At 42.0% G+C, this 51,889-nt stretch carries 45 protein-coding genes, 2 tRNA genes and 2 pseudogenes; 17 read left to right on the top strand and 32 right to left on the bottom strand.

All coding sequences use genetic code 11. The features are described from left to right. The 14 genes and pseudogenes from OQ279_RS15220 to hemA all read right to left on the bottom strand — a co-directional run. A partial coding sequence (locus OQ279_RS15220; protein WP_266070858.1) for a hypothetical protein occupies positions 1-470 on the bottom strand: 470 nt, incomplete at its 3' end. Positions 471-480: 10 nt separating this feature from the next. Then, positions 481-1,599 (bottom strand): NAD-dependent epimerase/dehydratase family protein, encoded by a 1,119-nt coding sequence (locus OQ279_RS15215; RefSeq protein ID WP_266070857.1) that lies wholly within the window; start codon positions 1,597-1,599, stop codon positions 481-483. An 18-nt stretch (positions 1,600-1,617) separates the two neighbouring features. After that, on the bottom strand, positions 1,618-2,325 hold the full coding sequence (locus OQ279_RS15210; protein ID WP_266070856.1) for an SDR family oxidoreductase: 708 nt from the start codon (positions 2,323-2,325) through the stop codon (positions 1,618-1,620). A gap of 354 nt (positions 2,326-2,679) precedes the next feature. Then, positions 2,680-3,159 (bottom strand): hypothetical protein, encoded by a 480-nt coding sequence (locus OQ279_RS15205; protein ID WP_266070855.1) that lies wholly within the window; start codon positions 3,157-3,159, stop codon positions 2,680-2,682. A 65-nt stretch (positions 3,160-3,224) separates the two neighbouring features. Beyond that, the gene (locus tag OQ279_RS15200) at positions 3,225-3,572 is read right to left on the bottom strand and encodes a hypothetical protein (RefSeq protein ID WP_266070854.1); all 348 of its coding nucleotides are present in this window, start codon (positions 3,570-3,572) and stop codon (positions 3,225-3,227) included. Between the two features lie 28 nt (positions 3,573-3,600). Further along, complete coding sequence (gene hemB / locus OQ279_RS15195; protein ID WP_266070853.1) at positions 3,601-4,566, bottom strand: porphobilinogen synthase; 966 nt, start codon at positions 4,564-4,566, stop codon at positions 3,601-3,603. A 40-nt stretch (positions 4,567-4,606) separates the two neighbouring features. After that, a pseudogene (tnpA, locus tag OQ279_RS15190) lies at positions 4,607-5,066 on the bottom strand (IS200/IS605 family transposase). Between the two features lie 326 nt (positions 5,067-5,392). Then, positions 5,393-6,295 carry an oxygen-dependent coproporphyrinogen oxidase gene (gene hemF / locus OQ279_RS15185; RefSeq protein ID WP_266070852.1) on the bottom strand — a complete coding sequence of 301 codons (903 nt, stop codon included), beginning with the start codon at positions 6,293-6,295 and terminating at the stop codon, positions 5,393-5,395. An 8-nt stretch (positions 6,296-6,303) separates the two neighbouring features. Further along, positions 6,304-6,792, bottom strand: a complete 489-nt coding sequence (locus OQ279_RS15180) for a DUF6973 domain-containing protein (RefSeq protein WP_266070851.1) — start codon at positions 6,790-6,792, stop codon at positions 6,304-6,306. 2 nt (positions 6,793-6,794) lie between these two features. Then, a complete protein-coding gene (hemE, locus tag OQ279_RS15175) occupies positions 6,795-7,823 on the bottom strand; it encodes a uroporphyrinogen decarboxylase (protein WP_266070850.1) in 1,029 nt (342 codons plus the stop codon). An 8-nt stretch (positions 7,824-7,831) separates the two neighbouring features. Beyond that, the gene (locus tag OQ279_RS15170; protein WP_266070849.1) at positions 7,832-8,383 is read right to left on the bottom strand and encodes a hypothetical protein; all 552 of its coding nucleotides are present in this window, start codon (positions 8,381-8,383) and stop codon (positions 7,832-7,834) included. A 110-nt stretch (positions 8,384-8,493) separates the two neighbouring features. Further along, entirely contained in the window at positions 8,494-9,207 is a 714-nt protein-coding gene (locus OQ279_RS15165; protein WP_266070848.1) for a uroporphyrinogen-III synthase, read from the bottom strand. 27 nt (positions 9,208-9,234) lie between these two features. Further along, positions 9,235-10,161 carry a hydroxymethylbilane synthase gene (gene hemC / locus OQ279_RS15160; RefSeq protein WP_266070847.1) on the bottom strand — a complete coding sequence of 309 codons (927 nt, stop codon included), beginning with the start codon at positions 10,159-10,161 and terminating at the stop codon, positions 9,235-9,237. Then, positions 10,158-11,417, bottom strand: coding sequence for a glutamyl-tRNA reductase (hemA, locus tag OQ279_RS15155; protein ID WP_266070863.1), 1,260 nt, complete (start codon positions 11,415-11,417; stop codon positions 10,158-10,160). Before hemA ends, hemC begins: the two co-directional genes overlap by 4 nt. Before the next feature lie 210 nt (positions 11,418-11,627). Here hemA and OQ279_RS15150 point away from each other — a divergent pair, with 210 nt between their 5' ends. The 8 genes from OQ279_RS15150 (at position 11,628) to OQ279_RS15115 (ending at position 18,291) form a co-directional block, all read left to right on the top strand. Further along, complete coding sequence (locus tag OQ279_RS15150; RefSeq protein ID WP_266070846.1) at positions 11,628-12,518, top strand: AraC family transcriptional regulator; 891 nt, start codon at positions 11,628-11,630, stop codon at positions 12,516-12,518. A gap of 94 nt (positions 12,519-12,612) precedes the next feature. Next, positions 12,613-13,644 carry a ferrochelatase gene (gene hemH, locus OQ279_RS15145; RefSeq protein ID WP_266070845.1) on the top strand — a complete coding sequence of 344 codons (1,032 nt, stop codon included), beginning with the start codon at positions 12,613-12,615 and terminating at the stop codon, positions 13,642-13,644. Positions 13,645-13,699: 55 nt separating this feature from the next. Next, positions 13,700-13,978, top strand: coding sequence for a hypothetical protein (locus OQ279_RS15140; protein WP_266070844.1), 279 nt, complete (start codon positions 13,700-13,702; stop codon positions 13,976-13,978). Continuing rightward, entirely contained in the window at positions 13,968-14,261 is a 294-nt protein-coding gene (locus tag OQ279_RS15135; RefSeq protein WP_266070843.1) for a type II toxin-antitoxin system RelE/ParE family toxin, read from the top strand. The genes OQ279_RS15140 and OQ279_RS15135 overlap by 11 nt, the downstream gene beginning before the upstream one ends. 1 nt (position 14,262) lies before the next feature. Continuing rightward, the gene (locus OQ279_RS15130; protein WP_266070842.1) at positions 14,263-14,811 is read left to right on the top strand and encodes a CopD family protein; all 549 of its coding nucleotides are present in this window, start codon (positions 14,263-14,265) and stop codon (positions 14,809-14,811) included. An 84-nt stretch (positions 14,812-14,895) separates the two neighbouring features. Then, entirely contained in the window at positions 14,896-16,305 is a 1,410-nt protein-coding gene (locus tag OQ279_RS15125; RefSeq protein WP_266070862.1) for a sensor histidine kinase, read from the top strand. Between the two features lie 6 nt (positions 16,306-16,311). Further along, complete coding sequence (locus OQ279_RS15120; protein WP_266070841.1) at positions 16,312-17,094, top strand: enoyl-CoA hydratase/isomerase family protein; 783 nt, start codon at positions 16,312-16,314, stop codon at positions 17,092-17,094. Between the two features lie 123 nt (positions 17,095-17,217). Continuing rightward, positions 17,218-18,291, top strand: a complete 1,074-nt coding sequence (locus tag OQ279_RS15115; protein WP_266070861.1) for a PA0069 family radical SAM protein — start codon at positions 17,218-17,220, stop codon at positions 18,289-18,291. On the opposite strand, the gene OQ279_RS15110 is transcribed toward OQ279_RS15115, so the two are convergent. From OQ279_RS15110 to OQ279_RS15100, 3 genes are all read right to left on the bottom strand, one after another. Further along, positions 18,288-18,956, bottom strand: a complete 669-nt coding sequence (locus OQ279_RS15110; RefSeq protein WP_266070840.1) for an HD domain-containing protein — start codon at positions 18,954-18,956, stop codon at positions 18,288-18,290. The two genes, OQ279_RS15115 and OQ279_RS15110, sit on opposite strands and share 4 nt — an antisense overlap. A 21-nt stretch (positions 18,957-18,977) precedes the next feature. Continuing rightward, complete coding sequence (locus OQ279_RS15105) at positions 18,978-19,718, bottom strand: lysophospholipid acyltransferase family protein (protein ID WP_266070839.1); 741 nt, start codon at positions 19,716-19,718, stop codon at positions 18,978-18,980. Positions 19,719-19,889: 171 nt separating this feature from the next. Then, positions 19,890-20,300, bottom strand: coding sequence for a BrxA/BrxB family bacilliredoxin (locus OQ279_RS15100; protein WP_266070838.1), 411 nt, complete (start codon positions 20,298-20,300; stop codon positions 19,890-19,892). A gap of 147 nt (positions 20,301-20,447) precedes the next feature. On the opposite strand from OQ279_RS15100, the gene OQ279_RS15095 reads away from it, so the two are divergent. Further along, positions 20,448-21,173: a TerB family tellurite resistance protein gene (locus OQ279_RS15095; RefSeq protein WP_266070837.1), complete on the top strand. Its 726-nt coding sequence runs from the start codon at positions 20,448-20,450 to the stop codon at positions 21,171-21,173. 3 nt (positions 21,174-21,176) lie between these two features. Here OQ279_RS15095 and OQ279_RS15090 read toward each other — a convergent pair whose 3' ends face one another. Then, on the bottom strand, positions 21,177-23,375 hold the full coding sequence (locus OQ279_RS15090; RefSeq protein WP_266070836.1) for a TonB-dependent receptor: 2,199 nt from the start codon (positions 23,373-23,375) through the stop codon (positions 21,177-21,179). A 194-nt stretch (positions 23,376-23,569) separates the two neighbouring features. On the opposite strand from OQ279_RS15090, the gene OQ279_RS15085 reads away from it, so the two are divergent. Together OQ279_RS15085 and OQ279_RS15080 are read left to right on the top strand one after the other, a co-directional pair. Beyond that, complete coding sequence (locus tag OQ279_RS15085) at positions 23,570-24,229, top strand: metal-dependent transcriptional regulator (protein WP_266070859.1); 660 nt, start codon at positions 23,570-23,572, stop codon at positions 24,227-24,229. Further along, positions 24,229-25,050 (top strand): ZIP family metal transporter, encoded by an 822-nt coding sequence (locus OQ279_RS15080; RefSeq protein WP_266070835.1) that lies wholly within the window; start codon positions 24,229-24,231, stop codon positions 25,048-25,050. The genes OQ279_RS15085 and OQ279_RS15080 overlap by 1 nt, the downstream gene beginning before the upstream one ends. Before the next feature lie 258 nt (positions 25,051-25,308). Here the strand turns inward: OQ279_RS15080 and OQ279_RS15075 are convergent, their stop codons facing one another. The 4 genes from OQ279_RS15075 to OQ279_RS15060 form a co-directional block, all read right to left on the bottom strand. Further along, positions 25,309-25,461, bottom strand: a complete 153-nt coding sequence (locus OQ279_RS15075) for a hypothetical protein (RefSeq protein WP_266070834.1) — start codon at positions 25,459-25,461, stop codon at positions 25,309-25,311. Positions 25,462-25,465: 4 nt separating this feature from the next. Beyond that, entirely contained in the window at positions 25,466-27,565 is a 2,100-nt protein-coding gene (feoB, locus tag OQ279_RS15070; RefSeq protein WP_266070833.1) for a ferrous iron transport protein B, read from the bottom strand. Positions 27,566-27,567: 2 nt separating this feature from the next. Continuing rightward, positions 27,568-27,798, bottom strand: coding sequence for a FeoA family protein (locus tag OQ279_RS15065; RefSeq protein WP_265165116.1), 231 nt, complete (start codon positions 27,796-27,798; stop codon positions 27,568-27,570). A gap of 95 nt (positions 27,799-27,893) precedes the next feature. Next, positions 27,894-28,580: an SCO family protein gene (locus tag OQ279_RS15060; RefSeq protein WP_266070832.1), complete on the bottom strand. Its 687-nt coding sequence runs from the start codon at positions 28,578-28,580 to the stop codon at positions 27,894-27,896. Between the two features lie 153 nt (positions 28,581-28,733). Here OQ279_RS15060 and rseP point away from each other — a divergent pair, with 153 nt between their 5' ends. Next, the gene (gene rseP, locus OQ279_RS15055; protein WP_266070831.1) at positions 28,734-30,101 is read left to right on the top strand and encodes an RIP metalloprotease RseP; all 1,368 of its coding nucleotides are present in this window, start codon (positions 28,734-28,736) and stop codon (positions 30,099-30,101) included. Positions 30,102-30,213: 112 nt separating this feature from the next. Next, positions 30,214-31,674, top strand: a complete 1,461-nt coding sequence (locus OQ279_RS15050; RefSeq protein ID WP_266070830.1) for a bifunctional metallophosphatase/5'-nucleotidase — start codon at positions 30,214-30,216, stop codon at positions 31,672-31,674. A 24-nt stretch (positions 31,675-31,698) separates the two neighbouring features. Here the strand turns inward: OQ279_RS15050 and OQ279_RS15045 are convergent, their stop codons facing one another. After that, positions 31,699-32,067 (bottom strand): DMT family protein, encoded by a 369-nt coding sequence (locus OQ279_RS15045; protein ID WP_266070829.1) that lies wholly within the window; start codon positions 32,065-32,067, stop codon positions 31,699-31,701. Between the two features lie 161 nt (positions 32,068-32,228). Here OQ279_RS15045 and OQ279_RS15040 point away from each other — a divergent pair. Both OQ279_RS15040 and OQ279_RS15035 read left to right on the top strand, forming a co-directional pair. Beyond that, positions 32,229-32,302, top strand: a tRNA-Asn gene (locus OQ279_RS15040). 56 nt (positions 32,303-32,358) lie between these two features. Further along, a tRNA-Asn gene (locus OQ279_RS15035) sits at positions 32,359-32,432 on the top strand. Between the two features lie 152 nt (positions 32,433-32,584). Here the strand turns inward: OQ279_RS15035 and OQ279_RS15030 are convergent. The 7 genes and pseudogenes from OQ279_RS15030 to OQ279_RS15000 form a co-directional block, all read right to left on the bottom strand. Continuing rightward, positions 32,585-32,704: pseudogene (locus OQ279_RS15030) on the bottom strand (transposase); the annotation flags it as partial. A 108-nt stretch (positions 32,705-32,812) separates the two neighbouring features. After that, positions 32,813-33,649, bottom strand: coding sequence for an ion transporter (locus tag OQ279_RS15025; protein WP_266070828.1), 837 nt, complete (start codon positions 33,647-33,649; stop codon positions 32,813-32,815). Positions 33,650-33,658: 9 nt separating this feature from the next. Beyond that, entirely contained in the window at positions 33,659-39,451 is a 5,793-nt protein-coding gene (gene proA / locus OQ279_RS15020) for an anti-phage protein ProA (protein WP_266070827.1), read from the bottom strand. Positions 39,452-40,073: 622 nt separating this feature from the next. Then, positions 40,074-40,403 carry a LytR/AlgR family response regulator transcription factor gene (locus OQ279_RS15015; RefSeq protein WP_266070826.1) on the bottom strand — a complete coding sequence of 110 codons (330 nt, stop codon included), beginning with the start codon at positions 40,401-40,403 and terminating at the stop codon, positions 40,074-40,076. Between the two features lie 571 nt (positions 40,404-40,974). After that, the gene (locus tag OQ279_RS15010; protein ID WP_266070825.1) at positions 40,975-41,997 is read right to left on the bottom strand and encodes a cytochrome-c peroxidase; all 1,023 of its coding nucleotides are present in this window, start codon (positions 41,995-41,997) and stop codon (positions 40,975-40,977) included. A 291-nt stretch (positions 41,998-42,288) separates the two neighbouring features. After that, complete coding sequence (locus tag OQ279_RS15005) at positions 42,289-44,826, bottom strand: glycoside hydrolase family 9 protein (RefSeq protein WP_266070824.1); 2,538 nt, start codon at positions 44,824-44,826, stop codon at positions 42,289-42,291. A 226-nt stretch (positions 44,827-45,052) separates the two neighbouring features. Continuing rightward, a complete protein-coding gene (locus OQ279_RS15000; RefSeq protein ID WP_266070823.1) occupies positions 45,053-47,524 on the bottom strand; it encodes a DUF5916 domain-containing protein in 2,472 nt (823 codons plus the stop codon). A 266-nt stretch (positions 47,525-47,790) separates the two neighbouring features. Here OQ279_RS15000 and OQ279_RS14995 point away from each other — a divergent pair, with 266 nt between their 5' ends. After that, positions 47,791-48,204, top strand: a complete 414-nt coding sequence (locus OQ279_RS14995; protein WP_266070822.1) for a BLUF domain-containing protein — start codon at positions 47,791-47,793, stop codon at positions 48,202-48,204. Between the two features lie 19 nt (positions 48,205-48,223). Next, on the top strand, positions 48,224-48,604 hold the full coding sequence (locus OQ279_RS14990; RefSeq protein WP_266070821.1) for a ribosomal maturation YjgA family protein: 381 nt from the start codon (positions 48,224-48,226) through the stop codon (positions 48,602-48,604). 77 nt (positions 48,605-48,681) lie between these two features. On the opposite strand, the gene OQ279_RS14985 is transcribed toward OQ279_RS14990, so the two are convergent. Together OQ279_RS14985 and OQ279_RS14980 are read right to left on the bottom strand one after the other, a co-directional pair. Continuing rightward, positions 48,682-50,067, bottom strand: a complete 1,386-nt coding sequence (locus OQ279_RS14985; RefSeq protein ID WP_266070820.1) for a sodium-dependent transporter — start codon at positions 50,065-50,067, stop codon at positions 48,682-48,684. A 193-nt stretch (positions 50,068-50,260) separates the two neighbouring features. Next, a partial coding sequence (locus OQ279_RS14980; protein ID WP_266070819.1) for a M16 family metallopeptidase occupies positions 50,261-51,889 on the bottom strand: 1,629 nt, incomplete at its 5' end.

Here is a 51,889-nt window from a genome sequence, read left to right as displayed (position 1 = left end):
CCCCTTTTTTGAGCCCAATGTGCCGCCATGCCTATCATGGTAGAGAATTTGTTCCAGGAATAATCAAGGGTAAAATCATATTCCACCTTGTTATTTGGCTCGTTCCACAGTTCAACCCATTCAAAATATTCCCCGTACCGGGTGATCATAGTATCTATAAAATCGGCGTAGGCTTTAAGGTCTTTAGGCGGTGCCGAGGTCTTCGGCATCTCACCAATTGATGGTGGCGTATAAAGGAAGCAAGGCAGTATCTCTACGTGTGGAGCAAGTTCGGCAAAGAGCCAGTCGTACCACTCCTCTGTACCTTCTACATACCAGTCGGCCCACGAAATCCCTGTACGCAGGTGTTTAATTCCAAGTTTTTTGAAATCTTCTATCGCGGCTTTCACTTCCTCGTACTCCCCGGGCCTAAACCATTCCAGAATGCCGAGGGAAGGAGTATTATTATTTAGATTCTTCTTTACGTTCATAGCTGTTCTTTTACACGGTTAGACCTCTGGAAGACAATTCGCTGCTTGCTTTGCTCACATTGTCTGTGGCTATTTGGGTTTTGAGCCATTCAGCAAGTTCGTAAAGGCCATCTTCGAATTTCACTTCGGGAGTAAATCCCAGTTTCTCTCTTGTCTTGGTATTGTCTGCAAAGCAGTGTCTTATATCGCCAACTCTATATTTTCCAGTGACTTCAGCTTTAATATTTTCTTTACCCATTACACCTGCAAGTTTATCTGCAATCTCAAGGATGCTGTACTGGTTACCGCTGCCCACGTTAAATACCTCTCCATCGGCTTCTGGTTTTTCCATAGCCAGGCGAATGGCACGGGCTACATCTTTTACATGAATGAAATCACGCTTTTGTTTACCATCTTCAAAGATCATTGGCGGATTGTCATTAAGCAGGCGGGAAGCAAAAATTGCAAGTACACCGGTATAAGGGTTAGACAGCGCCTGGCGGGTTCCATAGACATTAAAGAACCGCAACGCTGTGGTGGGTATGTTATAAGCTTTGCCGGTAATAAGGCTTAGCCGTTCCTGATCGTATTTTGAAAGGGCGTACACCGAAGAAAGATTAGGGGTTTTAGACTCGGGAGTCGGAACAGGTTGTAGCTCTTTCCCATTGCTGTCATACATTTCCCATTGTCCGTTTTTAAGATCGGCAAGTTTGCGTTCACAGTCCATCCTTTTCTCCCCGGCCTCATTGAGGTAAAGGCCTTCCCCATAGATGCTCATGCTTGATGCAGTAACTAATTTCTCTACCGGGTTGTCCATCAAAGCCTCCATAAGTACGGCTGTTCCCACGTTATTAACATCGGTGTAGTCTTTGATTTGGTACATGCTTTGTCCTACTCCTACCATCGCTGCAAGGTGTACCACGGCATCTATGCCTTCAAGAGCCTTTTCAACAGCCGCTTTGTCGCGCACATCTCCTATTTGCAGTTCTACATTTGGGTTGAGGTAATCGGGGCGGATAGCATTTTCTCCATGCACCTGTTCAGACAGATTGTCCAGGGCCCTCACTGTATATCCCTCCTTCAAGAATTCATCTGCAAGGTGAGACCCTATAAATCCTGCTCCTCCGGTTATTAATATTTTCTTCTGCATTTGGTTGGTTTTGATTGGTTAGAAGTTTTGTAATAATGGTCTGGTGGTGATTTTATTTATGCTGGTTCCCTTTTTCTTATTGAGCGCATACCACACGTCTTCTGCGATTTCCTGCGGATGTATGGCACTCATTCCCATCTCTTCTACGGAAGCATTTCCTGAGATCTCATGTTCAAAAAAGGAGGTGTCTACTATGCCGGGGCTAACCACGGTAACATTAATGTGTGGCAGGGTTTCCAGCCTTAATGTCTCAGCGATCATCTCCAGTGCACTTTTTGAAGCCGCGTAAATGCCCCCATAAGCGTGAGGCTGGTTGGCCGCAACTGAAGAAATGAATACCACATTCCCATTTTCTTTAGAGATCATGTTGGGGGTAAATGCCCGTATGCACCTAAGAGGGCCCAGTAGGTTTGTCTCCAGTACTGCCTTCCATTTTTCGGGGTCTCCTTCAGAAAGTTTTTCTTTGATACCCTGTCCTGCATTTATGATGAGATAATCGGGATGGCCTACATTCTCTGTGGTCCAGGCATAGAGCTCATCAATATCTTCAGCCTTTCTTACATCGCAATGGCGAAACTGAATGTTTTCCTCCTTAAAATGCCCTTTTTGAAAGTCGGCTACAACCACTCTTACCCCTTCTTTGCTCAGCTTTTGGGCTATTGCTTTGCCAATGCCACTACTTCCGCCCGTAACAAGTGCTATTTTGGAAGTAGTTTTTTGGTTCATTTAGTTGAGTTTATTTCAGTTTATATAAGAAAAACCTTTTAGTTATTTTTTCCGGCAGAAGTACAGAAGGGGGAGATATGTTCTGCGGAAAAAAAAGGGCTGAGTTTCCTCACCGCCCGATATTTTCAAAGGTACATGAGGAGCCTGTGAAATTTTACTAAAACAAACCTAAAACATTCTTAAACCCCTATATTTCACTGGACTTTCAAGCCAGGATCAGCAGCCGTGGGAAGGGATAAATACGTCAGATATTTCTTAATAATGGCAGCAGCAGTCACGGTTGAAGAAGCTGTAAAAAAAAAAGAACAGGAGCTCTTTTGGCTCCTGTTCTTTTCATTCAAATTCGAATATTTTTTATGACTTACAATACTTCTGAAGAGCTTTTTGCCATTTTATAGCCCTGTCCAGCCGATTATTTTTCTCGGTAACAGGATCTTCTTCCTCGGCATAAAAAATAAGCCTTTTGTCTTCGTTGCTTTTGCTTTTCAGCAGGAGAGAGATCTCTCTTATCTCATCGAGAGCCTGAGTGTTTTTCTCATCTTCATCAATCTTGATGATCTCAATCTTCATTAGGTCTTTAAGATCGATTTCCTGTAGATCGGCCTTTTCAGCAGACCTCAAAAGGAGGAACTTTCCGGCAGTTTTATCAAGACCTATAGACAAACCATGAGTATTCTCAGTTTCATCAAGATTATAGCCTTTCTTACTTGCCAAAAATGCCATTTTTTTAGCTCGTTTTTTCTCTTTGTGTGACTGGTTGTAAACGAGGTAACCAACGGGAGCTATGAATAAGATTAGTAGTCCCAAACCCATTAGGGTGGATGCTGTATCCATTTTTATATAATTTATTGTGAACGATTTATTATGTTATCCTGATATTTTGCAAAAAAGGATGGCGTTCACAAGAAAAAATGTTTGGGGAAAAGCTGAATTTTTAAATCCTTTCGTAAATCTCTATTAAAGCTGAAATAGGATGCCCCTGATGGATTTTCGCAAAGGCTAAAAGAATTAAATCCTAAAGAAGAAATGGCGGGCCAGGGGTTTTGCTGAAGCTCGGGAAGCTCCTGGAACAAATTCTCCCTGTAGGCCACTGAAAGCGGATTGGCAGCAGCTAATTTTTCGGAAGAAGACGATTGCTCTTCATGTACTTCAGAAAAATTAAAAGCATATCCTGATCCCCCTCCAATGCTGAAAAAAGCAAGGAAGAGGACCAGTAGTTTTATTGTTATTTTAGGCTGCTGCTGCACAAGCCAAAGTTACTCAAAAAGTAGACCGTTATAAAAGTTTGACAGCATCTTTAGCAAAATAACTTGCAATCATTTGTGCACCGGCTCTTTTAATAGCTGTGAGCTGTTCGAGCATAACGGCATCATGATCAAGCCAGCCTTTTTCGGCCGCTGCTTTAAGCATCGAGTACTCTCCGCTCACCTGGTAAACCGCAACGGGTACATTTACGGTATTTTTGATCTCCCGCACAATATCCAGGTAGCACAGGCCGGGTTTTACCATCACCATGTCGGCGCCTTCCTCAATATCCTGCAGCGTTTCCTTAATGGCTTCCTCTCTGTTGGCAGGATCCATCTGGTAAGTTTTCTTGTCTCCAAATCCCGGTGCCGAATCTAGGGCATCGCGAAACGGACCATAAAAAGCTGAAGCGTATTTGGCACTGTAGCTTAAAATCCCTGCGTTGAAATGCTTTTCCTGCTCCAAAAGTTCTCTGATGGCTTTTATGCGGCCATCCATCATATCACTTGGCGCAACGAAATCGGCACCTGCCTGCACATGCGAAAGTGACATTTTTGCAAGGACTTCTTTTGTGGGGTCGTTAAGAATGTACCCGTTTTCAACTATACCGTCATGGCCGTAAGAAGAGTAGGGGTCAAGAGCGACATCGGTCATTACCAGCATTTCGGGTACGGCATCTTTGATGGTCTTCACTGCCCGTTGCATTAGGCCATCCTTATTTAAAGCTTCAGTTCCTTTATTGTCCTTGAGGTTGTCGGGCACTTTTACAAAGATGAGTACCGATTTTAAGCCAAGATCCCAGAGTTCTTTTACTTCTTTTTCCAGGAGGTCAAGGCTGTACCTAAAGTAATTAGGCATTGATGCAATTTCTTCCTTTATATTTTTTCCCTCCACAACAAAAAGAGGAACTATAAAATCATTTGGAGTAAGTGAAGTTTCCCTCACAAGGCCTCTTATTACTTCATTTGTTCTAAGTCTGCGGTTTCTTATTAACATGATATGAGATTCGGTTATTACTGTTTAATTTGTATTATTATTATGGTGCTTTAAAAAGGTATTGCGGCTTATATTCTACATTGTATTTCTTCAGGAAATTCTCATACTCGTCCTGGAAGGAACTTTTTTTTATGATGTTCCTTCTGATTTTCAATATAAGTAATTGCCGATGTCAATTGGGAATGGCCAAGACTGAAAGCACCGAAGCCCTGTTGCCATTCAAATTTGCCGTTTATCCAGCCTTTTTCATTAATGAAACGGGATGAATTTGATTTAATATCCCGAATAAGACTTGATAGAGACAAGTCGGGTTTGATTCCAATTAAAAGGTGAAGATGGTCTGGCATTCCATTAATTCGTAGCAACTTTTGACCCTTATTTTTGACTATACCCGTAATATAGGAGTAGAGTTCGTCATCCCAATTTTTGGAAATTAGGCTATGTCGACCTTTAACAGCGAAAATAACATGAATGTATATTTTGGAATAAATATCGGCCATTGTTATGCCGCTCCTCTGGAGCTTTTTTGATTTTAATGAATCTAATCTATAAATATTTCGCTCCTCTGGAGCTCAGATTCTCCCTATCGAATTTAAAATATCTAAATCTTCAAAGAGCTTTAGATTAAATAATTTTTCTAACGAGCAAAAACACCATCAACATTCCGGAGAAATTTTCTGCGGTGAAAATCTGTTTTTACTGCTTCTTGAGAGTAATTTTGATCCTTCCATAGATTAAAATCTACTCAAGAATTTAAGCCTCGGAGAGGCGATATATTTTTAGTAATATAAGCATCTCGTATTATGAGCTCCAGAGGAGCGACATATCAGGTCCACGATCTTGGATGACGAAGCACCTCTACAAGTTTTTCTTCTTCGCTTCCGGGTTCGGGATGATGATCATATACCCACTGCACATGCGGAGGAAGGCTCATCAATATACTTTCTATTCGTCCGTTGGTTTTTAATCCGAAGAGCGTGCCTTTATCATGCACCAGGTTGAATTCTACATAACGGCCCCGTCTTATCTCCTGCCAGTTACGCTGATTGGGGGTGAAAGAGAGGCTTTTCCTTTTTTCAACAATGGGAAGATAAGCCTCCAGGAAGCTGTCTCCAACATCGGTTACAAAATTATACCATTCTTCGCTACCCTTTTCTTCAGAAGGCCTTAAATAATCAAAGAATAATCCGCCAATTCCCCTGGCTTCATCCCGGTGGGAGTTCCAGAAATAGTTGTCGCATTTTTCCTTGAATTCAGAATAAAAAGTGGCATCATGCCGGTCGCAGGCAGTTTTACACACCTTGTGAAAATGTTGGGCATCCTCTTCAAAAAGATAATAAGGAGTAAGATCCTGTCCGCCGCCAAACCAGCTATCTACCGTATTTCCATCTTTGTCATACATTTCAAAATAGCGCCAGTTTGCATGTACGGTTGGTACCATAGGGCTTTTTGGATGTAGCACGAGGCTTATTCCGCAGGCAAAGAAATTTACATCGCCCACTCCAAAATGTTTTTGCATGGCAGGGGCGAGTGGTCCAAAAACTTTGGAGATGTTCACTCCGCCTTTTTCAAATACATTTCCATCTTCAATGACCCGGGTGCGGCCACCACCGCCTTCCTCCCGGTGCCAAAGATCTTCTTTGAAAACTGCTTTTCCGTCAATGGCTTCAAGATTGGCCGTGATACGATCTTGCAGGTCCTGTATATATGCGTAAAATTTCTCCTTCATCTTTAGGGTTAGACTTCTTCTATGAATACCGGTTTATAATTCTCTTCTTCAACTTCTCTAAGGCTTGTAACCCTTACTGCTTCGGTCATCATTTTTTGTAACACAGGTACAATTTTTTCCTTTTCTTCAGAATTACTTCTGAATAACTGCCTGCCAATCTTGTTGTTGTGAAGGTCCATTGCTTTGGCAAGACCTTCATTTGGTGAAAGCCGTTCATGAAGATCGGTAATTATTTTACTCCAGTGGGTAGCCTCCTCCAATGATCCGGCTGCGTTAACACAGTACGTGCATATAAGGTAGTTCCAGAGTGCATGGCGAAAGGCATTGGTCCTGTTGTTTTCATGATGTAGCTTTCCATACAACTGGTTACAGATCTTTATCGTTTTATTAGTAGCCCTGTAAGTGGGAATAAGGTAAACAGGGTGTTTTAAAAAGACCTTTACAAGAATAACCAGTTCGCTAAACCTAAGGCTTGTTATTCTTTTACCTACTACCACTTTTACCAAACTTTATACTCCTTCACGGCTTCTACAAAAGCGATGGCATTTTCAACAGGAATATCGGGTAAAATCCCGTGGCCAAGATTCACAACATACCTGTCTTTTCCAAATTGGTTGATCATGTCGTGTACCATCTGTTTTATTTGAGCAGGTGGCGAATAAAGCCTACTCGGGTCAAAATTTCCCTGCAGGGTGATTTCGCCTCCCGTTAGTTTTCTTGCCATTTCCGGGGAACAGGTCCAGTCTACGCCAAGTGCAGAAGCGCCCGACTTTGCCATACTATCAAGGGCAAACCAGCAGCCTTTTCCAAAGGCGATTACCGGGATCTCCGTTTTTAGCGCATCGATGATCTGCTGAATATATTTCCATGAGAATTCCTGATAATCTTTGGGAGAAAGCATGCCGCCCCAGGAATCAAATACCTGCACTGCATCAACACCAGCCTCTACTTTTGTTTTCAGATAAGCTATAGTTGTATCAGTGATTTTCTGAAGCAGGGTATGGGCAGCCTGCGGATTGGTAAAACAGAATTTCTTTGCAATGTCAAAGTTTTTGGAACCCTGTCCCTGTACCGCATAACAAAAAATTGTCCAGGGAGAACCTGCAAAACCAATTAACGGCACCTCGTTATTGAGCTCCTTCTTGGTCATTTTGACGGCCTCCATAACGTAACCTAAAGTTTCATGAACATCGGGAACAATCACTTTTTCAACATCAGCCGTTGTTCTCACTGGGTTGGGAAGCCATGGCCCCAGCCCCGGTTTCATTTGTACCTCAATGTTCATCGCCTGTGGTACCACCAAAATGTCACTGAACAAAATAGCGGCATCGGTACCTACCTGGTGAATTGGCATTACAGTAATTTCTGTAGCCAGTTCGGGGGTGCGGCAGCGGGTAAAGAAATCGTACTTATCCTTGAGCTTCATAAAATCGGGCAAATATCTTCCTGCCTGGCGCATCATCCACACCGGCGGTCGCTCTACAGTTTCACCTTTTAAAGCTCGAAGAAAAAGATCGTTTTTTATCATAATTTTTATTATTCGAATGTTAGTTGTGCAGACAAATAAAGCCTGCGTATATCGTGAACTTCCTGAAAATTTTGTTTTCCTCCAAAAAGATCCAAAATTTCTTCCTCTTTCACAATTTTAGAAGATTCGGCTAAGGTTTCTTTATATGAAGAAAAAGCATAGGTTTTAAAATCTTTATTAAAATGGATAAGAGGATTTAAGTTTACGTAGATTATTAGTTGCCTTAAGTAATCTTCACTATCTACTTTAATTCGTTTAAAATGTTTTTCAAACAGGCTACCGGTTCTATTCTCTGCTTTGTTATAAGATTTGACATAAGGATTAAAGAAATTAGAAAAGCTTTGAATAACATCTTTAGGTTCTTTTTCAATTCTCACAACTAGGTGAAAGTGGTTTTGAAGCAGGCAATATGCAAAGGTTGAAACCTTTTCAGCTAAATATTTGTTGTACTGTTTGAGAAAATATCTTTTGTTTTCTTCATTAGAAAAAATGTTCGCCTTATTGATACCTCTATTATAGAGGTGATAAAACGAATCTTTTTCTAACGTTTCAAGTTTCATTTTTTCTACTTCACCAGACCTGCAAGGTCTTTTTTAACCTTGTAGGTCTCATATTTATACGGTTCAAATACCTACAAGGTTTTGAAAACCCTGCAGGTATGCCACCAGTGTTATTTTAAAGTCTTCACCACCTGTACAATGACATTTTCAATAGTCGGTGTGCTGGCGATGACCACATTTTCTGTAAAATTCTTTGCTTCGGAAGCTGTTGTTGTTCCAATACAAAAAGCTATGCTGGGTTTTAAATTATTACTTGCACAGTAACTTCGCACTGCGCTGGGGCTAAAAAACAGCACTCCCTCAAAGATACGATCTATTTTTTTTGGCACCAAAAGGGTGTCGTATACTTCTATTTCGGTGAGTTTTACCCCTGCCGATCTTAATCGCTCCGGAAGCTCGGCGTGCCTCTTTTTTCCGCAGAAGAACAGGAAATTTTCTTTGCTGTGGCTCTCAATAATTTCTGAAGCCAAAAGGGCCCCATAATTTGCCATTTTTGACACCCTGAAGCCATGCTGTATTAGAAAGGCTTCAGTTTTTTCACCTACACAAAAGATATTTTTCTGCTGAATTTCCTTCATCCGAGAATGCTGAAGTATTGTTCTTACCGAATTCTTGCTCGTAAAAATGACATTTTCGGGAAGGGTTTTTATTTCAAAGTCTAAAGGTTCTATTGAAATGAAATCAGTTTCTACGAGGCCTATTCCTTTATTCAAAAGTAGTTCTCTCTGGCCCGAAGTCAGTTTTTTTGTAGAAAGTACGCTAATGTCCGCTCTCTCTTTAGAAAGTGATTGCTTACTCCCGTGACTTTCTTTTTTATTAAACAAAAGACTTTATGATTGGTGGCCAAAAAGTTAGCCCTTGGTGTTGTTTACCTCTTCCTTGATCTTGCGCATAAGCACATCACCGCCGGCGCTTAATACTTCTTCGGCACATTTACGACCGAAACCTTTGTGTTGAGAAACCGGAATTTCTTTTTCTACCCCAATTCTCTCCTGCCCGTCAAGGCTGAAAAGTGCAGCTTTAAAATGCACCGTCCCGTCTTGAACGGTAGCAAGTGCACCAATCGGGGCAGTACAACCACCTTCCAGTACTCGTAAGAATTCTCTTTCAATATGCACGCAAACTGCTGTAGATTCATGATTTAGAGCAGCAAGAGCTTTTCTGCAAAACTCATCATCTTCCTTTGCTACCACCAGCATGGCTCCCTGTGCGGGGGCGGGGATCATCCATTTGAGATCTAAGTAAGCTTCGGGGGTTAAATTTATACGCTCAAGGCCTGCCGCTGCAAACACAGCGCCATTCCAGGTACTGTCTTCCAGTTTTTGGAGCCGGGTATTGACGTTGCCACGCAAATCTACGATCTCGTGGTTAGGATATTTGTGTAACCATTGTGCCTGTCGGCGCAGGCTTCCGGTAGCAATAATACCGTCGTCGTCATTCAGAAAATCGGTTCCTTTATGAACCAAAATGTCGTGTGTATTTGCCCTTTTTAAGACCGCAGCCTCTACAATGCCCTGCGGTAGTGCGGTAGGAACATCTTTCATGGAATGCACGGCGATGTCTATTTGATTTGTGATCATGGCGACATCGAGGGTTTTAGTAAAAATACCGGTAATGCCAAATTCGTAAAGGGGCTTATCCAGCACCAGGTCTCCCTGAGATTTTACCGGAACCAGTTTAGTTTCATGGCCCAGCTTTTCGAGCGCATTCTTAACGGCATTTGCCTGCCACAGCGCCAGTTCGCTGTCACGCGTACCTATACGAATCACCCTGCTCATCTCTTGGCGGTTTCTTCAAGTTGAAAAACCTTTTGGATCAACTCCAGGCTTTCATCGGTACTATTCGAATCGCCTTTTAAGTGATTGGCAAACTGGTTCATGATCTTCTGAATGATACGATCTCCAAGTACTTCGGCCTGCCGTTCATTAAAGTTCTCAATCTTTTTGCGTTGAAAATCTACTTCGGCATCTTTCATCGTCCGCAGTTTCTTTTTCAAAGCTTTTATGGTAGGGGCAAATTTTCGGGTTTCCAGCCATGAGTTGAAGTCGGCCTCCATTTCAGTAATAATCTCATGAGCCTGGGGAATGGCGGCCTTTCTTCTTTCCAGGGTTTCATCGGTCATCTGTGAAAGGTGATCGAGGTGGATAAGAGAAACCCCCGGAAGTTCTTCTACATCAGTAGAAACATTTTTAGGGATAGAAAGATCTAAAATCAACAGGTCTTTCTTGTTAAAGATAAGATCTTTGGTAATGGTAGGATTTTGTGCTCCTGTAGCCACTATCAATACATCTGCCTGCCTAATTTCGGCTTGTAGATCGGCGTAATCTTTAACGGTAAGATCAAATTTTCCGGCTACTTTTTCTGCCTTGTTTTTGGTCCTGTTTATAAGGGTGATTTGGTGGTTCTTTGTGTGTTTTACAAGGTTCTCGCAAGTATTGCGGCCAATTTTTCCTGTACCAAACAGTAAAATATTGAGCTCTGAAGGATTTTCGAAATTCTTCAGAATATATTGTACTGAAGCAAAACTTACTGAAGTAGCTCCCGAAGATATTCCTGTTTCATTCTTAATGCGTTTGCTTGCCTGGATCACGGCATTGACCAGCCGCTCTAAAAATGGATTTGAGACTCCGATATCCTTTGAATCTATAAATGCCGATTTTATCTGGCTAATTATTTCAAAGTCTCCCAATATCTGGCTGTCCAGCCCGGTACCCACTCTAAACATGTGAGAAATGGCATCTTTGTTCTTGTAAACATAAGCCACTTTTTCAAATTCTTCAACGGTACCGTGTGTATGCTCACATAACAACTTGATCAATTGAAACGGGTGCTGTGCAAAACCGTAAATTTCGGTCCGGTTACAGGTGGAGGTAACAATGAGTCCGTCGATACCTTCAGCTTTTGCCTGCTCAAGCAAATTCTTCTTTCCGGTTTCGTCCAGGCTAAAGTGGCCTCTTACTTCGGCATCGGCTTTCTTGTAACTAAGACCAATGGTATAAAAATGTTTTCCTCTAGAAATATTGTAATCTTCCATGTACCTGAATAGCATTCTAACGGGCAAATTTAAGCTAAGCTTAAAGTAAAAAACAACGCTCAAAGTACATTTTTTGTCGCTGCACGTGATTTTGTCCCTAAAAGTGATTAAAATCATTTATTTGGGCTATTTTTACCTGTGAAATATGGAAACTTAGCTTTTTAGTTTAGAACGTTTCTAAATAGAAGCTGCTAAAAAACCAATTTTGTCATGCAGGAAAATGTCGCTCAAAGTACCTTTGAAAAAACCCGTCTTGAAGAAGGTTTTTACTTGCTCAGGTTTCAAAACCCGTCAAAGGAGCGGGTAAAGATTCAGCGGAATATCAACAGTAATTTTATACAGTTTCACTTTTCAGGAAAAGGAGAAGGAAGGTTCTTTTTCAACAATGGGAACTACAAGATTCCGCTGCTTGAAGAGAATGCGTTGCTGCTGTACAACCCAAAAAGAGACCTACCAATAGACCTGGAATTACAGGCCGGGAGCTGGGTGATCTCTATTGTTATTTCCCTTAAGAAATTTCATGCCCTCTTTTCTGAAGATGCCGGTTACGTGAGTTTTCTCAGCCTTGAGAATCGCGATAAGCAATATTATAAAGACAGTCCGCTCACGCCGGGTATGGTGATTGTCTTAAACCAAATTGCCAATTACAATGTGGTGCCCAGTATCAAAAACCTCTATTTTAAGGCAAAAGCTTATGAATTGCTGAGCCTCTATTTCAACCGATCTGAAGAACCTAATGTGGAACAATGTCCTTTTTTAAGTGACGAAGAGAATGTGCTTAAAATTAGAAAGGCAAAAGAAATTATTATTGCCAACATGGCCGAGCCACCTTCGTTACAGGAGCTTTCACGGGAAATTGGCTTAAGCCTTAAAAAATTAAAAGAAGGCTTTAAACAAATATACGGCGATTCGGTTTTCAGTTTTTTATTTGATTACAAAATGGAATCGGCCAGAAAACTACTTGATTCGGGTGAATTTAATGTGAATGAGGTAGGTTTAAAAGTGGGATATAGCACCTCAAGCCACTTTATCGCAGCTTTTAAAAAGAAATTCGGCACTACCCCAAAAAAATATCTCATGTCGCTTTCTTCGGAAGCTTAAACTATAAGTTTCTTCAATAGAACTATTTTTTTAGAGCTTTTCTGAAGCTTTTTAGCCGAATTTAATAATCGTATTTTTGCTTCAAATTTAACAGATGAGTAAAGGAGTATTATTGGTGAACCTGGGTTCGCCCGACAGTACAGATCCGGAAGATGTAAAGAAATATCTGGATGAATTCCTTATGGATGAAAGGGTAATTGATGTTCCTTATTGGGCACGCACCCTCCTGGTACGCGGAATTATCCTGAATACCAGGCCCAAGAAATCGGCTGAAGCTTATAAGAGAATATGGTGGGAGGAAGGTTCTCCTCTTATTGTACTTTCTGAAAGACTTCAGGAGAAAGTTGATGAACTTACTTCTGTGCCAATTGCACTGGCCATGCGTTATGGGAAGCCTTCTATAAAAGCGGGTCTCGAAGAGCTGCATGAAAAAGGGGTAGATGAGGTACTGATCTTTCCATTGTATCCGCAGTTTGCCATGGCTACTACCGAAACCATCCTGGTGCTGGCAGAAGAGCTTCGGAAAAAGCATTTTCCGCAGATGCAGTTTACTTCAGTTCCTGCTTTTTACAATCACGATGATTACATTCGTGTGCTAAGCACAAGTATTTCAGAATCTTTAAAAGGGGTAGATTTTGATCATCTTTTGTTTTCTTACCACGGGGTTCCAAAAAGGCATATTAGAAAAAGCGATATCACTAACTCGCATTGCAAGATAGATGGCAGTTGTTGCCAGACGCCTTCGGCAGCACATCAATTCTGCTACCGTCACCAGTGTTATGAGACCACAAAGCTGGTAGCCGAACACCTGGGGCTCGAAAAGGGCAAATATTCAGTCTCATTTCAGTCCAGGCTTGGGTTTGATCCCTGGTTGCAGCCATATACCGACCGTACTATTGAGAGAAAAGGGCTTGAGGGTGTGAAAAACCTTGCTATTGTATGTCCTGCCTTTGTTTCCGATTGTTTGGAGACGCTGGAGGAGATCGCTATGGAAGGAAAAGAGATCTTTGAAGAAGCCGGGGGCGAGAAATTCACCACGGTGCCCTGTTTAAACGATCGCGAGGATTGGGTGAAAGTCCTCTCCCGCTGGATTGATGAGTGGGCGCACCAGAATGCAGCCGTATAATGCCATTTTTGACACCTTAGCTTTAGAATGGGCTTTTCATTATCTTTGATATACTATGGAAAAGGATAAGTTAAAATTAGAACTTCTGGAAAAGATAATCGCTTGTGAGAATGAGGTTATTTTAAAAAAGGTAGAAGAATTACTCTTTGGAGTTTCTGAAGCCGGTGAAGAGTATGGCCTGGATGCATATACAGAACTTTCTCAAGAATTAAGTATTTCTGCCGAACAGGAGGAGGAGTTGATGAGGAGGTACGAAGATCATCTTCAAAGCAGAGGTAAATCATATACGTGGGAAGAAGTCAAAAAGAATCTTAACGATTCTTATGAATTATAAAGTGAAATTCCGGGAGGAGGCTCAGCGAGATTTGTTCAAAGCATATTCATGGTATGAAGATCAAAAGAAAGGTTTAGGAGATGAATTTACTTCTGAAGTTGAAAACACTACCGAATATTTGAAGACAAATCCTGAAGCTTTTCAACTAAAAAGGAAGGGATTTAGAGAAATTGGTTTAAAAAAATTTCCATATGTGATGATTTACAGGTTGACAGGCACTTTGGTGCTTATCTTTGCCATCTTCCACACACACCTAAACCCCAATAAAAAACCTTCAGCATAAATTGGAATACTACAATTACATCAAGTCGCTGCACCTCATTTTTGTGATCACCTGGTTCGCCGGACTTTTTTATATTCCGAGGCTGTTTATTTACCACATCGAAGCCCTTGATAAGCCCGAACCTGAAAAGAGCATTTTAAGCGATCAATTAAAGATCATGACCAGGAGGTTGTGGTATATCATCACCTGGCCCTCGGCTGTACTCGCTACTTTGTTTGCAGTATGGCTGCTTATCCTGATGCCAGACTGGCTCCAAATGCCCTGGATGCACGTAAAACTTACTTTTGTGTTGCTCCTTTTTGCCTATCATGGCAAAAGTCATCACATCTTTAAGCAACTGCAAAGCGATAAAGCTACCTGGACTTCTAACCAAATGAGGCTCTGGAATGAAGGGTCAACTCTTATCCTGTTTGCGGTAGTATTTCTTGTTATTCTTAAAGATGCGTTTAACTGGATCTTTGGCTTAATAGGCATCTTTTTACTTGCTGCAATGTTAATGCTGGGAGTGAAAATGTATAAACGTATACGCACAAGAAACGAAGGGCATTAGAACGGTTCAATTATTGTTGCGTATTTTGGCATTTTAAAACCATCTTTTTTGAAGTTTTCTTTAAGAACCCGAATATTCCTGTCTATGATTGTGCTGGTGCTGCTGGCGTCAATCCTTATTGGAGGAATAACAGTGCTGCAGTACAAGCAGGAAGCCCAGGATTATCATAAAGAAAGGCTTGAGCGCAAAGAAGAGGCAATAAGAGAGCATATCAAGTTCGTAGTAGAGAGTACTACCTATGAAGTTAGTGAAGAAAATCTCTACCTTATTTTAAAGGAACGGGACAAGATTCATGAGATTTCCCAGGTGCACAATATGCCTATTAATATTTACAGTCTTGAGGGAGATCTCATCTTAAAATCAAACCAGTCTTTTTTCCCCGACACCACCGATCTTCGGCTGAGTAATAGTGTGCTTGAACAGCTGGAATCGTCCTCGAGAAAGAGGATCATTCGGCAAACAGTCAAAAATGACAAAAGATTTCAGTCTTCTTACACCTATATTACCGACAATAAATTCAGGCCCCTGGCCATTCTCAACCTGCCGTATCTCGAAGATGATTACTTCATCACCCGCGACCTTAGAAACTTTCTTGTAAAGCTTACCGAGGTGTACTTGTTTATGCTGGTGCTGGCAATATTACTGGCTTACTTCCTTTCCAAATATATTACCCGCAGTTTAAAAACAGTTTCGGAAAGGATACATCAAACCCGGCTCGACAAGAAGAACCAAAAGATTGAGATTGGCAATGTAAGTGAAGAGATCTATACGCTCGTGGCGGCATATAATTCAATGATCGACGAGCTGGAAGAAAGTGCAGCCAAACTGGCTACCAGTGAGCGCGAGCAGGCCTGGCGCGAGATGGCAAAACAGGTGGCGCACGAGATCAAGAATCCGCTTACCCCCATGCGTTTAAGCGTGCAAAGCTTCCAGAGAAAATTTGATCCCAACGATCCGCAAATGCAGCAAAAGGTAGACGAGTTCAGCGATACCTTGATCACGCAAATCGATACGATGAGCTCTATTGCTTCGGCCTTTTCAAATTTTGCCAAGATGCCGGCGCAGCAAAATGAGACGCTAAATGTTCCAAAAATAGTAAAACTGGCACTCGATATTTTCAATGAAGATTACATCCTTTTTTCTTCGGAAAAAGAAGAAATAGTGGCCAAGTTTGATCGTACTCAGCTTATTCGGGTAGTCACAAACCTTGTGAAAAATGCGGTGCAGGCTGTAGAAAAAGAGGAACATCCGGCGGTGCTGGTAACGGTGACCCAGGAAGAAGACCGTGCCTGCCTAATAGTGTCAGATAATGGGGTGGGAATTTCCGAAGAGAATAAAGAGAAGGTCTTTGAGCCCAAGTTCACCACCAAATCCAGCGGAATGGGTCTGGGCCTCGCCATGGTGAAAAACATAGTTGAAAGTTGTGGCGGAAGCATTGAGTTTTCGTCTAAATTAAATAAAGGCACTATCTTTAAGGTGCATTTTCCAAAATAGTTAATTATGAATTTTGAAAATATTCTGTTCGAAGAGAACAACAACATTGGCTACATTACCATTAACCGCCCAAAAAAGTTAAACGCCCTCAACAAAGCTACCATAGAGGAGCTTAACGAGGCTTTTGAATCGGCCAGGGAAGACCACGATATTAAAGTGATCATTCTCTCCGGAAGCGGCGAAAAGGCTTTTGTTGCCGGTGCCGATATTAGTGAATTTGCTGAATTTTCTCAAAAAGAAGGTCGGCGTCTCGCGGCTGAAGGTCAGGAGAAATTATTTGATGTGGTTGCCAATTTTCCAAAGCCGGTGATCGCTGCAATAAACGGATTTGCCCTTGGCGGCGGCCTCGAACTCGCCATGGCAGCACATTTTAGGATTGCCAGCAACAAAGCTAAAATGGGATTACCTGAAGTTTCTTTGGGAGTAATTCCAGGTTATGGAGGTACGCAAAGATTGCCGCAGCTGGTGGGCAAAGGCAGGGCTATGGAAATGATTATGACAGCAGGGATGATAGATGCGCAACAGGCGTTAGATTACCAGCTCGTAAACCACGTTACCGCACCCGAAGATCTCATTCCGCTTGCTGAAAAAATTGCAGGAAAGATCATGAACAATTCTATGGTGGCAATTTCGGCAGCTATACGGGCTGTAAATGCCAATTATGAAGTGGGAGTTAATGGATTTGAAGTGGAAATTGATGGCTTCGGAAGCTCTTTTGGAACCGAAGATTTCAAGGAAGGAACTTCAGCATTTTTAAACAAAAGAAAGGCTGATTTTCCCGGGAAATAATTTAGATATCAGATTTTAAATATGAGATTTGAGAAAAGGCTTCGGGCTCATCCGGAGCTTTTTTGTTTTAATTAACTTTGGAGTTTATCCATTTATTCGGAAAAAATCCTATTTTTGACCCTTATGCAGGGGAACGAGTTTATCAAGGGAAGAGGGGCGCAACATCAGGTAAAGAACAGATTTGATGCGCTTTCTTATGAAGTTCGCAATGATTTTTTAAACTACTGTGCGGCAGAAGGAGAAGAGGCAACTTCTTCAAAAACCTCTTTTATTGATACTTTTCCCAAGACCATAGTAAATAAAGTGACCAGTCCCGATGTGGGGATGGAATATTCCCTAAACCCATACCAGGGCTGCGAACACGGGTGTGTATACTGCTATGCGCGAAATTCTCACGTGTATTGGGGGTATGGGGCGGGCCTTGATTTTGAAAAGAAGATCCTGGTCAAGAGGAATGCGGTGGAGCTTTTAGAGCAAAAATTGCGCAGTAAAAGCTGGAAAGCGGCTCCCATTGTGCTTTCGGGAAACACAGACTGCTACCAACCTGTAGAACGCAAACTTGAGATTACCCGAAAGTTGTTACAGGTATTCCTCAAGTACAAGCATCCGGTCGGCATAATTACTAAGAATGCTTTAATTCAGCGGGATGTGGAGCTTCTGGCAGAACTTGCAAAGGACAACCTTGTTCGGGTGAATCTTTCCATCACCTCTTTGGATGAACGTACGCGGCAACTCCTGGAGCCCCGTACCGCAAGTATTAAGAAAAGACTTCAAACCATAGAAGTGATGAAATCGCATGGTATTCCGGTAAGCGTGATGATGGCTCCTATAATTCCATCTATAAACAGTCATGAGATCCTGCCCCTGGTCAAAGAGATTTCAGAAAGAGGAGCCTACGGAGTGGGATATACGGTGGTACGACTGAATGGGGCTATTGGAGAGGTATTTTCAGAATGGATTAGGAAGGCCATGCCGGGAAAGGCTGAAAAAGTGTTGCATCAAATTGCAGAATGCCACGGCGGAAATCTCAACGACAGTCGCTTTGGAACCCGAATGAAAGGAGATGGAAACATAGCCGACCAGGTGGCGCAGCAGTTTGCTATTGCCCGAAAGCTTTACCTTAAAGACAGGGGGCGCCCGGTTTTAAATTGCGATTTGCACGAGCAGTATAAAGATGGCCAGATGAAGCTGTTCTAAAAATGCCATTTTTGAGAGGGTAGTCCCCACTCTTTATAGAATTGCTCAAGAAACCCGACCATAAAATCATGACGTTCTTCGGCTAATTTTTTTCCCGTCTTGGTATTCATCCTGTCTTTAAGCAGGAAAAGTTTTTCGTAGAAATGATTTATTGTTGGGGCTGAAGAAGCTTTGTACTCTTCTTTGCTCATGTGGAGATTCGGTTTTACATCGGGATCAAAGATGGGCCGGCCCTTGTGGCCGCCATAATTAAAGGTACGGGCAATTCCAATGGCGCCAAGAGCGTCGAGGCGATCGGCATCCTGTACTACATCAAGTTCGGGAGAGCGAAATTCTTGTGCTTCATTTCCTCCTTTAAAGGAAATCCATTTGATGATGTTCTCTACATGAAGAATATCATCTTCGCGCACCTGTTGTTCGTGTAAGAATTGTCGTGCAATTCTGGGGCCTATAGTTTCATCGCCGTTATGGAACTTGGAATCGGCAATGTCGTGAAGCAGGGCGCCAAGCGCCACGATAAACCCATCTACTTCTTCGGAAGCGGCAATGATTTCGGCATTTTTGAATACCCGTTCAATATGGAACCAGTCGTGACCGCCTTCAGCATTTTTCAATTTTTCCTTAACGAAATCAACAGTATTGGCAATGATCTGGTCTTTATTCATAAGGTGTTAAAAATGGCATTTTTAGATGATGTCGGCGGTAATGCTGCGTTCAACCTGGGCCACAAGGGCATCGGGAGTATCTGATTTTGCTGAAACCGGTTCGTGAACCTTAAGCTTGAGGTGAACGCCTATGCCCATGGGAAAGCTTCCGTAGCGAAACAATTTCCAGCTGTTGTTGATGGTAATGGGCACAATAACGGCTTCAGGCATTTTTTTGATGAGCAGCTGCAAACCCTGGACGGCAAATTTTTTGGGAGCCCCGGTGCGGCTGCGGGTTCCTTCAGGAAAAATAACTGCCGATCTATTATTCTGGTTGAGGTAATCGGCAAATTTGCTCATTTTTACCAGAGCCTCGCGACCATTTTTTCGGTCTATAAGAAGATTTCCGCCGTGACGAAGGTTATAGGAGATACTCGGAATCCCCCTGCCCAGCTCTTTCTTACTCACAAATTTGGGATGATGTTTCCTGAAATGCCAGATGATAGGCGGAATATCGTACATACCCTGGTGGTTTGCCACGAAGATACACGGTCTGTCTGTAGGCAGGTTATATTCATTCTCTATGCTGAAGCGGGTGCCAAGAACATTGAGGCAGCGCAGCAAAAAGAAATTAAAGATGTCAACGCTCTTTTTGTGGGGCTGATATCCTCCCAGGTTAAAACATAACCATTGTATGAGGTGGAATACCAGCAGGTTGAGAAAAAAGAAGGTGTAAAAAACTACCGACAGCGGGTAGGAAAGGATCTTTTTGAAAGTTTTCATTTTCACTTGCTTGCAAAGGCTGCAATTTCTGCATTTAATTCCTGCCGTGCAAAACAGAATTCAGGCAGCATGGATTATTTCAGGATATTTGTTGTACTTCAGGTAATGGCACAAAAAAACCTGTCAAAAATGACATTTTTGACAGGCTGTACTTTCAGTAGCTAACAGTTCTTAGCAGAATTCGTTGTAAGCTTCAGTAAGATTATCAGCGATAAGTTCGGCAGGGCGACCTTCAATGTGATGACGCTCCAGCATGTGCACCAATTCGCCATCTCTAAACAAAGCCATAGAAGGTGAAGATGGAGGGAACGGTACCATATAATCGCGGGCCTTTTCTGTAGCTTCACGGTCTACTCCTGCAAAAACAGTGACCAAATTGTCTGGTCTCTTGCTGTTTTGCAAGCTTATTCTTGCTGCAGGACGGGCATTTGCCGCGGCGCAACCGCAAACAGAATTCACCACCACCAGGGTAGTACCTTTTCTGGCAATTGCCTCATCAACCTGCTCTACTGTATGTAATTCTTCAAACCCAACACTGGTGAGATCCTCACGCATTGGCTTAACTAATTCGGGTGGATACATATATCAATTTTTTTTCGTTAAAACTAAAGACACAAAGATACCAAATAAAAGTAAGAGCATAAATTTTCGAAAGTTAAAGCCTCGCAAGCTGCTCTGCTAAAAGAAAGAAGTTGTAAAATGTTATCTTTGCAGCCCAAAAGTACCCTAATGATCAAATGGTTTGCCGCTTTTGTCGGTTTTATGTTTTATGGTATTCGTGGAGCCATCCTCGGATTTATTATAGGAAGCCTTATAGATGCTCTTACCAACCGCAAAGGCGGATTCACAATTTCGAATGAAGAGGAGCGTGTAACCCCCGGAGATTTTGAACTTCATCTCTTAACCCTGTCGGCTATTGTAATCAAGGCCGACGGGCAGGTGAGCCAGAAAGAGATGGATTATGTGCGCAATTACTTTGTCCAGGCTTACGGAAAAGATCGTGCAAATGCCGTTTTTCGCACTTTTAACGAGGTTGTAAAAGATCGTGAACTCGACGAGAGGCGGATTTCTGCATTTTTAGCAGCCCGTACACAGTATGCGGCGCGTTTACAAATAGTTCACTTTTTGTTTAGTATAGCCAACGCCGATGGCAATGTGAGCCAGGCCGAAGCCGGAAAAATAAGACAGATTGCCGGGCATTTGAGAATTGGGGCGAAAGATTTTGAGAGTCTTTATGCCATGTTCTTCAAAACTACCGATAATGCATACAAAATTCTGGAGATCGATAAATCGGCAACCGATGCCGAGGTGAAAAAGGCCTTTAGAACAATGGCCAAGAAATATCACCCCGACAAGATTCAGCATATGGATGAAGCCTACATCAAGGGCGCCGAAGAAAAATTCCGAAAGGTGCAGGAAGCTTATGAGCAAATACAGAAGGGAAGAGGCTTTTAATATTTACTGCAGCAGCCTGTTTCCTATTTTTAATCCCACGAAAATCGTTCGGGGCCGGGTGGGGCCGTAGACGTAATTCGCATCCCGTTCAATTCCCTGGTCAAAATCCTGCTGGTATTCGTTAAATATATTCTGAAGCCCTGCATTTACTTCAAGCTGAAATTCTTCAGATAATTTAAAGATATATGCAGTTTTCAGGTTGATCTCCATAAAGCCTTCAGTTTTTTCAAGACGATCATTTTCAATATAACCTGCGAGGTGAGGCACATACATGCTGCCTGTATAGACTCCTGAAATATTATTTTGCCACTGCTTTACAGGCGCATACGTAAGAATGAAATTTCCGTAGAGATTAGGCGATTTAAAGAAATTTTTGGCATTTTTGAGAGGTACAGAAGGATCATTACTAAATTGGACAGGAAAATCGTATTTGGATCTTTGAAGCGTGCCGCCCATTTGCAAGATCCAGTTTTCATTTGGAGCCACAACCACATCAAGATTTATTCCGTAAACATTGGCCCCTTCGCCGTTGCTTTTCTCGAAAGTGGTTTCAGAAATGCGCTCCAGAATAAACGGGTCTTGTAGCCGGGTGTAAAAAGCTTCGAGCGTGAGCCGGTAATTTTCATCTAATGTGGTTTTGTTCCATTCTGCGGAAGCCAGGTAACTATGTGAGGTTTCTGATTGAAGATCATCGGCAAATGTGACCAGGCTCACTTCTCCTGCACCGATCCTGGCGTGAATATCTTCAGTAAAAACCTGTGGCGCCCTAAAACCCCTGGCGTAGCTGGCCCGGAATTGTAAATGTTCACTTTCAGAAAATAATAGATTTATTCGTGGGTTGAACACCACATTTTCATCGGTTGCGTTGTGAAAATCGGCACGCAGGCCACCCAGGATTTTAAATTTGCCGGTCGCCTGCCATTCCTGTTGTGCGTAGATGCCAAGAATGTTCAGGTTTTGATTGATGTGCGCATTATAACCGGGCTTGCGGTCTCGCATGAGGTTGTTCTTGAATTCAAATCCAGTAGTGAAAGTGGCGGGTGAGCCAAGGAAATTCTCCTGATCAAAAGAAAATTGTGTTCCCAGCAGGTAAGTGTTGTCCATGGAATTGCCGTAGCCCTTCAGGCTTTCTTCGGAAGTTTCTCTCTGGCCCCCATAAAAATTGTCATTTTTGGAAAGTTGGGTAGTAGCGTAAACAGAATATCTAATGTCCCTGCTCCTGGAAGAAGCCGCGTAAGTAAGCCCTCCTCCAAGCACTTCACTTGAAATCTGCTCGGAAATATCTGCTTCAAAAGGCTGAAGATGCAATTTATTGCCGCCGCGACGGAATTCGTGAGTGGTGTGAAAATCAAGACTTAGCCTGCTGCGGTCATTCGGCGTGTAAAATGATTTAAATCCGAAGGTTTTATTCTCAACGGTAGTAAGTTCGGTATATCCGTCTTCATTATGGTCATAAGGATTGCGATCCCTAAACATTCCGTAGGCATTGAGCCCGGCGTTGTAGTTTTCAGAAAGAACCGTAGTATTCATGGTAATAGCCCTGTCGCCGGCTTCGGCGTTAATGGCGGCAAGGTTTCCGGCTATTTCATAATAATTTTCCGTAGGAATTTTAGTGATAATATTTATGGTGCCGGCAATGGCATTTGAGCCATAAAGTGCCGATCCTCCGCCTCGCACCACTTCAATTCTTTCAATAGAATTGGCCGGGATTTGATCAAGCCCGTAGACACCGTTAAGGGCGCTAAAGACGGGGCGGCTGTCAATGAGGATCTGCGAATATGCCCCGTCAAGACCATTCATTCGTACCTGTGAAAAACCGCAGTTCTGGCAATTGGTTTCCATTCTTAGCCCCGGCTGAAAATTGAGTCCGTCACTAAGGCTGATAGACTGGATAGCATTAAATTCTTTTTCAGAAGTTACAGAGACTATGACGGGTGCGGTATGTCTAAGCTGCCCGTTGCGGCTGGCTGAGATCACAACCTGGTCTAAACCGGTAACATCTTCCTGCAGGGAAAAATTCAGTTTTTGAGGGTCATGGTTTAGTACATCAAGATGTTTTTGTACAGTCTTAAAGCCTATGGCCTGTAAGATAATTTCATGGTGACCTAAGGGAGCTTTCATAAAAAATTCGCCCTTGTTGTTGGTCGTGGTGCCAATTGTGGTGCCTTCAAGATAAACATTAACGAGGGGGCACAGGGTCACCTTTATAAGTTACCACGCCGGTGATTTCTGCAGTTTGACTGTAAAAGCTCAAGCAGGATAGAAAAAGGGGTAGGGAGAAAAGTGTTTTCATCAGTATGTTTTCTGCAAATCTATAAACAATTTTTAGGTAAGGCTAAAAATTGTTTATGATGAATAAAAAATGTAGTTTTGATACACGAAAAAACATCGCTTTTATGTTTAGTCTTTCTGAAGAGAATTATTTAAAAACCATTTTTCATCTCGAAAAAATTAATTCGGGCGGGGTGAGTACTAACGCATTGGCCGGGGAAATGGAGACCAAAGCTTCTTCGGTCACCGATATGCTGAAGAAACTCTCTGAGAAGAAACTGGTGAAATACCGAAAGTACCAGGGTGTGCAGCTGAGCGATAAGGGTCACAAGGCAGCCGTTGAAGTGATTCGTAAACACCGGCTCTGGGAGGTTTTCCTGGTGGAGAAATTAAACTTCAGCTGGGATGAGGTACACGACATTGCTGAACAGCTTGAACACATCAAATCTGAAAAACTTACTCAAGAACTCGATAAATTCCTGGAATTTCCGAAGAGAGATCCACATGGCGATCCCATTCCCGATGCCGAAGGTAACTTCAGAATTGCGAATAAGGTGCTGTTGGCCGACCTTGAGGAAGGAGAATCGGGTATATGTGTGGGCGTAAAAGATTCCTCTACCGAATTCCTTCAATACCTTGATAAAAATAATATTGCTCTTGGCAAATCGGTCACAGTTGTACACCGGGAAGCTTATGATGAGTCCCTGTTCATAAAGATCAATGATGAAGACCTGCATGTTTCTAAGAGCATTTCAAACAATTTATTTGTAAAACCTGTGGAGTAATGGATGAAATAATTGCATATTTTGAAACTTTAGATCCAGTAATGGCTGCTTTCTTGGCCACTTTATTCACCTGGGGTCTCACTGCGCTGGGGGCCTCTTTTGTGTTTTTCTTTAAGACAATGAATCGTGCGCTCTTTGATGGTATGCTGGGTTTTACAGGTGGAGTAATGGTAGCGGCAAGTTTTTGGAGCCTTCTTGCACCGGGAATTGAGATGAGTAAAGGCGAAGGCTTTGAAAAAGTAGTCCCAGCAGTGGTAGGTTTTGGCCTGGGAGCGCTATTCATTTTTGGTATGGATAAGGTGTTGCCCCACCTGCACGTTAATTTTAGAATGGCCGACAAGGAAGGCGTGAAAACGCCATGGCACAAATCTGTACTGCTTACCCTGGCAATAACCCTGCACAACATTCCTGAAGGTCTTGCCATAGGGGTGCTATTTGGTGGTGCTGCAATGGGGCTTGAAGGAGCCAGCATAGGTGGTGCGGTAGCTTTGGCAGTGGGCATTGGCTTACAGAATTTCCCTGAAGGTTTTGCTGTGGCCACGCCGCTAAGAGGGCAGGGCATGAGCCGTTGGAAGAGCTGGAATTACGGGCAGCTTTCGGCTATTGTTGAGCCGGTGGCAGCAGTGCTGGGGGCCTGGGCAGTAATGACCTTTGAGCCAATTTTGCCTTATGCACTTTGTTTTGCAGCCGGTGCGATGATCTTTGTGGTGGTGGAAGAAGTAATACCCGAATCTCAACAGGACCGGTACACCGATATTGCTACCCTGGGGTTTATTGGCGGATTTATGGTGATGATGACCCTTGACGTCGGTTTGAGCTAAAATGCTGATCCTGATAGAGTCTTTTTGGTTGACAGGTATAATTACAGAGATACCTGCATCTTACTCTATGAGGTTCAACCCTTATGGGCAATTACAGAGCTGGTGGATAGTATAAAGAAGGTGTAATGATATGGGGCGACAGGCTCGTGCCAATATAAATAAAGGCTTTGGAAAAACTGATCCTTCAGCTGAAACTACTACAGAGATTTTCCTTTAGATCTATTGTCTCAGGTTGCCTGCCACACTTTTGTAAATCGATTAGTGACAGCTTCCGCAGCCGGTGCCACAGGCTTTATCAGCCTTTTTCTTCCCGCCAAAAATGAATTTCGGTTTGTATACAAATTTGGTGAACATGTAGCCAACAGCTATTGTGAAGGTGATAAAGACGAGTATTTCCTGTAGTAATTCCATAGTCTTATTTTAAAATCTGAAAGGCCAGTAAGGCTGCAACATAGGCTATCACAGTCATAGACACCAGCTGTAGCACAGGCCATTTCCAGGTGTTGGTTTCCCTTTTTACAATTGCCAGTGTACTCATGCACTGCATGGCAAAGGCGTAGAATAACAGCAAACTCACACCGCTGGCAAAGGTGAAGAGCGGGCCTCCCAGTATATGGTTGGTTTCTGATGCCATTCTGGACTTAATCGTTTCTTCCTCATCACTGCCCACGCTGTAAATTGTGGCGAGGGTGCCCACAAAAACTTCTCTTGCCGCGAAAGAACTCACAATAGCTATACCAATTTTCCAGTCGTATCCTAAAGGAGCAACCGCCGGTTCAATAGCTTTTCCAATGTTTCCAATGTATGAGTGCTGAAGTTTATATGAGGCGACTAATTCGTCAATCTCTTCTTCGGGCAGGTAGGTTTCACTGTATTTGGTTTCAACAATCTCTCTTGCATTGCTGAAGTTATCTCCCGGGCCATAACTTGCAAGCACCCATAAGATAATAGAAATAGCAAGGATGATCTTTCCGGCGCCTAACACAAAAGCTTTTGTTTTTTCCACCACATTAATTCCCACGTTCTTTAACAATGGCAATTTGTAATTGGGCATTTCAATGACGAAATAAGATTTGCTTTTTATTTTGAGGAGCTTGTGCAGTATCCAGGCCGATCCTATGGCCATTCCAAATCCGAGGAGGTATAGGAGCATGAGGGTTAACCCCTGCAGGTTGAATCCCATAAATGATTCATCGGGAATTACAAGGGCAATGATGATGAGGTAAACCGGAAGCCTTGCCGAACAGGTTGTAAATGGCACAACAAGAATGGTGATAAGCCTTTCTTTCCAGTCTTCAATATTCCGGGAGGCCATTACTGCAGGAATCGCACAGGCAGTTCCCGAAACCAGCGGTACAACACTTTTTCCACTAAGCCCAAAGCGGCGCATGGTCCTGTCCATTAGAAAGACTACCCTGCTCATATATCCGCTTTCTTCCAAAATGGAGATAAACAAAAACAGGAATGCGATTTGAGGAATGAATATTACGATACCGCCAAGGCCGGGAATAATTCCTTCGGCTATAAGATCGGTAAACGGTCCCGGCGGCATTGCCGTTCTTGTGACTTCACTCAGCTTCGCAAAGGTCGCATCAATAAAATCCATTGGGTAGCTCGACCAGTCGTAAATCGCCTGGAAGATCAATAAGAGAATGGCAAAGAAGATCACATAACCCCAAACCTTGTGGGTTAAGACCCTGTCCATTTGCGCGCGCAGTCCTTTGGCAGCATTAACATCCACGGTCATCCCCTTTTTCAGGACGTTGTTGATGAACTGGTAGCGCAGTATAGTTTCCTTTTGCTGCATCCTCTTAAGCGTGCTTGCGTCTTTGGTAACGAAATCTTCTCTTAGAGGGGCACTGTTCCTGTTTACATTTCCGAAGTTGACATCCTGTGTAATTACCAGCCAAAGCTTGTACAGCGACTGGTTAGGGAATGTACTTTGCAACCTGTCAAAATACTCGGGATCCATCCTAGACGCGTTGAGACAGGGTTCTGTAGAAATATGCCGGTAATTGATAATGTGCTCTTTCAGCTCATCTATTCCGGTGCGTTTTCTTGCACTTACAAGAACAATTTTGGTCTTTAATTCTTTTTCGAGTAAAGGAATGTCCAGTGAAATTCCTTTGCGCTTCATCCTGTCGGCCATGTTGATGACCAGGATGGTTGGAATTTCCAGATCCTTGATCTGCGTGAAAAGCAGCAGGTTCCTTTTTAAATTTTCAACATCGCTTACCACCACTGCAACATCGGGATAATCTTTATCATTTTTGTTGAGCAGCAGTTCAATCACCACATTTTCATCGAGCGAAGATGCGTTAAGACTATAGGTGCCGGGAAGGTCCAGGATATGCGCTTTTACATTGCGGGATAGCTTGCTTAAGCCTTCCTTCTTCTCTACGGTGATGCCGGGATAATTTCCTACCTGCTGGTTAAGGCCGGTAAGCTGATTAAATACTGATGTTTTCCCTGTATTAGGATTGCCAATTAATGCAACATTCAATTGTTTGGCCATGACTACGGAAGAATTTCTATTTCGATGTGCATGGCGGTCTCTTTACGTATCGCCAGGTGACTGCCGTTTATGTTAAGATAAAGCGGATCCCGAAACGGGGCTGTTTGTACCAGAAGAACTTCATTTCCCGGAAGGCAACCCATCTCCAGAAGTTTTAGCGGAATTAATTCGGCTGAAATTTCCTTGATGATGCCTCGCTGGCCACGCTTAAGATCGGCAATAGTGGTGATCAATGTTTATTTAGATTGATTTTAAACAAGACAAAAATAAGGCAAAATCTACTATTAGAAAAACTTGCATCCACAAAAGATTTTTAAATGCTGTTTTCCTAATCAGATTCGGCTTCTTTGTACTCATTTTTCAGCACCTCCACATCGTGCATAAGGTCTTCAATCGCAGTGGGGTTTGTTCCGTCATAAAAGCCTCTAATCCTCTTTTCTTTATCTACCAGCACAAAATTTTCGGTGTGAATCATGTCAAAAGGGCCACCGTCACCAGTGCTTTTTGCTGCCAGGTAAGATTTTCTGGCCAGGTCGTAAATTTCTTTTTTATCGCCGGTCACGAGATTCCATTTTTCATCTATCACGCCTTTTTCATCGGCATACTTTCTAAGTACCGGCACGCTGTCATAATTGGGGATCACCGTGTGCGAAAGAAGAAGCACATCTTCATCATTTTTCAGCCTTTCCTGTATCTGCAGCATATGGTCTGTCATGATAGGGCAAATCGTTTGGCAGGTGGTAAAGAAAAAATCGGCTATATAGATCTTGTCTTTGTAAAAATCCTGCGTAATAGTGTCCCCGTTTTGGTTGTACAACTTAAAATCCTGGATGGTGTGATATTTTCGTACTTCCTGCATGGTAGAATCTACCAGTTCAATGTTTACCATACTTGGCTGGTACACGGGTAATCTTTCTGTGGGTTTTAGGATATTGTAAATGATGGTGATGATTATCGCCGACAGTACAAAAAGAAAGATTGCAAAGAATTTGTATTTCGCAAAAAAGCTAAGCATAGCATAAATTTGAATGCAAAATTACAATTCTAAAATGGCATTTTTGAACCCTAACCTTCATAAAAAGAACTCCTGCTAAACCACCTGAACTTTAAACTTTTGTGAGAACCTTTAAAAGGTTACTTTTGTGCGATTTTAATTTTGCCAGAAAATATGGACCCTTTTTTTATAAAAGCATTACAATTAATACTCAGTTTATCGCTGCTTATCGTTCTGCATGAGCTTGGACACTTTATCCCGGCGAAAATGTTTGGGATAAAAGTTGAAAAATTCTTCCTGTTCTTTGATGTCAAATTTGCCATTTTAAAGAAGAAAATCGGCGATACCGTGTACGGTATTGGATGGCTTCCGCTGGGAGGTTATGTGAAAATTGCCGGAATGATAGATGAGAGCATGGACAAGGAGCAAATGGCCCAACCGCCAAAGCCCTGGGAATTCCGCAGTAAACCGGCATGGCAGCGGCTAATTGTTATGGTTGGTGGGGTTACTGTCAATGTGGTCCTTGGTTTCTTTATCTATATGATGGTGGTATTCACCTGGGGTAGCCCTTACATAGCGCCCGAAGATATGCCCAATGGCTTTGCTGTAGATGATACCTTTAAAGAATTCGGTTTCCAGGATGGCGACCGCGTGCTGCAGGTAAATGGAGAAGACTTGAAGAATAGTATTGATATCAATAAATACCTCTTTTTGAGGGATGTTCAAAGCATTAGCGTTTTACACCAGAACGGGCAGGAAGAAACCATTTCGGTTCCCGAAGACATAGGTTCTCAAATGTTCGAGCAGGGCGTGATGCAGCCATTCGTTCCCATGACCATCCCGGTGCTCGACACGGTAATTGAAGGTAGCCCTGCAGATAAGGCCGGTCTTAAAAAAGGTGACCGGATTATTGCCATTAATGATTTTGAAGTTGGCTACTGGCATGAAGTGACCCGGCAAATTGAAGCCAGCAAGGGAAAAGAGCTAAGAATAGTTTATAGCCGCAATGGTGAATACGCAAGTATGGAAGTAGACGGCCAGACTGCCGGTACCATAGACGGGCAACAACAAAGTATAGCGATCACGCCCGATGAAGAAGGGAAAATTGGGGTTGCACCCGGTTCTTCAATCGAGGTGAGCAGAGAACATTACTCCTTTACCGAAAGTATATCTAAAGGTTTCGACCTTGCCTACTGGACGCTGCACGATTATGTGGCCCAGTTCAAGTACGTTTTTACCAAAAAAGGAGCCACCCAGGTGGGAGGTTTTGGCGCTATTGGCGGCCTGTTCCCCGATGCATGGAACTGGCAGGCCTTCTGGATGACCACAGCCTTTATTTCTATCATCCTGGCTTTTATGAACATACTTCCCATCCCGGCACTGGATGGTGGCCACGTGGTTTTCCTGATGTATGAAATGATCACCGGGAGAAAACCTAATGAAAAATTTATGGAATACGCACAACTGGTTGGTTTTGTTATCTTAATTGCCCTGGTCTTGTTTGCCAACGGGAATGACATCTATCGCTGGTTATTCGAATAAATTTAGCTAACAATTTTTATGAGAGGCTGTCTCAAAAGTTCTATGATCGTCGCGCAGTAATGCGTAAAACGATTGGCGGATTTTTGAGGCAGCCTCTTCAATTTTATCTTTTATGAAAACATCTTCATTTTCTTTTGCTCCGGAATACCTTCGGAAAATGGCATTTTTGGCAGGTATTTTTGTGGTTCTTTCCTGCTCTTCAGATGATTCTGCTAATTCAGAAAATCCTGTACCGCCTGAAGTAGAACCCGAAGCCGAAAGCATTGTGATCTACACCATCAATGACCCCCACGGCAAGATCCATAACTTCGGAAGGATAAAAGCCATCATCGATAAAGAAAAAGAAACAGAGTCGCAGGTGTTCTTTGTTTCGGGAGGCGATATTTTCTCAGGAAATCCTGTGGTAGATTACCACCCCGAAAAAGGATCTCCCATTGTAGACCTTATGGGCAAAGCGGGGATGGACGTCACTGCCCTGGGCAACCACGAGTTTGATTACGGGCAGGAAGTGCTTCAAAAGAGAATGCTCGAAGCCGGTTTCCCTTTTCTTTGTGCCAATATTGAAAGCAGTGATTCAGGTTTTACGCTTCCGCAGGGAAAAGTGGTCCTTGAAAAAGATGGTTTTGAGATCGCATTTATAAGTGTGGTAGAAACTTCTTCGGCCGATAATAAACCGCTGTCTCATCCGAAGAAATTGAAGGGACTGGAGTTTACTGAAGGTGTAGATGCCATGCAGGCATATCGCAATGATTCCGAAGTAATGTCTGCCGATCTTGTGGTGGCGCTCACCCACTACGGTAGAGGCGGTGACAGGATGATTTTGGAGCAGCATGATTTTGTTGATCTGGTAGTTGGTGGCCACAATCATGCGGTATACAATGAGCAGGTGAAGGGGAGATACATGGTACAATCGGGTTCAGACCTTGAGCTGCTTACCAAATTGAACCTTAGCGTGAAAAATGGCGAGGTGACTTCGTATACTTATGAGCTTATAGATCTCAATAAGGTCACAGAAACCGATGCTGCGATGGAAGAATTGATCGCCTCATACAATAACAGGCCCGAATTCTTTGAAGAATTAGGCACCTCCCTGCAAGATCACGACAGGAATGAAACAGCCTGCTTCTACACCGATGCCTTACGCGCTATCACCGGCGCCGATGTGGTTTTTCAGAATTATGGAGGGATAAGGGCCGACCTTGATTACGGTAGCATCACCCCTTTTGATTTGTACACCATTGATCCTTTTCAAAACGGGCTTGACTCGTTCAAAATGACGGTAGGGCAGCTGGAAGGTTTCCTTAATGCATCTTATGCGCCTTCTTTGGCGTATTCAGGGATAGTGATGGAATACAGGAATGGAAGGGTAGAGCTTGTCGCCGCCGATGGCAGCCTGCTTCCTAATGCTTCGGAAATTACTGTGGCCATGAATGACTATTTGTCTAATGTTTACGAGGAAGATTTTCAACAGCCCACCAGCACGTATGAAAAGACTACTGCGGAATATCTTATCGATTACCTGAAGCAGTACCAGTCTGAAATCAACTACGGCGACTGTAACCGCGGAATCTAGAGGTGTCAAAAATGGCATTTTTGGCTATCCTTTAAAAATGAAGTAAACAGCCAGGATCAGGAAGATAAATCCTATAAGATGGTTGCTGCTGAAGGTTTCATTTTTGAAGAAGATCACCGAAAAGACCACAAATACCACAAGGGTGATGACCTCCTGAAGCACTTTTAACTGAACAAGGGAAAAAGGGCCGCCGGTACCGCTGAAGCCAATACGGTTTGCCGGTACCTGGAAGCAGTATTCAAAAAAGGCGATGCCCCAGCTAATAACAATGAGCCCAAAAAGCCCCCATTTGGCTACGCCTTTCCATTCTCCAAACTTTAAATGCCCGTACCAGGCAAGAGTCATAAAAGCGTTGGAGAGGACCAGTAAAAGGATGGTAGTAAGTGATTTCATATTTAAAGTTTAGCAGCGCCAAAATTATTTAAAAAGCGAAGTACTTTCCTGAATTTAACACGGGATAAAAAACTGTGATGTGCCACTTAATTTTTTCGCACTTTGTTTAGGGAAATAGATTTTTTAAATTATATTTGCAACCGCAAAAATGGTTGCGACAGTCCTCCTTAGCTCAGTTGGTTAGAGCATCTGACTGTTAATCAGAGGGTCCTTGGTTCGAGCCCAAGAGGAGGAGCAAAAACAAAAAGGGTGTTAGTGACCTTTTAAATAACACTGAAGACATACTGAAATTCCTCCTTAGCTCAGTTGGTTAGAGCATCTGACTGTTAATCAGAGGGTCCTTGGTTCGAGCCCAAGAGGGGGAGCAAAATAAAGCCTGACAGAGATGTTAGGCTTTTTTATTTTTGGGCGAGTGCAACTATAGTGGAACATTTTTCTATTTTTATAGGAAATCACTTTTCTCTTACTTTGGCAAAAACATACAGACTACAAGAGGATCAAGAACAAAAGTTGTGGACTAGCTAAATAATGTAGTTAATCTGTACAGGAAAAATTCTACATTTTTCACCCCTCTAAATTGACTTCTAAAAGCTTTAATTTTTGCATTGAATGATTCTGCTGAAGCATTTGTGCTTCTATTTCTAAAGTAGGGATCATGATCAAAACTTGGGGATTAGGCAAAAATCGTGGTTAATCTGAACAGGAAGAATACTTTATAAATGTATCTGGCTATGAACTTAAAGGGTTAATTATTAATATTTCCGCAGTTGGGACAAGCACCTTCTTTTTTTGCTTTCTGAGATACTTCCTCTGAAAATCCTGCTGCTAATATTCCTGTGGGTAGAGCAAATAACCCAATCCCTATAATGGCAATTATGCCACCTAAAAATTGTCCTAAACCTGTCACGGGATACATATCGCCATATCCTACAGTGGTAAGAGTAGCTATGCCCCACCACATCGTTTCTGGAATACTGGAAAAATGCTCTGGTTGGGCTTCATTTTCTACGTAGTACATAAGTGTTGAAGCCAACAAAAGAAGAAAAACAGTAAAGATCAAGGAAACCATAAGTTCCTCTTTTTTTTTTATCAGTACTCGCTCCATTAGTTCTAGGGCTGTCAGGTAGCGGGCAATTTTAAATAATCTGAACACTCTAAATATTCTAAACATCCTTAGAAGTCTTAGGTCAATCCCCAGGAACGGTAGATAAAAAGGGAGAATAGCTAAAAGATCGATCACAGCAAGTGGAGTACAGGCATATTTAAAATTACCTATTACAGAGCGGGAGTACTTCGGTTTTACATTGGCAGACCATACTCGTAAAACATATTCCAAGGTGAAAATGAGAACAGAGAAAGTTTCAAAAAGAACGAATTGCTCATGATACTGTTGCTTTATTGGTATGACGGATTCTAGCACTAAAGCAAGGATATTCAAAAGTATTAAACTTATAATAAACACATCAAAATACCAACTAAAATTGCCCTGACGTTTCGAAACGCTCATGATTTTATGCACACTCTTCTTCAATCCTTTTGGGAAAGTTTCATGACCGTACAAGATCTGCCTTACTTTCTTCACTTTTCAGGATTAATTTTGTTTTTGAAAGATTACAACATTTTTCTCAATACTTATTCTCTGGGTTTTTTTCAGAATATCTAAGGCGGGTTCCATATGTTTTGTATTCTCTTTTGTGATCCTACTGAAGCCAAGCATTTTTGCCACCTCTTTGTAAAGCACATCTTTTGGAATCTCAATATTACTTTGAAGTAAAGGCAAAAAACCATGTAAAAGTTCTTCAGGTGCAATAGTGGATGGGTGTCTCTGCTGACCATCTGGTGGCAATCGAAGAGCTTCAACCGCTCCAACATCATCTGGAGAATTCCAGAAGAATACTTGACCATTAGATTTAGTACGATGGATATTTTTAGAGCAAGTTTCTAAAAATAGGTCTATTCTATTTCCTCTTCGTGCAAATCCCCAGGAGCGGGATATAGTTGAAAAACATTCTTCTCTGGAAACAGGTGTCAAGGATTGAACAAAATCCTTCACCTGGCTACTTACTAATGTAGGATTCTCAAAAAAATCTCCCATAGGAGTTAGATCCACCACTGTAGGGTCAAATAATGAAGAGTTCTTGACTGGTGGTAAATTTTCCTGAAGTACATTAATCTCCTCTTCCTGTTGCTCAGATTCTTTATCTTCCGCAATAAATTTGGAAGTGTCTATTTCTTTAAAGACTTCTTTAATAGCCTCTCTGGGAGCAACTAACAAAGCTTCTAATTCTTGATGTAGCTTATCTATACATTTGCTGCTATCGTACCACCAATCAGTTGACCAAATCCTTAAAATTGTCCAGCCCAGCCCTTCTAACACCATCTGCCTTAAAATATCTCTGTCCCTGGCTGATTTTGCAGAGTGGTAACGTGCACCATCACATTCTATGCCTGCCAAGAAACGTCCATGATACTCTGGATGTACTATTCCTAAGTCTACACGATATCCACCAACTCCTATCTGTGTCCGCACATTCCAGCCCTTATTTCTGAGTGCAACAGCAACCTCTTTTTCAAAAAGAGAACCAAACTCATCTTCAATGTTGAAGGATTGTTGTCGAAGAAGGGCTTTATGGCCTTCTTGTGCATATAGCAAATATTCCTTTAGTAGACGTAGTCCTTCTGAGCTGCTTGTGCTAACATCAAGCTCCCGTGGGTGAAAGTTTGAAAATATTTTTACTTCATTTCTGGCTCGAGTCACTGCGACATTTAGACGACGTTCACCTCCTGAATTATTTAATGGACCAAAATTTCGACTTATTTTTCCAAGACTGTCTTTACCATAGCCTACAGAAAATAAGATCAAATCTCTTTCATCTCCCTGCACATTTTCGAGGTTCTTAACAAAGATATATTCAGGATTATTGGCGTCGAAAAAACTTTCAAATTGTGGCTCCTTTTGCAGACGCGCATCGATTAAATCGCTGATGAGGTTCGCCTGGACGGAGCTAAAGGTTACCACCCCAATGGAGCCAGTGCTTTCTTCTTTTAGGCGATTAAATATTTCATCAACTACAGCGTTAGCCTCCCCACCATTTGTCTTGGATTTCCCCTTATCATAAAAAGCATTCTTACCATTTACTACCTTTAAAGAAACTTTGTCATCTTCAGTATCACTGGCGGGAAAGGTGTGAAGCCTATTATCATAAATGTGATGATTTGAAAAACTGATAAGACTCTCAGAGCGACTTCGATAATGCCATTTAAGAAGCATTTCAGGATATATACTACCAAACATTTCCAGAACGCTTTCACAGTCTATCTTTTCATCTGAATCATCTTCTGATTTCATGCTAAAGAAAGCCGTTGGTGGCAATTGTTTAGTGTCTCCGACTATTATTGCCTGTTTTCCTCTCGACAATGCCCCTATGGCATCCCAAGGTGGTATTTGTGAAGCTTCATCAAAGATGACTATGTCAAAATCTGGGGAAATTGGCAGATATTGACTCACGGACATCGGGCTCATGAGGTAGCAAGGCTTGAGGCTTTTAGCTACTGAATCAATCGAATCCAGAAACTTTCGAATAGGAAGATGCCGCCTACTCTTCTTATTTTCCTTCACAATAAGACCTACCGGCGAATCGGGTAAAATCAGATTCCCCATTCTGGGTTTGTCAGCAGATATTTTGCCGGAGAGAGCCTTTTCAGTATAACCTCTGTACTTATGATCTAAAGTTTTAAAATCAGAATCCAACTTGTTGAGCTGTAATCCGGTGGTGCTATTTAAAATATCAGAGCCTTCATTTTTCTCCTGTAGCCATTGACGATGAAAGTTATAATTGAAAACCTCGTAGATTTTTGATTTTGAGACCTCTGTTTTATCCACAGCTTCAAAAAGCGGATCTAAACCTGCTACAGAAAGTTCAGACTTCAAAACATTCATTGTGGTAATATCTCTGAACAGCGAAAAAGAGTTTTGAATAGCTTTAAGTTTTTGTGCTAGTTCAGTCGCTTTTACTTCAGCAAATCCAGATTTTATCTCCAGTTCGTCCTTCAGCAAATTTAGATTTGATCTGAGGTCAGTTAAAAATTCGTGCTTTTGGTCAAATTCTTTTTTTATTTCGCTTGATTCCGCCAGGGCTAAGGATCTATTTTCAATCAAGTTGGCAATAAAAGCCTTAGCTGAGGCGGCTGTTTCAAAATCTGAAGAGTAGAGGGCTAAAAGATCTTTATTCACATCTTCTGCCCAGGCCATCGCTTTTCGAAATTTCTCATCATTTGTAAGCTGGTATTCTTCTCCTATTGCTTCTTTTACGAAGCGGCAGGCCCTTTCTTCTTTAATTAAACCTTCCTGATATCTTATTCCATCTACAAAATATTGAGCATAATTGTCCAGAGGTTCTAATTTGTCTTTCAACAGAGCTTTAAGGCTTCTTTTAAACTTTAGCTTCTTAAAAAATGAGATAAGGAAAAAACCCTCTCGAGTTTCCTGTAGTTGCTGCTTCAGCTCATAAAAATTCTCCTGAAACACTTTTGCCTGGAACACCTTCTCCAGCTTTTGCCTGATTTCTGCTTGATTTTTTAAATGTTCTAAATTCTCATAAAATTCGGAATTATATTGTGAGAAATCTCCTTGGTTGAGAAATCCAGGTTTTATCTTCGGTGTATCCAATAGCTTATCAACAAAATCTCTCAAGGCTAGCCAGTCGACAATTTTCCATTTTGGATTGATTGGGAGTTTATTATTGACATCCCCACTTATTCTTTCAAGCTCCTCAATCAGGGGCTTGATTTTGTTCATCAATTGAATTACTACCTCTTCGGTTCTGCTATTCCATTCCTTTTTTTGAACTGTGGCCCAAGCTAAATATTCTTCATTTGTTAGGCTTCCTGCAAATTCCTCCCAGGTTTTTAATTTTGAAACGAGTTCTCTAAACATAGCTAGAGGGAATTTCAGAAAACTTTCGAAATTAAGATCTATCTTCGGCATATTGGGGTTTCTTGAAGCCAATCCAAAAGCTTTATATGCTGAAATACCTGAAGGACTTACTTCATGAAGTTCCCGGAAGTAGTTATTTAATCCGTCCCTAGAGGTTTTTAATTCTTCTGAAACCTGGTTCCATTCGCCATTAAGGGGCTCGGAATTAAATTCCAGAGCATTGTAGAAGCTTTTTACAACTTCCTTCTTTTCTGATTTTTTAGAATGAAGTTCCAGACAAAAAGGACCAATGCCAATCTCTTGTAAGCGCCTGTAGACCACTTCTAATGCAACTTTCTTTTCGGAAACAAAGAGTACTCGTTTTCCAATTCCAATGCAGTGAGATATCATGTTAGCTATGGTCTGAGATTTTCCCGTGCCGGGAGGCCCCTGGAGTACAAAACTGTTGCCTTCCGCTGCTGATAGCACTGCAGCCATTTGGGATGAGTCTGCTGACAGAGGGCAATACAGATCCTTAGGATGAAGTAGCTCTTCCACCTTATCTTCTGAAACGAATTCTGGTATTTCATCGGGGGCTTCTGAAGTCATTATTGTGCGAATCACAGGGCTTTTGAGCATATCCTCATAGTGATTATCCAGTTCTTTCCACATGAGGTACTTCTGAAAAGAAAATTCACTGAGCCATACTTCTTCTTTAACTTCCCATCCACGTCTGTCACGAATTATTTTTCTAATAATGTCAAATATCAATTGAACATTTACTCCAGATTTGTCTTCAGGAAGAGGATCCAAACCAGGGAACTCTAAATCAAAATCCCTTTTTAGTTTTTGAAGAAGAGTATGGTTTAACACGGTATCATCGTCGCGGAGTGACAGGGAAAATTTACCTCCAACTGTTTTTTTCTTGAGGTTTACGGGAAGCAACAGGAGTGGAGATCTTCTCTCTGTCTGACTTCGATCAGTCTCCTTCCAGGAAAGTATACCTAAAGCAAGAAACAATGTATTAGCCCCGGTTTCTTCTTCTGCATTCACAACCGAACGATAAAGACTGTTCAGTACTGTCTGAAATTTGGTCTCAGATAGTTTTGTTAACAGTTTCTTTCTTTCAAAGTTTAAGGTTATCTGGTCTGTTAGAATCTCTTCTTGATCGGTCCGTTGGAGGTTCAAAGAACTTTGTCGTGGTTCAGGCAATATTTCGAAAGCTGCACCATCAGCAAGTATATCCTCAATTTCGTTCGGGCTATGACAAAGGATTTCCACAGTTCCTTTATTAGGGCGAAAGTTCAAAAGGCGATTACGGAAGCTAAGGTCCAGAAGTTTGTCTTTCCACTTATCGAGCTCTTTCTCGCGAGCCTCGACATTTTCAGGTAATTCAAATTCTTTAAAGCTTCGGGTCTCCAATTCCGTTTCTTCCTTTCTTAGCGCTCTTTTCTCTGTTGTCTTATTAGCTAACGATACTGAATCATTTAGGGGATGAATTCTGGCGTGCCGCCGGCAATGAGTCACGTCTATACCACAAATAAAGTTCTCACCATTTTTAAAGTGGTCTTTACCCAAACTCTCTAATTGAGAAAAACCAATATGAGAATCAGCTGTGGCGCTAGTGATTTCTATAGCCGCCATTTCATCCAGTTCAATCCTTTTCCTGAAAAACTGAGCATCTTCCTCCAAAGGTCGCGGAAGAAATTTGTCTTCCAACCAAAAGCCTGCATAAGCATGACCTTGTATTATAAATACTAATGAATGAATCCCCGCCTGTTCTAAACAAGCAGCGTAAAGAAGAGAAATATCCAAGCAGTTAGCCATTGCATGTTTAAGGATCTGCTCTGGCGTACGAATTTTTTGACCTGTATCTTCAAAACTGGCGGGAGCTTCTGAATAGGTGATGTTTTCTTCTCGAATAGCCTGATATATTGCCTGACCTGTTTGATATATCCGTTCACGATTTTTACTTTGATAACCACTCAAAGCAGAATTTCCCGTCAATTCCTTAAGAAAATCCGCAGCCTTTCGATTGATTCGCTGAACAATGTCGCTGTTTGGCATTATGTGACTCACCACAAGTTCAAGTGGCGCCTGTTGCCCTAACCAAACACTCTCTGGCTCGATTTCTAAATCCTGAAAGGTCTGTGATATAATAGTACCCTCTGTATCCAGTAAATCAACCAAAACTCTTCCCCGAATTTTTTCATTTACGTTTTTAAAGTAGTCCCAGGAGTGGCTTATAATGGGATTTTCTACGATGAAAGTTTCACCAGGAGGAATAGAGGAAATTGCCATTTCCCCATTCAAGACACCTTCTGGATCGGACTTTATCTTTAGTTTCAGATTTTCTAAATGTTCTTCTGTATCGTTACCAATCTGTAACTTTTGAATAAGAGGGATGCGGTTCTGTAAGAGGGCGAGGTTCATTCGCTCTCTGGCTAAGAGTTCCAGTTGAATGTTCATAGGTTTTTACAGTTGGTATTAATTAAATATTCATCTCCTAAAAGGTTAAGCGGAATCGATTCAAAGGATAATAGGTAAGGAGGGGAAATAAATGAAGAGACAGCTCTCAACAACTTGGTTACCAAATGCGGTTCTGGTAATAGTGAATGTGCTTTATGCCCTAGCCCTTTGTTCATTATGATGGGTTTTCTAACAGCTGCAATTGTTTTTCTTGGGTAGGGACAATATTGACTCTGCAGCGGAGTCTTTAAAAATATTCAAAAATTATTAATAATTTAATGAGAATTGAAAAAATATATTATCATGTTTTTAGTAAAAGAGCTATTGTCCACTCTCACACAAATTTGATTAATAAAAAGATATTTTTTCTTTTTCCTTCAGAGGCTTTTAGTGTTTGACGAACCAAGCTCTTACAGGTGATTATTTGTAACCAGAAGAATTAAAGTTTAATATGTTTTAGCTTCAGTCATGAATTTCATAAACTGAAGCTAAAACTTGCTCAAGCCCTTTGTGGATTTTACCGTTAATATAAAAATTATTCTCATTTGCTTCAAAGCAGGAGACTTTAAATTCCACATTGAGTTCTTCAGCTTAGTTACTTGAATTTAAAAATGAAAAGGCATCAAGAAGGAGAGATTTCCCCTAAAACTTCTTTCGCGTATCTTTTTGAGATGGGAATATTCTTGTTGCCAATGGTAATCTCTTTGTTGTTAAAGGCAGTGACACATTTTTTGTTGATGATATAGGACCGGTGCACTTGTAAAAAGGAAGAAGAATTCACCTGCGCTAAAAACTCTTTAATACTCGAACGGATCAACTTTTCAGAATTTTCTAAATAAAGCATGAGGTATTGATCTTCTTTTTTTGCAAACAGGATCTGTTCTTCTGACAGGATGACTTTTTTGTCTTTATCCTTTACAACAATTTTTGCTTTCGTTTGTATTTTACTCACAGCCAGTTCTACAGCAATAAAAAGGTCCTTGTTATTAAAGGGTTTTACCAGGTAGCTGGTGGGTTTTGTAGCAATTGCTTTTTTGATGGTCTCTACATCGTTAAAAGCAGTTAAATAGATGAGCGGGATGTCTAACTGGTTCCCTAACCAGATTCCTGTTTGTGAACCTTCAACCCTAATGTCTAAAATGGCAATATCTGGTTTTAATAAAGTAATCTCTGCGAGCGCAGTTTAAACTGGGTTAATTCGATAATGAATACTATCTATTTATTTTTTCTGGGGGGAAGAAGTATTTAGGTTTATTCTAAAAACATATTATTGAATTAGTTTTATAACCTTTCAGTTCGCTGAAAGGTTTTTTTTTGCTTCCTGATGTTCTCTATTTTGCTTTTTAGTGATGATGTTTATTTGATGCTCCTGTCTTCAAAACACTTCCCAAAAATGGCATTTTTGGAACCTCTTAAAAGTGAACTCTCCCTCAATGATCAATTTAAAATAACTTCCTTCTCCCTATTACTCAATTTTCTGCGGAAGTATAAGGGCCTGTAAACCTATCCCGATTAATTGTCGCCTACTCAAAGGGATTTTGTTTTGCCTCGTCCCGAACATCGGCAGACAGGCTCTTTAAGAAGGCCACAATATCTTCAATCTCTGTTTCAGAAAGATCGTTGGCAGTTTGCAATTCTACCATAATTTCTACCGCTTTGTTAAGATCTTCTACAGAGCCGTCGTGGAAGTATGGGTAGGTATGTTCAATATTGCGCAAACCGGGAACTTTGAAGAAATACTTATCCATTTCATCCTGACTTATTTCATAGAGTCCCAGATCAATAGTTTCAGATTCGGTGTATTTCCAGTAATCTTCGTACAAACCAAATTTCTGGAACATTTGTCCGCCCATGGCAACGCCACTGTGGCAGGTGATACAACCGGCATTTATAAAGCTTTTAAGTCCGGATTTTTCTCTTTCAGTAAGGGCAGAATGATCTCCTTCGAGATAGGAGTCAAACCGGCTTTTTGGCATCAGGGTGCGTTCAAAAGCCCCAATGGCTTTAAGGGCATTTTCAAATGTAATTCCTTCGTCGCCATAAGCTTTGGTAAACAAATCCTGGTATAGCTCAACTTCTTTCAGGCGGTTTACCAGCTGTTCTTCCTGTTTAATATTGTGTTCAATAGGGTTTAAAATGGGGCCTGCAGCCTGTTCTTCTACAGTTTGTGCACGGCCATCCCAAAACTGCATTTTGTGTAAAGCGGCGTAAAGTACCGTGGGGGAATTCCGGTTCCCAAAGGTTCCTTCAACATCTCCGGGAGAGAATTGCCGGTTGTCTACCCCATAAGTGTTCAGGTTGTGACAGGAATTACAGCTGATATTCCCCTCTCCCGACAAACGGGTGTCATAAAATAAATGCTTCCCGAGTTTTACTGCATTAGAGTCGGGTTCTTCCATTTCTACCGAAGATAAAGGCTGAAAATACACACTTGCATCGGTAAGCAGCTCGTAACCTTCATCGGTAAAGTCAGTTTCGGTATTCTCATTTTTATTTTTGCAGGAAATGATCACAAAAAGCGACAACAGGAGTAGAAAGCGTTTCATATTTATAGAATTAGCGGTAAGCAACTAAAAATAAGAAAGACTTAATAGAGAAAACAATGACAAAAATCAAGTGTTGAAGCCGGGAGGCAGATTTTTTCAGTTAAATGCAATCTTTTTTCTTAAAACCCATGTAATTTGAATCCCTTTTAAAAAAAAAGCAGCATCGGGAGGGTTTGGCTTTTATACCCTTCAAAAATGCCATTTTTGAAAACTCTTTCCGAAGAAGAGAAGCCTCAAAAATGTCATTTTTGGAACCTCATTATCATGAAGTAAAGATTAGGCCTGTGGTAACTATTTTTCCTTAAGGAGTTCATCTGCTGCGTTTACCAGAAAAATATAACTGGCTCCAATATCAACAATATATTCATTCTCACCCCAAAAAAATGGCCAGTTTTCTTTGTTTTCGGGATAATCGGGACTCATCAATAATATACCCGGTACGACGCCTCCGGCAATAAAACTGAAGTCTGCCCTGTTACTCCCATAAGCCACTTTTTTGCTCTTTGTACCTACTCCCGAAACAAAAGAAAGGTTAGAATGAGGGTGCCTCCCGAAGATGTAGTGTAAGCCTTTAAATACATGCTCTCTATCTACCAGGTCCGGGAATAACTTATGGGCCCTGTAATTGGCGATGGCGAAATCTATAATGCCGTGGTTCCCGCCCCAACCCGGCCTGCGGAACATGGGTACTCCATAAGGGTTATCCTTTTCCAATTGGTCTATTTCTGAAGTATATTTTTGAACATAGGTTTTTAATTTATTATTGAATTCTGTGTCCATATGGGGCGCAGCGTGCAAAGCTATATCAATGGTCCTGTCCAGGGTTTCATCCATCGCATTCCATATCTTAGATTCAAAGGCTTCAGCATATTGAGTGTCTTTAGTAGTCACATAGAGCTGCATAGAAGCATTCATTTCGCTGAGTTTAAGGAAACGGGCGAAATATCCTGAAGAAGGCTCAGGCGCTGGTATATTTTCATTCTCCTGCCAAAGCTTTTTTGCCAGCTCAAGACATTCTAAAGACAATGACGGGTTGTAATCTTTTAATGCCCGGCTTGCGGCCGCCAATGCGCCGGCGGTGCTGTAGTCAAGGTAAGGGGAGCGTTCAGAAAACACCCACCTGTCATCCATATTTCCGCTTGACACTCCATCGCTTTCGAATGGCTGCAAATTGGGGTTGTAGGGCAGGTTATCGGTTTCTGTTGAGGCGTCTCCAAGATGATGGTACTGGTGCAGGTTAGGAACTATGATCCCCCTAACCGGGTGTCCTATATTATTTATTTGTGCTACCAGGTTTAAGGTGCCATGTTCTATTTGCTGCAGGATATCTATTTGCCCGTCGGGCCGGTGGATATCAACGTATCGATTTTCCTGGTTGATATGAGTTTGATCGCGCTCCAGACCAAACTCTTCCCAGGAAGCAACAAGATCTGTAATGGTTAGACAATGGGTTCCGGTTTGAATGTCATAATCTCCTGCGTCAAACCACCCGCCTACATCAAGGCCGGGGATGTGTTCGTAGGGTTCAAATTTTGTACCTGTAGAGGTTCCCATGCTGTAGCCGTCAAAATGTTCCTGCTCCAGCGGCGCCTGCAAAGCATCATCCATAAAAGGTCTCCCGTGCCAGGTCCTGTAAGCTTCATTTACCTTCATATGATCCATTTGCACAGGAAAGAAGATATCCAGCGTTGGGTGCCACGCCGTTTCGTAAACCTGCTCACTTATAGGAAAGGTATTTGTGGTTTGATCTCCGTATTTTATAAAATAAATCCCCGTTTCGGTTACTTCGGAAAAATCAAAATTGACATAATTGTACCTGAAATGTTCCCCCCATTCGGTTACCTTCCCGGTTAATTTCTCAACTGTTTTTCCCTCCGGAGTTATCTGATACAAAGAGGCAGTTTGCAACCCATCATCGTTTTTATCTAATTCTATGATAGCAAGCTTTTTTTGTTCCGGGTGATAGCCAATTTGAGAAAAACCAATATTTGGTTCCCGTATCCAGTTAGCAACGGTGTTGGCTTCCAGATGCCATTCCAAAACTTTACCTGTTTTATTGGCCGGGAGTATACTGCGCGTAACAAACCAGCCATTTTGGGCCAGGCTTCTCCCGTCAAATAAAGAGATCTCGGTTTCTGAAGTAATTTTTACACGGTGATAAGAATCTTCGGGTGCCAGGATGATAGTTTTACCAGAGGCCAGGGGTTGGGGTTCAATGAATTCTTCTTCCCCGCGGGTGTCTAAAGTTGAATGACCGGCAAACTGCGGAATTTTCTCACTAAGGGATCTAATTTGGGTATGGCCAGACGGATAAAGAGGGAAGGTGCCCGGCCTGCCATTTACAAGGTAAGACTTTTCAAAATAAGCAGCAGGCAGGAATTCAAGGTTAAACCCGGCTTTTCCTTCCAGGTTTTCAGGCAGGGGTTTATCGAGATATACAGAAATATTTACGCCGTCTGCTTCAGCCCTGACAATGATCTTTGAGGTTAAATCCAACTGGTTATAACGGGTGGTGACCTCTATGGTATTGGAAGCACGATCTACCTTTCGTTCTACAAGTGAAGGTACAAGGTCCCATTGTTCAGGCGTATTCTGCAATCTTACAGCTCCTCCGGTACTACTTCTCATTCCGTGATGGATGAGTTCTATACCGGCATTTTTTTCGTCAAAAAAGAATCCATTATACTCATTGCTAAAAACAAGGACGTTTAGCCCGCGGGTTTCAAAATATTCTTTTTCATTAATGCTGAGTTGCGCGAATAATTGTCCGGCACCTAAGGTGCAAAAAAGAATAAGTGCCCAATTTCTAAATAGTGATTTATTACCCATAATGAATCATTTTCTATAAATGTAGAAAATAATTGTTAAAAACACACTTTATCAATTTTTCAGAATAGACTGGGAGATGGCGGAAATGAATTCGGGGAACCTTTTTAATAATACCGTTACCTGGAAAAAATTTAGGCAGAGACCAGAGTTGCTTAATAAGACCTCTCAAAATCACCTCCCAAAAATGCCATTTTTGGCACCTCTTCTTCAGAATAAAATATGTCTCTTATAACCTCATTTTTGATTCCCGGTAACCAACGGCATCCTGAGGTACGGTGGGTCTGTCGTTAGATTTAAACCAGCTTTTAACGCGGTTGTAATCCAGGTAGTAGGAGATCCTTAAAGAAAGGCTGTTCACCTGTGGTTGATCAAAAAGGTTTTTAAAGTTGTCGCCAATATTGATGTGCGAACGCTCTATGTAGCTGTCGGTGGCGTTGCGATAGAGCAGCGTCATCTGGCTGCCGGGGGCGAACCACCAGGAGAAGCGTAAATCCAGGTTCCAGCTGTTGTAAGTGGTATTGTATTCGTCATTTTTGGAACCGTAATCGCTTAAACCTCCATCGTTTTGGAGCGTGTAAAATTCAGAATAAAACACTTCAGAATAATAGTGCCTAAAGGCCAGGTTCAATCCCATTTTGTTGTTGAAGATGTAATTTGCACCCAGGGAGTTCACAATGGTGTTGCGATCGCGCTGCCCAAAAAGGATATCATCAGCCTCCAGGAAATCAACAAAGCCCTCTTCTTTGTCAGACAATCTCACGTTGGTGGACAGTCGCACATTGAATTTGTCTGAAAACCTGTATCGCGGGCTAAAATCAAAAATGAGATCTCCCCGGCCACGTTCATCATACTTGTACCAGTCGGCCAATACTTCTACTACCAGCTTCTTCCTGAAATCTGTATTGAACCAAAGCCACACATCATAATAAGCAGGAATGCTAAAGTACTTGCCATCTACCCGTGGCTCATAAATATCGTTTGTGCCAATGGGAGTGGTTTCAAAGCCACCGCCAAAGTTGAAAAACTCCCGGGTAGTAAAGCTGGAATTAAAGTTGAGGATCCATTTGCTGTGCAGGTCGGGTTCCAGGCGGCGTTCATGTACACTTACCCAGTTGAGGTACATGTTGTTTAGAAAGCCTTTTGGCTGCAAAAGCCTGCGCTGGTACAGGCCCTGGTAACGTACAAAATTTGTGGCGCTGGAATAGCCAAGGTCGTTAATATCATAATCTTTGGTGCGTAAATTGGCGTTGAGGTCCATGCGGTTCTTTCCACTTATTTTGGATACTCCGGCCTGGGCCTCCATACCAGTTTTGGTGCCTTCTTCCATTACCCAGCTGCCTTCAATCCCCCCAAAATAATTAAACGTATTGGTCTTATTTGTGTGGTCAACATACAGGCCTGTAGCGTTGGCATCCCTAAAATGGCCTTCGCGGGTGGTGTTGGTATTTACCAGCGAAACAGAAGAATTGTCGCCGTAGCGTTGATCGAGCACCAGGATATTGTAATTGGTGAAAGGTTCAATAAGCTCCCGGCGGGTGGCACCGGTTTCGGTATTCTTCACAGTGACATAGGTCTTTTCGGTAATGGCGTTAAAAAATCCGATTCCCAGCCCACCATCTGTCCTTCCCGAGACCTTCAAAGCATTGATAAGATCTACGGAAGAAGGAAAATCAAGGATCTCTTCTTCTTCCTGAAGTGCCACATCTCCAAAAGGCGCACCGCCCACCCTGCGCGAATAGAAGAGGTCCCCTTTGGTAAAGAGTTCGGTTCCTTCAGTAAAAAAAGGTCGCTGCTCATCATATTGCACTTCAAAAGCCGAAAGATTGAGCACAGATTCATCGAATTTAGTTTGTCCAAAATCGGGGATCAAAATCATGTCGAGCGTAAAAGCGTCATTAATGCCATATTTCAGGTCCATTCCGCCGTTAACGTTAGTGCTGGTCTCGCCGTCGTAACTGTTGAGGTAAGTAGAGACGTAAGGCTGTACCGATAGTCGGGTGGGGGTTTGAATGTGCTCAATACCGTGAATCTCGCCGTCATATATAGAAAAAGATCCTTTGGTGTTATCTACGGGGCTCCAGCTGTACCGGGTGCCGCTGCGTTTAAACTCCCGCTCCATTTGCAAACCCCATTCCTGAATGGCTTTTTCAGGAAACCGCAATTCGGAATAAGGGATAAAGATCTCGGCCGTCCACCCGCGGTCATTGATATCTACATTGCTGTACCAAACGGCGTTCCACGAAGAATCTTCGTTGCCGTTGGTCATTTTTGCATCGTATTGTACTCCTGCAGCCGTTACAATAAACTGCATGCTCTGTTGCCGGTCATTGTACCCGTTTAGTAAAATAAAGAAGAAGTCGTCATTGCCAATTCCATCCCGCTCTGTGAGTTCTTTTCTTATTTCTGAAGGATTAGGGTCCAGCATTTCGGCCCCAAAGTAAATCCCCAGATCGTCATAAGCTACTTTTACATGGGTTGCAAGGCTATCGGGGATAGATCGCCCGTTGTTTGGAAGCCGTTCCACAAAATTGGTAGCGCTGGCCGCATTTTTCCACGCAGCATCGTCTAACCTGCCGTCAATCTTTGGAGCGTCATTAATGCGGGAGATGTAGATCTGTTTCCTCGGAATACTGTCTTTTTCCTGTGTAAAAGCCGAAATACTTAACAAGAGAAAAAGGGCTGAAAAAAGTGATTTCATCAAGAAGTTTAGTTAATAGACAACAAAAAATCATATTTGTTGCAGTAAAGCTGAATGTTTTTTGTCTATTTCGGTTATTTCTGAAATTTTACTGGAAATTCCTTCCAAAAATGGCATTTTTTTGAGGGGTGATTTTTTCCGAAGAAGTTGTGGAGAAATTCACTTCCGAAGAAATGTGGGTTTTACATTAAAATGAAGGATTTGTGAAATTCTTAGGATTTATAAAAACTATACTTTTTTAAATTGGGACTGAAAAACCCCTTTTAATGGAGCATGCAATATGTTTTATAAGTACCGCCAGCAACAATTTTACAGTTGGCGAGATTGAAACCTTACTTCCCAAATGGCGGGAGAAGAACAACAAAGAAAATATTAAAGGAATGCTCCTTTTTTCTGAAGGCAATTTCTTTCAGGTGCTGGAAGGAGAAAAGACAAAAGTTTTGGAGCTGTTTCAGCGTATAAAAGAAGACCACCGTCACAATAACATTATCCAGGTGGTGGGAAAAGACCTCTCAAAAGGCTCTTGTGATCATTATATTGTTGAACATCTGGATGAAGCGGAATATTCAAAGCCCGAACTGGTAAGCCAATACTGCGAATCTGTGAAGGGAATGGATCTCGAAACCCAGCAGCAAATCAAAAACATTCTAAAATCATTTATTGACACCAGGGTTTTATAGTTTTTATTAGCTTGCCGGGGTGCAATTTCATTTCAATTATTTTGCGGCGGCTGTTCTTCTTTTCTTTACAGAAGTTTTTATTGCTGCTTTTATAAACGATACGATCATTAGGCCCTACGGTGGAGATTTCCTGGTGGTCATCTTTCTCTACTTCCTTTTAAAAAGCTTTTTTAATATTCCTGTCAAAAATGCCATTTTTGGAGTGCTGTTTTTCGCCTTTGCTGTTGAAGCTTCACAGTATTTCCGGCTCATTTCGCTTCTGAATCGTCAGGATAATAGGATTGCTTCGATGGTGTTAGGGAATCATTTTGAATGGCTCGATATCGTTATTTACATCCTTGCTGCATTGTGCATTTATTCCGCAGAAAAAATTAAAGCAGGTTATTTGAAGGCTGAGTGAGGTGAAATTTGTCACCAGCGCAAAAAACAAAATATGTTCCGGGATATTTTAGCTGTATTTTTTACTTCCGAAGAAAGCTAAAACAGCTGAATGTTAAAGAACTTTTGAAGCAGGGTAAGTATGAACATGAGACCCAAAACTACCGGACAAATAAATTTGATCATTATATTTAAAAAGCCTTCCATAAAAGAGCCTTTATAATTTTTTGCACCCTGGCTTATTTCATCAGAAAATTTGGCAGTGGTCCATCGGGTGGCGATAAAGACACTAAGCAGGAACCCTCCAAGGGGCAGCGCAATAACCGAAAATATATCCTGTACAAGGTCCATAAAGCTTTTTGATGTGCCTTCGTAAAAAGTGAAGCTGGTTAAGCTTTGAATGGCACCGTAACCCAGCATACTGGGTATTCCAATAAAAAAGATAACAAGAGCCATCAAAGAAACTGCCCTGCGGCGGGACCATTTGCGCTCGTCTATGAGATAGGCAACGGCCACCTCCAGCAGGGAGATGGTAGAGGTGAGGGCGGCAAAACACAGCAAAAGGAAAAAACTACTCCCTACGATTTTCCCCAACACTGGTCCCATGGCCTGAAAGATTCCGGGAAGTGCTACAAATACCAGTCCCGGGCCTTCTGAAGGAGATTGTCCCTGAGAGAAAACAAGCGGGAAAATCATTAAACCTGCCAAAAATGCCACCATGGTATCTGCAATTACCACCAGGCTGGCAGAGCTTAAGATATTTTCCTGTTTACTGAGATAAGAGCCATAAGTAATCAAACCGCCCATTCCCAGGCTTAGGGAAAAGAAAGCCTGCCCAAGAGCAGAGTAAATAGTTTCGGCATTAATAAGGCTAAAGTTGGGCAGCAAATAAAACTTCACGCCCTCTATGGCTCCCGGTAAGGTGAGCCCGTAAACTATGATTCCCAGTAGCAGGAAAAAAAGCGCCGGCATCAATATTTTTGCAGAACCTTCAATGCCTTTTTTGACGCCCTGCAGTACTATCACGGCAGTAATGGCCATAAACCCAAAGCTAAACCAGAGATTATCTGAATAATCGGCTACGTATTCTCCAAAAAAGGAGGAAAAATCATTTTCTTCCAATAAATTTCCGAAGGCTGTTTCAAGAAAATAACCGAAGGCCCAACCAGAAACCACATTATAGAAAGAGAGGATCATGATTCCTGAAAGAATACCGAACAGCCCTACAAGTCCCCAGGCTTTTCCGCCGTATTTTTTATAAGCTCCATAAGGGTTGGACTGTGCACTGCGGCCCAGGGTGATTTCTCCCAACATTATTGGAAAACCTATTAGGAAAATCCAGAAAACATAGATTATTAAAAAAGCGGCTCCTCCGTTTTGTCCTGCCACATACGGAAACTGCCAAATATTCCCCAAGCCTACTGCCGATCCTGCGGCTGCGGCTATAAAGCCTAACCTGCTTGAAAATCCACCTCTTGTTGCCATGCGGCAAAAGTAGATTATTCTTCCTAATTTTTTTAGTGAATTTTGCAGGCTTTAAAATAGCTAACCGTATTATGCCATTAAAGACGAGGTAAGGTGTAATTAAAAAAAGTAATTGGGTTTTAAAACCTACCCTTAAGAATAAAAAAAAGCTCCCGCGAACACGGGAGCTTATAATTGAATTTTAAAAAATTGTTTAGGGCTTTACTGCTTCGGGTTTTACTTCTTCCCCTTGTTTATTGATCAATTTAACTTCATCAAAGCCCATATCTTTGAACTGCTCAAATTGCGTAGCGGCATCTCCCACCACCAGGTAAGCCATTTTGGACTCGTCAAGATATTTTTGGGCCAGTTTTCTATGCTCTTCAAGAGTCATGTTGCGAATAACTTCCTCTTCCTGCTTAATATAATCGGCCGGAAGGTCATACGCGCTCCTTTCCTGAAGCATGCCCAGCAGTGAGGGTTGTGTCTCAAAACGGCGGGCATTAGACTTGATAAGGGCATTTTTGGTGAATTCGAGATCTTCGGGCGTGATGCCATTCCTGTATTTGGCAATCTCATCTTTAAAAATACCTACAGATTCTCCTGTGGCATTGGTGCGCACGTTAGAAGAGGCTGTAAAGGTGCCGGGGATCTTAGAACCACTAAAACCACTGCGGGCGCCGTAGGTATATCCTTTTTCTTCTCTTAGTACCAGGTTTACGTTACCCGAAAAAGAACCTCCCAACTTGTAGTTCATCACCTCGGCAGGGAAGAAGTCTTCGCTGGTGCGGGGAAGAGCGAGGTAACCAATATTGATCACCGACTGCTTGGCACCAGGTACATCTACAAAATACAAGGAAGCTTTGTCTCTATTGGTTACTACCTCAAATTCAGGGATGGTAACTTCTTTAGGCTCCCAATTGTCTTTGAGGTCGGCGAGTACATCCAGTGCTTGTTCCTGTGAAACATCGCCCACAACATGGAAACGGCTTACTGTAGGAGAAAAATACTTGTTGTAGTAATCTTTAAGATCCTGCATGCTAATGGCTTCTACAGACTCTACCGTACCCGATGTGGGATAGGCAAAAGGATGGTTCTCTCCATAAAGCAGCTTGTTATACACCTGGTTGGCAATTACATTAGGATTGGCCTCATTTCTTTTTATGGAATTGATTGTGCTGGTTTTGATGCGTGCCAGCTCTTCCTCATCCCATCGTGGCTCAAGAAGGATTTCTTCCACGAGTTCCATGGTTGCTTCAAAGTTCCTTGCAAGGCTGTTCCCTCTAATAACTATAGACTCATCTGTGGTGTACATATACAGGTTAGCTCCAAGAAGATCTATAGCCTCTTCGAGTTCTGCAGGTGTTTTGTTGGCCGTACCTTCCATAAGGATATCGGTCATTAGGTTGGCTACCCCGTTTTTGCTGAGGTCGTCAAGTAAATGTCCGCCTTCAATTACCAGGCTAAAGTTTACCAATGGCAATTCATTTTGCTCAATGCCATAGACTTCCAGGTCATTTTCAAGCACCAGGTTCCATGACTCAGGAACATTTAAGCCGGGCGCCTCACCCAATTGAGGAGGTGTAGATCTGTCGATCTTTGAAGGTGTTTTTTCAATGGTCTTTTCTTCGGTAGCAGCAACTTCGGCCTCTACGTTTTCGGTGATCTCTTCCTCTACGACCTGTGCTTTTTCAGAGTTTTCAGCAATAAGCTCTAATTGGCCTTTAGGTACAAAGCTGGTCATCACGAAAGGCTTATCTTTGATGTAGGTATTATATACCCTCATCACATCTTCTTTGGTCACTTTTTTGATATTTTCTATATCTTTTTCAATGTAACCCGG

The sequence above is a fragment of the Salinimicrobium profundisediminis genome, assembly GCF_026241755.1.
GTDB lineage: Bacteria > Bacteroidota > Bacteroidia > Flavobacteriales > Flavobacteriaceae > Salinimicrobium > Salinimicrobium profundisediminis.
This window is presented reverse-complemented; position numbering and strand designations above follow the sequence as displayed.

Excerpts from the sequence above, each read along its gene's own strand:
- OQ279_RS15075 (WP_266070834.1), bottom strand. The coding sequence starts at position 25,461 with ATGGAATTACTACAGGAAATACTCGTCTTTATCACCTTCACAATAGCT.
- feoB (WP_266070833.1), bottom strand. The coding sequence starts at position 27,565 with ATGGCCAAACAATTGAATGTTGCATTAATTGGCAATCCTAATACAGGG.
- OQ279_RS15005 (WP_266070824.1), bottom strand. The coding sequence starts at position 44,826 with ATGGGTAATAAATCACTATTTAGAAATTGGGCACTTATTCTTTTTTGC.
- hemC (WP_266070847.1), bottom strand. The coding sequence starts at position 10,161 with ATGAGCAGGGTGATTCGTATAGGTACGCGTGACAGCGAACTGGCGCTG.
- OQ279_RS15080 (WP_266070835.1), top strand. The coding sequence starts at position 24,229 with ATGGATGAAATAATTGCATATTTTGAAACTTTAGATCCAGTAATGGCT.
- OQ279_RS15085 (WP_266070859.1), top strand. The coding sequence starts at position 23,570 with ATGTTTAGTCTTTCTGAAGAGAATTATTTAAAAACCATTTTTCATCTC.
- OQ279_RS15050 (WP_266070830.1), top strand. The coding sequence starts at position 30,214 with ATGAAAACATCTTCATTTTCTTTTGCTCCGGAATACCTTCGGAAAATG.
- OQ279_RS15110 (WP_266070840.1), bottom strand. The coding sequence starts at position 18,956 with ATGAATAAAGACCAGATCATTGCCAATACTGTTGATTTCGTTAAGGAA.
- OQ279_RS15100 (WP_266070838.1), bottom strand. The coding sequence starts at position 20,300 with ATGTATCCACCCGAATTAGTTAAGCCAATGCGTGAGGATCTCACCAGT.
- OQ279_RS15135 (WP_266070843.1), top strand. The coding sequence starts at position 13,968 with ATGAATTATAAAGTGAAATTCCGGGAGGAGGCTCAGCGAGATTTGTTC.
- OQ279_RS15170 (WP_266070849.1), bottom strand. The coding sequence starts at position 8,383 with ATGAAACTTGAAACGTTAGAAAAAGATTCGTTTTATCACCTCTATAAT.
- OQ279_RS15140 (WP_266070844.1), top strand. The coding sequence starts at position 13,700 with ATGGAAAAGGATAAGTTAAAATTAGAACTTCTGGAAAAGATAATCGCT.
- OQ279_RS15095 (WP_266070837.1), top strand. The coding sequence starts at position 20,448 with ATGATCAAATGGTTTGCCGCTTTTGTCGGTTTTATGTTTTATGGTATT.
- OQ279_RS14985 (WP_266070820.1), bottom strand. The coding sequence starts at position 50,067 with ATGGCAACAAGAGGTGGATTTTCAAGCAGGTTAGGCTTTATAGCCGCA.
- rseP (WP_266070831.1), top strand. The coding sequence starts at position 28,734 with ATGGACCCTTTTTTTATAAAAGCATTACAATTAATACTCAGTTTATCG.
- hemF (WP_266070852.1), bottom strand. The coding sequence starts at position 6,295 with ATGAAGGAGAAATTTTACGCATATATACAGGACCTGCAAGATCGTATC.
- OQ279_RS15060 (WP_266070832.1), bottom strand. The coding sequence starts at position 28,580 with ATGCTTAGCTTTTTTGCGAAATACAAATTCTTTGCAATCTTTCTTTTT.
- OQ279_RS15205 (WP_266070855.1), bottom strand. The coding sequence starts at position 3,159 with ATGGATACAGCATCCACCCTAATGGGTTTGGGACTACTAATCTTATTC.
- hemE (WP_266070850.1), bottom strand. The coding sequence starts at position 7,823 with ATGATAAAAAACGATCTTTTTCTTCGAGCTTTAAAAGGTGAAACTGTA.
- OQ279_RS15045 (WP_266070829.1), bottom strand. The coding sequence starts at position 32,067 with ATGAAATCACTTACTACCATCCTTTTACTGGTCCTCTCCAACGCTTTT.
- OQ279_RS15125 (WP_266070862.1), top strand. The coding sequence starts at position 14,896 with ATGATTGTGCTGGTGCTGCTGGCGTCAATCCTTATTGGAGGAATAACA.
- hemA (WP_266070863.1), bottom strand. The coding sequence starts at position 11,417 with ATGGAAGATTACAATATTTCTAGAGGAAAACATTTTTATACCATTGGT.
- OQ279_RS14995 (WP_266070822.1), top strand. The coding sequence starts at position 47,791 with ATGGAGCATGCAATATGTTTTATAAGTACCGCCAGCAACAATTTTACA.
- OQ279_RS15010 (WP_266070825.1), bottom strand. The coding sequence starts at position 41,997 with ATGAAACGCTTTCTACTCCTGTTGTCGCTTTTTGTGATCATTTCCTGC.
- OQ279_RS15105 (WP_266070839.1), bottom strand. The coding sequence starts at position 19,718 with ATGAAAACTTTCAAAAAGATCCTTTCCTACCCGCTGTCGGTAGTTTTT.
- OQ279_RS15215 (WP_266070857.1), bottom strand. The coding sequence starts at position 1,599 with ATGCAGAAGAAAATATTAATAACCGGAGGAGCAGGATTTATAGGGTCT.
- hemB (WP_266070853.1), bottom strand. The coding sequence starts at position 4,566 with ATGTTAATAAGAAACCGCAGACTTAGAACAAATGAAGTAATAAGAGGC.
- proA (WP_266070827.1), bottom strand. The coding sequence starts at position 39,451 with ATGAACATTCAACTGGAACTCTTAGCCAGAGAGCGAATGAACCTCGCC.
- hemH (WP_266070845.1), top strand. The coding sequence starts at position 12,613 with ATGAGTAAAGGAGTATTATTGGTGAACCTGGGTTCGCCCGACAGTACA.
- OQ279_RS15000 (WP_266070823.1), bottom strand. The coding sequence starts at position 47,524 with ATGAAATCACTTTTTTCAGCCCTTTTTCTCTTGTTAAGTATTTCGGCT.
- OQ279_RS15150 (WP_266070846.1), top strand. The coding sequence starts at position 11,628 with ATGCAGGAAAATGTCGCTCAAAGTACCTTTGAAAAAACCCGTCTTGAA.
- OQ279_RS15115 (WP_266070861.1), top strand. The coding sequence starts at position 17,218 with ATGCAGGGGAACGAGTTTATCAAGGGAAGAGGGGCGCAACATCAGGTA.
- OQ279_RS15120 (WP_266070841.1), top strand. The coding sequence starts at position 16,312 with ATGAATTTTGAAAATATTCTGTTCGAAGAGAACAACAACATTGGCTAC.
- OQ279_RS15210 (WP_266070856.1), bottom strand. The coding sequence starts at position 2,325 with ATGAACCAAAAAACTACTTCCAAAATAGCACTTGTTACGGGCGGAAGT.